The 56238-nt window shown below is 69.6% G+C and carries 54 protein-coding genes (2 of these 54 only partly in view); 17 read left to right on the top strand and 37 right to left on the bottom strand.

Annotation, left to right across the window (positions count from 1 at the left end):
• The 3 genes in view from ABTV91_RS10540 to ABTV91_RS10530 are tightly spaced (each overlapping or abutting the next) and all read right to left on the bottom strand, a layout consistent with a single transcriptional unit that may run on beyond the window.
• Positions 1-910, bottom strand: partial view of a metallophosphoesterase gene (locus ABTV91_RS10540; RefSeq protein WP_433851398.1) — the 5' portion only. The gene continues 458 nt to the left of window position 1, outside the view; 910 of the gene's 1368 nt are visible here — the first part of the coding sequence; it begins with the start codon at positions 908-910; its stop codon lies beyond the left edge, outside the window.
• On the bottom strand, positions 907-2019 hold the full coding sequence (locus tag ABTV91_RS10535; RefSeq protein WP_433851397.1) for a phytase: 1113 nt from the start codon (positions 2017-2019) through the stop codon (positions 907-909). Before ABTV91_RS10535 ends, ABTV91_RS10540 begins: the two co-directional genes overlap by 4 nt.
• On the bottom strand, positions 2019-4532 hold the full coding sequence (locus ABTV91_RS10530; protein ID WP_433854170.1) for a TonB-dependent receptor: 2514 nt from the start codon (positions 4530-4532) through the stop codon (positions 2019-2021). Before ABTV91_RS10530 ends, ABTV91_RS10535 begins: the two co-directional genes overlap by 1 nt.
• Positions 4533-4730: 198 nt before the next feature.
• Here ABTV91_RS10530 and upp point away from each other — a divergent pair, with 198 nt between their 5' ends.
• Positions 4731-5363, top strand: a complete 633-nt coding sequence (gene upp, locus ABTV91_RS10525) for a uracil phosphoribosyltransferase (RefSeq protein ID WP_433851396.1) — start codon at positions 4731-4733, stop codon at positions 5361-5363.
• A gap of 122 nt (positions 5364-5485) precedes the next feature.
• Here the strand turns inward: upp and ABTV91_RS10520 are convergent, their stop codons facing one another.
• From ABTV91_RS10520 to ABTV91_RS10500, 5 genes are all read right to left on the bottom strand, one after another.
• A complete protein-coding gene (locus tag ABTV91_RS10520; RefSeq protein WP_433851395.1) occupies positions 5486-6391 on the bottom strand; it encodes a hypothetical protein in 906 nt (301 codons plus the stop codon).
• Positions 6392-6489: 98 nt separating this feature from the next.
• Complete coding sequence (locus ABTV91_RS10515; RefSeq protein ID WP_433851394.1) at positions 6490-7380, bottom strand: MBL fold metallo-hydrolase; 891 nt, start codon at positions 7378-7380, stop codon at positions 6490-6492.
• A 97-nt stretch (positions 7381-7477) separates the two neighbouring features.
• A complete protein-coding gene (gene glyA / locus ABTV91_RS10510) occupies positions 7478-8743 on the bottom strand; it encodes a serine hydroxymethyltransferase (RefSeq protein WP_433851393.1) in 1266 nt (421 codons plus the stop codon).
• Positions 8744-8814: 71 nt separating this feature from the next.
• Positions 8815-9606: a YggS family pyridoxal phosphate-dependent enzyme gene (locus ABTV91_RS10505; protein WP_433851392.1), complete on the bottom strand. Its 792-nt coding sequence runs from the start codon at positions 9604-9606 to the stop codon at positions 8815-8817.
• Positions 9603-10832 (bottom strand): benzoate/H(+) symporter BenE family transporter, encoded by a 1230-nt coding sequence (locus ABTV91_RS10500; protein WP_433851391.1) that lies wholly within the window; start codon positions 10830-10832, stop codon positions 9603-9605. The genes ABTV91_RS10505 and ABTV91_RS10500 overlap by 4 nt, the downstream gene beginning before the upstream one ends.
• 107 nt (positions 10833-10939) lie before the next feature.
• On the opposite strand from ABTV91_RS10500, the gene ABTV91_RS10495 reads away from it, so the two are divergent.
• Positions 10940-12412 (top strand): PLP-dependent aminotransferase family protein, encoded by a 1473-nt coding sequence (locus ABTV91_RS10495; RefSeq protein WP_433851390.1) that lies wholly within the window; start codon positions 10940-10942, stop codon positions 12410-12412.
• A 78-nt stretch (positions 12413-12490) separates the two neighbouring features.
• On the opposite strand, the gene ggt is transcribed toward ABTV91_RS10495, so the two are convergent.
• The 5 genes from ggt to rsmD form a co-directional block, all read right to left on the bottom strand.
• The gene (ggt, locus tag ABTV91_RS10490; protein WP_433851389.1) at positions 12491-14233 is read right to left on the bottom strand and encodes a gamma-glutamyltransferase; all 1743 of its coding nucleotides are present in this window, start codon (positions 14231-14233) and stop codon (positions 12491-12493) included.
• On the bottom strand, positions 14230-14514 hold the full coding sequence (locus ABTV91_RS10485; protein ID WP_433851388.1) for a YfhL family 4Fe-4S dicluster ferredoxin: 285 nt from the start codon (positions 14512-14514) through the stop codon (positions 14230-14232). The genes ggt and ABTV91_RS10485 overlap by 4 nt, the downstream gene beginning before the upstream one ends.
• Before the next feature lie 126 nt (positions 14515-14640).
• Positions 14641-15132, bottom strand: a complete 492-nt coding sequence (locus ABTV91_RS10480) for a hypothetical protein (RefSeq protein ID WP_433851387.1) — start codon at positions 15130-15132, stop codon at positions 14641-14643.
• 44 nt (positions 15133-15176) lie between these two features.
• The gene (gene coaD, locus ABTV91_RS10475; RefSeq protein ID WP_433851386.1) at positions 15177-15683 is read right to left on the bottom strand and encodes a pantetheine-phosphate adenylyltransferase; all 507 of its coding nucleotides are present in this window, start codon (positions 15681-15683) and stop codon (positions 15177-15179) included.
• Positions 15680-16321, bottom strand: coding sequence for a 16S rRNA (guanine(966)-N(2))-methyltransferase RsmD (gene rsmD, locus ABTV91_RS10470; RefSeq protein WP_433851385.1), 642 nt, complete (start codon positions 16319-16321; stop codon positions 15680-15682). The genes coaD and rsmD overlap by 4 nt, the downstream gene beginning before the upstream one ends.
• A gap of 147 nt (positions 16322-16468) precedes the next feature.
• Between rsmD and htpG the strand changes: the two genes are divergently transcribed.
• The gene (gene htpG, locus ABTV91_RS10465; RefSeq protein WP_433851384.1) at positions 16469-18367 is read left to right on the top strand and encodes a molecular chaperone HtpG; all 1899 of its coding nucleotides are present in this window, start codon (positions 16469-16471) and stop codon (positions 18365-18367) included.
• Positions 18368-18545: 178 nt separating this feature from the next.
• Here the strand turns inward: htpG and ABTV91_RS10460 are convergent, their stop codons facing one another.
• Positions 18546-18845 (bottom strand): hypothetical protein, encoded by a 300-nt coding sequence (locus ABTV91_RS10460; RefSeq protein WP_433851383.1) that lies wholly within the window; start codon positions 18843-18845, stop codon positions 18546-18548.
• A gap of 111 nt (positions 18846-18956) precedes the next feature.
• On the opposite strand from ABTV91_RS10460, the gene ftsY reads away from it, so the two are divergent.
• The 3 genes from ftsY (at position 18957) to ABTV91_RS10445 (ending at position 21684) form a co-directional block, all read left to right on the top strand.
• Positions 18957-20174, top strand: coding sequence for a signal recognition particle-docking protein FtsY (ftsY, locus tag ABTV91_RS10455; protein WP_433851382.1), 1218 nt, complete (start codon positions 18957-18959; stop codon positions 20172-20174).
• 157 nt (positions 20175-20331) lie between these two features.
• Complete coding sequence (gene mutY, locus ABTV91_RS10450) at positions 20332-21378, top strand: A/G-specific adenine glycosylase (RefSeq protein ID WP_433851381.1); 1047 nt, start codon at positions 20332-20334, stop codon at positions 21376-21378.
• A gap of 30 nt (positions 21379-21408) precedes the next feature.
• Complete coding sequence (locus tag ABTV91_RS10445; protein WP_433851380.1) at positions 21409-21684, top strand: oxidative damage protection protein; 276 nt, start codon at positions 21409-21411, stop codon at positions 21682-21684.
• A gap of 116 nt (positions 21685-21800) precedes the next feature.
• Here ABTV91_RS10445 and ABTV91_RS10440 read toward each other — a convergent pair whose 3' ends face one another.
• The 10 genes from ABTV91_RS10440 to ABTV91_RS10395 form a co-directional block, all read right to left on the bottom strand.
• Entirely contained in the window at positions 21801-22256 is a 456-nt protein-coding gene (locus tag ABTV91_RS10440) for a DUF6491 family protein (protein ID WP_433851379.1), read from the bottom strand.
• A 122-nt stretch (positions 22257-22378) separates the two neighbouring features.
• Positions 22379-23089, bottom strand: coding sequence for a lipoprotein-releasing ABC transporter ATP-binding protein LolD (gene lolD / locus ABTV91_RS10435; protein ID WP_433851378.1), 711 nt, complete (start codon positions 23087-23089; stop codon positions 22379-22381).
• On the bottom strand, positions 23082-24323 hold the full coding sequence (locus ABTV91_RS10430) for a lipoprotein-releasing ABC transporter permease subunit (protein WP_433851377.1): 1242 nt from the start codon (positions 24321-24323) through the stop codon (positions 23082-23084). Before ABTV91_RS10430 ends, lolD begins: the two co-directional genes overlap by 8 nt.
• Before the next feature lie 44 nt (positions 24324-24367).
• Positions 24368-24715 carry a hypothetical protein gene (locus ABTV91_RS10425; RefSeq protein ID WP_433851376.1) on the bottom strand — a complete coding sequence of 116 codons (348 nt, stop codon included), beginning with the start codon at positions 24713-24715 and terminating at the stop codon, positions 24368-24370.
• 31 nt (positions 24716-24746) lie between these two features.
• Entirely contained in the window at positions 24747-25001 is a 255-nt protein-coding gene (locus ABTV91_RS10420) for a succinate dehydrogenase assembly factor 2 (protein WP_433851375.1), read from the bottom strand.
• Between the two features lie 112 nt (positions 25002-25113).
• Complete coding sequence (locus ABTV91_RS10415; RefSeq protein ID WP_433851374.1) at positions 25114-25899, bottom strand: succinate dehydrogenase iron-sulfur subunit; 786 nt, start codon at positions 25897-25899, stop codon at positions 25114-25116.
• An 18-nt stretch (positions 25900-25917) separates the two neighbouring features.
• Complete coding sequence (gene sdhA / locus ABTV91_RS10410) at positions 25918-27708, bottom strand: succinate dehydrogenase flavoprotein subunit (protein ID WP_433851373.1); 1791 nt, start codon at positions 27706-27708, stop codon at positions 25918-25920.
• 3 nt (positions 27709-27711) lie between these two features.
• Positions 27712-28095: a succinate dehydrogenase, hydrophobic membrane anchor protein gene (gene sdhD / locus ABTV91_RS10405; protein WP_433851372.1), complete on the bottom strand. Its 384-nt coding sequence runs from the start codon at positions 28093-28095 to the stop codon at positions 27712-27714.
• Positions 28092-28484, bottom strand: coding sequence for a succinate dehydrogenase, cytochrome b556 subunit (sdhC, locus tag ABTV91_RS10400; RefSeq protein WP_433851371.1), 393 nt, complete (start codon positions 28482-28484; stop codon positions 28092-28094). Before sdhC ends, sdhD begins: the two co-directional genes overlap by 4 nt.
• A gap of 53 nt (positions 28485-28537) precedes the next feature.
• Entirely contained in the window at positions 28538-28711 is a 174-nt protein-coding gene (locus tag ABTV91_RS10395) for a DUF1674 domain-containing protein (protein ID WP_433851370.1), read from the bottom strand.
• A gap of 39 nt (positions 28712-28750) precedes the next feature.
• Here ABTV91_RS10395 and ABTV91_RS10390 point away from each other — a divergent pair, with 39 nt between their 5' ends.
• Positions 28751-29611: a YgfZ/GcvT domain-containing protein gene (locus tag ABTV91_RS10390; RefSeq protein WP_433851369.1), complete on the top strand. Its 861-nt coding sequence runs from the start codon at positions 28751-28753 to the stop codon at positions 29609-29611.
• 56 nt (positions 29612-29667) lie between these two features.
• Here the strand turns inward: ABTV91_RS10390 and ABTV91_RS10385 are convergent, their stop codons facing one another.
• Positions 29668-30762 carry an ABC transporter ATP-binding protein gene (locus tag ABTV91_RS10385; protein WP_433851368.1) on the bottom strand — a complete coding sequence of 365 codons (1095 nt, stop codon included), beginning with the start codon at positions 30760-30762 and terminating at the stop codon, positions 29668-29670.
• 348 nt (positions 30763-31110) lie between these two features.
• On the opposite strand from ABTV91_RS10385, the gene zwf reads away from it, so the two are divergent.
• The 5 genes from zwf (at position 31111) to eda (ending at position 37042) form a co-directional block, all read left to right on the top strand.
• Positions 31111-32550: a glucose-6-phosphate dehydrogenase gene (gene zwf, locus ABTV91_RS10380; protein ID WP_433851367.1), complete on the top strand. Its 1440-nt coding sequence runs from the start codon at positions 31111-31113 to the stop codon at positions 32548-32550.
• Positions 32547-33554, top strand: a complete 1008-nt coding sequence (gene glk, locus ABTV91_RS10375) for a glucokinase (protein WP_433851366.1) — start codon at positions 32547-32549, stop codon at positions 33552-33554. Before zwf ends, glk begins: the two co-directional genes overlap by 4 nt.
• Positions 33551-34267, top strand: a complete 717-nt coding sequence (gene pgl, locus ABTV91_RS10370; RefSeq protein WP_433851365.1) for a 6-phosphogluconolactonase — start codon at positions 33551-33553, stop codon at positions 34265-34267. Before glk ends, pgl begins: the two co-directional genes overlap by 4 nt.
• Positions 34268-34422: 155 nt before the next feature.
• Complete coding sequence (gene edd, locus ABTV91_RS10365; protein ID WP_433851364.1) at positions 34423-36339, top strand: phosphogluconate dehydratase; 1917 nt, start codon at positions 34423-34425, stop codon at positions 36337-36339.
• A 43-nt stretch (positions 36340-36382) separates the two neighbouring features.
• A complete protein-coding gene (eda, locus tag ABTV91_RS10360; protein WP_433851363.1) occupies positions 36383-37042 on the top strand; it encodes a bifunctional 4-hydroxy-2-oxoglutarate aldolase/2-dehydro-3-deoxy-phosphogluconate aldolase in 660 nt (219 codons plus the stop codon).
• 53 nt (positions 37043-37095) lie between these two features.
• On the opposite strand, the gene ABTV91_RS10355 is transcribed toward eda, so the two are convergent.
• The 11 genes from ABTV91_RS10355 to ABTV91_RS10305 form a co-directional block, all read right to left on the bottom strand.
• Positions 37096-37590, bottom strand: coding sequence for a GNAT family N-acetyltransferase (locus ABTV91_RS10355; RefSeq protein WP_433851362.1), 495 nt, complete (start codon positions 37588-37590; stop codon positions 37096-37098).
• Positions 37590-37856, bottom strand: coding sequence for a DUF1778 domain-containing protein (locus ABTV91_RS10350; RefSeq protein ID WP_433851361.1), 267 nt, complete (start codon positions 37854-37856; stop codon positions 37590-37592). The genes ABTV91_RS10355 and ABTV91_RS10350 overlap by 1 nt, the downstream gene beginning before the upstream one ends.
• 237 nt (positions 37857-38093) lie before the next feature.
• Positions 38094-41225 (bottom strand): discoidin domain-containing protein, encoded by a 3132-nt coding sequence (locus ABTV91_RS10345; RefSeq protein ID WP_433854169.1) that lies wholly within the window; start codon positions 41223-41225, stop codon positions 38094-38096.
• Between the two features lie 184 nt (positions 41226-41409).
• Positions 41410-42246 carry a carbohydrate ABC transporter permease gene (locus ABTV91_RS10340; RefSeq protein WP_433851360.1) on the bottom strand — a complete coding sequence of 279 codons (837 nt, stop codon included), beginning with the start codon at positions 42244-42246 and terminating at the stop codon, positions 41410-41412.
• The gene (locus ABTV91_RS10335) at positions 42243-43124 is read right to left on the bottom strand and encodes a carbohydrate ABC transporter permease (protein ID WP_433851359.1); all 882 of its coding nucleotides are present in this window, start codon (positions 43122-43124) and stop codon (positions 42243-42245) included. Before ABTV91_RS10335 ends, ABTV91_RS10340 begins: the two co-directional genes overlap by 4 nt.
• Positions 43121-44389: a sugar ABC transporter substrate-binding protein gene (locus ABTV91_RS10330; protein ID WP_433851358.1), complete on the bottom strand. Its 1269-nt coding sequence runs from the start codon at positions 44387-44389 to the stop codon at positions 43121-43123. The genes ABTV91_RS10335 and ABTV91_RS10330 overlap by 4 nt, the downstream gene beginning before the upstream one ends.
• Before the next feature lie 14 nt (positions 44390-44403).
• Complete coding sequence (locus ABTV91_RS10325; RefSeq protein ID WP_433854168.1) at positions 44404-45996, bottom strand: glucoamylase family protein; 1593 nt, start codon at positions 45994-45996, stop codon at positions 44404-44406.
• 114 nt (positions 45997-46110) lie between these two features.
• Entirely contained in the window at positions 46111-49089 is a 2979-nt protein-coding gene (locus ABTV91_RS10320) for a TonB-dependent receptor (protein WP_433851357.1), read from the bottom strand.
• Positions 49090-49174: 85 nt separating this feature from the next.
• Positions 49175-50197, bottom strand: coding sequence for a LacI family DNA-binding transcriptional regulator (locus ABTV91_RS10315; protein ID WP_433851356.1), 1023 nt, complete (start codon positions 50195-50197; stop codon positions 49175-49177).
• Between the two features lie 168 nt (positions 50198-50365).
• Positions 50366-50641, bottom strand: coding sequence for a BolA family protein (locus ABTV91_RS10310; protein ID WP_433851355.1), 276 nt, complete (start codon positions 50639-50641; stop codon positions 50366-50368).
• Positions 50638-50937, bottom strand: a complete 300-nt coding sequence (locus ABTV91_RS10305) for a YciI family protein (RefSeq protein WP_433851354.1) — start codon at positions 50935-50937, stop codon at positions 50638-50640. The genes ABTV91_RS10310 and ABTV91_RS10305 overlap by 4 nt, the downstream gene beginning before the upstream one ends.
• A 590-nt stretch (positions 50938-51527) precedes the next feature.
• Between ABTV91_RS10305 and ABTV91_RS10300 the strand changes: the two genes are divergently transcribed.
• The 5 genes from ABTV91_RS10300 to ABTV91_RS10280 all read left to right on the top strand — a co-directional run bounded on the left by ABTV91_RS10300 (position 51528) and on the right by ABTV91_RS10280 (position 56038).
• On the top strand, positions 51528-52430 hold the full coding sequence (locus tag ABTV91_RS10300) for a segregation and condensation protein A (RefSeq protein ID WP_433851353.1): 903 nt from the start codon (positions 51528-51530) through the stop codon (positions 52428-52430).
• A 14-nt stretch (positions 52431-52444) separates the two neighbouring features.
• Positions 52445-53290, top strand: coding sequence for an SMC-Scp complex subunit ScpB (gene scpB, locus ABTV91_RS10295; protein WP_433851352.1), 846 nt, complete (start codon positions 52445-52447; stop codon positions 53288-53290).
• Positions 53287-54891 carry a pseudouridine synthase gene (locus ABTV91_RS10290; protein WP_433851351.1) on the top strand — a complete coding sequence of 535 codons (1605 nt, stop codon included), beginning with the start codon at positions 53287-53289 and terminating at the stop codon, positions 54889-54891. Before scpB ends, ABTV91_RS10290 begins: the two co-directional genes overlap by 4 nt.
• Before the next feature lie 169 nt (positions 54892-55060).
• Positions 55061-55402, top strand: coding sequence for a type II toxin-antitoxin system prevent-host-death family antitoxin (locus tag ABTV91_RS10285; RefSeq protein WP_433851350.1), 342 nt, complete (start codon positions 55061-55063; stop codon positions 55400-55402).
• Positions 55403-55405: 3 nt separating this feature from the next.
• The gene (locus ABTV91_RS10280) at positions 55406-56038 is read left to right on the top strand and encodes a hypothetical protein (protein ID WP_433851349.1); all 633 of its coding nucleotides are present in this window, start codon (positions 55406-55408) and stop codon (positions 56036-56038) included.
• A gap of 43 nt (positions 56039-56081) precedes the next feature.
• On the opposite strand, the gene ABTV91_RS10275 is transcribed toward ABTV91_RS10280, so the two are convergent.
• On the bottom strand, positions 56082-56238 hold the 3' portion of the coding sequence (locus tag ABTV91_RS10275) for a hypothetical protein (RefSeq protein WP_433851348.1). It continues 275 nt past the right edge of the window; only the last 157 of its 432 coding nucleotides appear in the window; its start codon lies off the right edge, out of view — the gene reads right to left on this strand; it ends in the stop codon at positions 56082-56084.

The following is a 56238-nucleotide window of genomic DNA, read 5'->3' as shown; positions in this document are numbered from 1 at the left end:
TGGTCCACGGCCGCGGGTTGCCGGCCAGCACCTGGTCCAGCCACTGCGCCTGCGCCGTGGCCGTGCCCATGTCCAGCGCCGAGGTGCCGTCGAGCACCGCCACGCGCACGCCCTGCGCATCGAACCAGTAGCTGGTCTGCCGTGCGGCGGTGGCGCCGTTGCCCGGCAACGCGAACGTCACCGGCCAGTGCCGGCCCAGCACGCGCCGCTCCTGCGGGGTGTCCTCGAATTCCTCGAAGTACTCGTGGTTGCCGATCGCCGGCGCCACCAGGGTCTCCTGCGCCAGCCAGCCCGTCGCGGCGAACCACTCGCCCCACTCGCTGTCGTCCATGCCGTCGCCACCGCTGACCAGGTCGCCGGCGAACAGGCTGATGCGCGCCTCCGGCGTCGCCTTCTGCGCGGCGCGCACCACGCGGCTGACGTGGCTGGCGTTCTTGTTCTGGGTATCGCCGAAGTACAGCAAGGTCAGCGGCTGGTCGGCGGCGGCCAGGGTGCGCAGCTGGTTCCACGCGCTCCAGCTGCCATTACCCTGCACGCGGTAGACGTACTGGGTGTCCGGCTGCAGGCCGTCGACATCGGCGCGATGATGGTGCGAGAGGCCGTTTTCGGTCTGCAGTGCCCCAGTGGTCGCGCGCACCTGGCGGATGCCCTCGATGGCCGGTGAGTCCCCGGCCGGGGCGATCTCCAGCAGCGGCGCCTGCACGCTGCCATCGGTACGCCACGCCACGGCGAAACCGTGGGCGGGATCGGCCGCGGGCGAGGCGACGATGCGGTCCGGCACCGTCGTCGCCGCGTAGTGGCGGCTGCCGGGCGGCACCTGGGTATTCGGTTCTGCCGCCGCCGGCGCGATCGACGGCAGCGCCAGCAGCAGGCCCAGCGCCAGCGCGCGCATCACGCGATGCCCGCTCATGCGCCACACTCCAGCGGCAGGGCCAGCTGCCTGGCGATGCTCTCCCAGTCGAACGCCACCACGCCCTGGTCGTCATGCACCGCATACAGCGCGCCGTGCGGGAAACGCGCGCTGGGCTGCTGCATCAGCCAGATGCCGTCGGTATTGGCCACCGTATTGCCCTGGAACGCCCCCACCGGCTTCAGCGTATGCCGGTCGAACAGGTGGAACACGCTGCGCTGCTTGCCCTGTTCGGTGGTGATCCACCAGCCGCCCTTGCCGCAGGTGCGCAGGCTGACGCCTTCGGCCTGGGCCTTGAACACGTCGCGGCCGAAGGTGGTGCCGGTGAAGCGGCCGGCCAGCGTGTAGACCTTGAATTCGCTGGCGTAGCTTTCATCCTCCTCGGCGATCAGCAGGCGGTCGTTGTCCGGATCCCCCCAGATCGACTCGACCACGCGCAGCGCACCGGCTTCGCTCGTATCGCCGATGCTGGCCACCAGTTCCGCCTGCACCTTCGCGCCGTCGCGGGTGACGTGGTACTGGCGTACGCGCCTGTCCAGCTCGGCCAGCGGCGGCAGGATGTCGTTGCCCTGCGCGTCCTCGCCATCGTCCCAGGAATCGGTGACGTAGACGCTGTAGCCGTCGGCGCGGCGGTCCACCCACAGGCCATAGGGCTTGCGCAGGTCCTCCGCCGCGAACGTGGCCAGCGGCCTGAACTCCGGCAGGGCCAGCACCTGCACGCGGTGGTTGTCGCGCTCGACGATCCACAGCAGGTCGTCGACCACCGCGATGCCGTTCGGGCGGTCGAACTGCCCCGGTCCGGCGCCACTGCCGCCCACGTCGCGCAGGCGCTCGCCGGTGCTGCCGTCGTACACCACCAGCTTGTCCGTGGCCTTGGCGGTGGCGATCAGCCACAGCCGGCCATCCGGCGCGCGCCAGGCCGCGGGCGAATCGATGTTGTCGGCCGGCGTCAGCGGCGTGGCGAAGGCCTCGGCGATGGTCGCGACCGCGCGCGGTCCGGCGCCTTCCAGGGCAGCCGAGGCCGGGGGGGCGGTGCCGGGAGCGGAGCTGCAGCCCGCCGCCACGAGCGCGGCCAGCGCCGCGGCCAGCGGCATCCTGAAGCACGCCATCACAGCGCCACCTTCAGGCCCAGCGCATAGGTGCGGCCGTACTCTTCCATCTGCAGCGTGCGCGAACGCGCGCCCTGGTACAGCTCCAGCGGCTTGTCCAGCAGGTTCTGCGCTTCGAAGTACATGCTCACCCGCGGGCTGAACCGGTAGTCCAGCGAGAAGTCGAGCTGGGTATGCGGCGCCACGTAGATATCGAAGGCACGGCCCTTGCCGATGCTGTCCAGGTATTGGCTGCGGTATACCGCCGCAAGGCGCGTGCTCAGGCCATGCTTCTCATAGCCCAGGTGCGCGCTGTAGACGTGCCTGGAAGCGCGCGGCAGCATGAAGTCCTCGCCGGCGCGCTCCTCGATGCCGGCGTCGAACTCCGTGTCCAGCCAGGTGCCGCTGGCGCCGACCAGCAGGCCATCCAGGCCTGCCGGCAGGAACGCCAGCTGCTGCTGCCAGTTGAACTCCGCGCCCCGCACGGTGGCCTTGTTGCCGTTGATCGGCTGGGTCACGTCGAAGCCGCCATGGGCCGGATCGTTGCTGCGCACGGTTTCCACGATGTAGCCGTCGATGGACTTGTGGAACAGGCCGAGCGAAACGATGCCGGTGCTGCCGATGTATTTCTCCACCGACAGGTCGATGTTGTTCGACTCGTACGGATCCAGCTCCGGGTTGCCCAGGCGCACTTCCTCGTCGCCGCGGCTGTAACCCACGCGCGGGGAAATGTCGCCGAAGGACGGGCGCGAGACGGTCTTGTTGGCCGAGGCGCGCAGCACCCAGTCATCGGCCGCGTCGTAGCGCAGGTGCAGGCCCGGCAGGACATTGGTGTAGCTGCTGCTGGCCACGCGCGGGGTGACGGTGAAGCTGCGGCCGTTGGCCGCCACGTCGACCTGGTTGCCGACCGCCCTGAATCGGGTGTTCTCCACGCGCACGCCGCCGATGATGCGCAGCGCGCCCACGTCCCAGGTACCCATGGCGTAGCTGGCGAAGATGTCCTCGCTGGCCACGTAGTCCTCTTCCAGCGAGGTCATCGCGTTGTCGCCCACATCCTGCGGGCGGGCGCCGTACTGGCCGCCGTTGGCCGCCCAGTAGTCGCGCATGGCATCCGAATCCATGCCATCGCCCATGTTGCCGTGGCGGTGGCCGGGCGAGCCGGTGGTCCAGTCCGACAGGGCCACCTTCGGGCCGACGCGCAGTTCGCGCTCGTCGACATTCACGTCGCGGTCGCGCCAGCGGCCCAGCAGGCCGAACTTGATGCTGCTGCCGTCGCCGTCGAAGCGCACGTTCACCTGCGCGCTGTGTTCCTTGTCGTTGACCTGCTTGGGCGAGATCACGAAACGATCGAAGGCGTAGTTGCCGTTGTCCAGCCACTGCGGGTTGTCGAAGCTGTAGGCCGGCAGGCGGCCGCGCTGGTCGAGCGTGCCGTTGAAATCGGCGCCATCCAGCTTGAAACGCGCTTCCATTTCATCGTTCACCCGCTCTTCGGTGCGGGTATAGCCGACCCTGTAGTCGACCACCGCGTTGGTCAGCCGGTTCTCGCCACCCAGGCTGGCCGCGAAGGTGTTTTCCTTCTTGGTGCGGTAGCGCATGCGCTTGTCGATGGCATCGCCCGGCATGTCGTCCAGGCGGTACTGGTCGGTACCGGTGCTGACCATGTCCGCGTCGTCGAAGTTGAAGATCACGCGCTGCCGGGTCTCGGCATCGTCGAACTGGCTGTACAGCGTGCGCAGGTAGTACCTGTTGTCCTCGTCCGGGCGCCAGTCGAGGTTGAGGTTGGCGCCGATGCGCCTGCGCTCGATCTCGTACTTGCGGTGCTGCAGGTTGATCGCGGTGACATCGCCAGGCGCGGCGTCGTCCTCGCCGTCGTACTCCACCTCGGTGTTGTCCGACTCGAACTTCCGCTTCTGGTAGTTCACGCCGACGGCCACGCCGAAGGTGTCGCTGAACACTTCGCTGTAGTTGAAGGCGGCCTTGGGGCTGGTCTGGCCGGACAGCTGCTGGTGGCTGCCCTCGATCTTGCCGCGCAGGCTGCGGCCCTCGCGGTCGAAGGCCGAGGCCGACTCCACCAGCACGGCACCGCCGATGGCATCACCGGGCATGTCCGGCGTCGGCGATTTGACCACGCGCAGGCGCTCGGTGGAGTCGGAGGGAATCACGTCCAGCGGCGCCGCGCGGCTGGAATCTTCCGGAGTACCCACGGCGATGCCATCCACGCTAACGCTGTTGAGGTTGGCATCCAGGCCACGGATGACCACGAACCGGCCCTCGCCCTGGTCGCGGGTCACGCTGACGCCGGGCAGGCGCTGCAGCGATTCGGCCACGTTCTTGTCCGGGTACTGGCCCAGGGCATCGGAGGACACCGCGTCCTCGATGGCATCGCTGCTGCGCTTGAGATCGACCGCGCGGACCTGCGATTCGAGCTGGGCGCGCACTTCGACGCGGTCCAGGTCGATCGCGTCGGCCGTCGCGGTGCCGGCAGCGGCGAGCGCCGGCTGTGCGGCCGCCTGCCGGGGTGCCGTGGCGCCCATCGCCAGGGTCAGGGTGATGGCAACGGCCAACGGAGTCTTGATATGCACTGGGAAGCCCCATTCCTGTTAAGAATGGGTCTGCACGGTATGTCCGCAAGATTGCATGGCCGTGACATGCGTGCGGTTTCCCCGGCCCGGCTTGGGGTTCGGCCCGGCGATCCGGCAGAATGCGGGCCTCCCCTCTTTGCACGTCCGACCATGAAGATCGTCGAAGTACGCCACCCGCTGGTGCAGCACAAAATCGGCCTGATGCGACAGGCCTCGCTCAGCACCAAGGAGTTCCGCGAGCTGACCGACGAGCTGGGCAGCCTGCTCGCCTACGAAGCCACCGCCGACCTGGAAACCGAACCCTGCACCATGCAGGGCTGGGCCGGCCCGGTCACGGTGCAGCGCATCGCCGGCGCCAAGATCACCCTGGTGCCGATCCTGCGCGCCGGGCTGGGCATGCTCAACGGCGTGCTGTCGCTGATCCCGGCCGCGCGCGTGAGCGTGGTCGGCCTGCAGCGCGACGAGGAAACCCTGCAGCCGGTGCCCTACTTCGAACGCCTGACCGGACGCCTGGAAGAGCGCGACGCGCTGATCCTGGACCCGATGCTGGCCACCGGCGGCACCCTGATCGCCACCATCGATATGCTCAAGCGCGCCGGCGCACGCCGCATCAAGGGCATTTTCCTGGTCGCCGCGCCCGAGGGCCTGCGCGCGGTCGAGGCCGCGCACCCGGACGTGGAGATCTATACCGCGGCCATCGACGAACGGCTCAACGAGCGGGGCTACATCCTGCCCGGCCTGGGCGATGCCGGCGACCGCATTTTCGGTACGCGGATGCACTGAGCGGCACCACGCCCTCACCTGCGGTCGATCGTCGTCCGCTTCCGCCGCCGCGTGCGCACCGGCGGAAACAGCGCCGCAGGGCGGATCGATGGCGATCCGCCCTGCGCCGGAACGGCGTACGCTCAGCGGCTTACCCGGCGTTCGCCGGCCGGCGGCGGCGCATCGAGCAGTTGCCGCGCGCGCGCATCGCCCAGCAGTTCGGCCTGCAGGAAGGCGGTGCCCAGTTGCCGGGCACGCTCGAACAACGGCTCCGGCTCGCCGCCGATCAGGTTGTGCCCGCCGCCGGCCAGCACCACGGCCTGCCTGTCGCCGGCCGGCGCGGTCTGCACCGGGTACAGGTGGTCGGCCGGGTCGGTGACGAAACCCGGCACGAGGTCCTCGTCACCGGTTACCAGCAGCAGCGGCACCGCCAGCGTCGCATAGGCATCGGGCCCGATCAGCCCCGGGATCCGGCCCGGCGAGGAGTAGCCCAGCACCGCCACCGCGCCGGGATCGCGCAGCGGCCCGAGCCCGGCCAGGGCCCCGCCCTGCACCGCCGAGATCAGCGTGCCAAGACTGTGCCCGGCCGCCGCCATCGGCAGGCCCGGCCAACGCGCACGCGCATAGGCGCTGGTCGCGCGCATGTCGGCCAGGCGCTCGCCGAAGCCCTGCTGCAGCGAGAACTTTTCCCGTTCCGGATACCGGACCGAGTCCACGTGCAGCGGCGCCAGCACCACGAAGCCGGCGTCGGCCCAGGTCTGCAGCAGGCGGTCGTAGCGTTCCGGCCAGGCGCCATGCCCGGTGGAGAACAGCACCACGCCGCGCGCCTGCGCCGGCTCCCAGACAGCCAGCGTGGTGGCGCGTTCGGGCGATACCTGCAGCGGCACCGTGGCGCTGGGCGCGGCGAAGGCGTGCTGGGCCAGGGCCAGCGATGCCAGCGCCACGGCGAACAGCCCGCGCAGGAAGGAGCGTTTGCTCGTGACGCGCCCCTGCGCGCCGCCCCTCGAGTGGCTTCGCGCTGAAAAACGGCTGTCCTGTTGTTGTTTCATGGCAGATCCCGCGTTGGAAGACGGGACCAGTGTGCGCAATGCGCCGCCCGCGGGCAGGAGCCGGCGGTCACCGGCGCGGGGTGCCGGAAGTCACTTTTTCATGCAGCCAGCGGACGCGCGCGCAGCTCGGCGACTTCGTGGGCGACGCCGAACCGGCCCTTCTCGTCGCGCGTCACCTGCGCCATCGCGCACTGCGGGTCGTGGGTGAAGAACAAATGCACGTTGCGGGCGAGCTTGTCCTCGAGGAAGGCGCGCTTCTCGTCGATCAGCAGCTCCGCATTGCGGTCGTAGCCCATGGTGATCGGCACGTGCACCCAGGAACGGCCGGGGATCAGGTCGGCGCAGAACACCAGGCCGCCATGCGGCTGGCCGTCGATGCGCTCGGGGCCGACGATTTCGGCCAGCATCAGCCCCGGCGTATGCCCGTCGCTGAAGCTGAAACGCACCGATTCGCCCAGCGCCCGCGAGTGTTCGCCCGACACGATTTCCAGGCGACCGCTGGCTTCGAGCAGGCCGGGCAGTTCCGGGATGAAGCTGGCGCGGTCGCGCGGATGCGGGTGGCGGGCGCGCTCCCAGTGCGAAGCACCGACCACGAAGGTCGCGTTGGGGAACAGCAGCTCCGGCGCGCGTCCTTCCGACCACGGCGCCAACAGGCCGCCGGCATGGTCGAAATGCAGGTGGCTGAGCACCACCACGTCGATGTCCTCGTGCTCGAAACCAGCCTCGCGCAGCGAATCGATCAGGATGTGCCGCGGCTCCTGCACGCCGTAGCGCTCGCGCAGCTTCGGCTCGAAGAACGCGCCGATGCCGGTCTCGAACAGCACCGTCTTGCCGCCAAGCGGGCTGGCCAGCAGCGCCCGGCAGGCCAGCTCGATGCGGTTCAACTCATCGGCGGGCGTCCATTTTTCCCACACGGCCTTGGGCGCGTTGCCGAACATCGCCCCGCCGTCCAGCTTCTGGCTGTTGCCACGGATCGACCATAGTTTCATATGAAAAATTCTACCGTCGCCGCGTTAAATATTCGCAAGGCGACCCGCGCCGTAGAACGCCCCCCGTGGGCGCGCCTCCCGGCGCCACCGGCGATGCTCAGCGATACACCGGGTGCGCCCGGCACAACGCCACGACCTGCTGGCGGACGCGTGCGGCGACCTGGGCCTGCGCACCGTCGCCCAGCGCATCGAGCACGTCGCACAACCAGCCGGCCAGTTGCGTGCATTCGGCCACGCCGAAGCCGCGCGTGGTTACCGCCGGGGTGCCGATGCGCAGGCCCGAAGTGACCAGCGGCGGGCGCGGATCGCCCGGCACCGAGTTCTTGTTGGTGGCGATGCCGGCTTCGTCCAGTGCCGCGTCGGCGTCCCTGCCGGTATAGGGGCGGTCGCGCAGGTCGATCAGCATCAGGTGGTTGTCGGTGCCACCGGAGACGATCCGGTAACCGCGCCGCTGGATCGCCGCCGCCATCGCCCGGGCGTTGGCCAGCACCTGCCGCTGGTAGACCCTGAAGTCCGGTTGCAGAGCCTCCTTGAAGGCAACCGCCTTGGCCGCGATGACGTGCATCAGCGGGCCGCCCTGCACTCCGGGGAACACCGCCGAATCGAGTTTCCGGTAGAAATCGGCGGCCTGCCCGCTGGCCAGGATCAGGCCGCCACGCGGGCCGCGCAGGGTCTTGTGCGTGGTGCTGGTGACCACGTGCGCGTGCGGCAGCGGGTCCGGGTACTCACCGGCAGCGACGAGCCCGGCCACATGTGCCATGTCCACCCAGAACAGCGCGCCGACGCGGTCGGCGATGGCACGCATGCGCGCCCAGTCCTTGTGCCGCGAGTAGGCCGAGAAGCCGCCGATCAGCAGGCGCGGACGCGCTTCCAGCGCGATGCGCTCCATCGCGTCGTAGTCGACCAGCCCGGTCTCCGGATCGAGCCCGTACGGCACGATGCGGTAATGCCGGCCAGAGAAATTGGACGGATTGCCATGGGTGAGGTGGCCGCCCTGTGCCAGGTTCATGCCCATCACCGTATCGCCCGGGCTGGCCAGGGCCAGGAACACCGCGGCGTTGGCCTGGGCCCCGGCGTGCGGCTGCACGTTGGCATAATCACAGCCGAACAGCTGCCGCGCGCGTTCGATCGCCAGGCGTTCGGCCACGTCCACGTTGTCGCAGCCGCTGTAGTAGCGGCGACCGGGATAACCCTCGGCGTATTTGTTGGTGAACACCGAATCCTGCACGGCACGCACGCGCGGGCTGGCGTAGTTTTCCGATGCGATCAGTTCGACATGATCCTCCTGCCGGCACTCCTCGTCATGGATGGCCGCGGCCAGTTCGGGATCGAAATCGGCAAGGCTCGGCGATGGGTCATGCATTGGGGGCAACTCCGGGGCGTGGATCGGGGCCGGAACGGCGGACCCGACGGGTGGGGAAGAAACGTATGGGCTCATGGGCCGGCGACTGGCCAGTAGTGGCTGTCCGGAACCGCGCGCGCGCCGAAGATGGCCTGGCCGACGCGCACCACGGTGGCGCCTTCCTCGATGGCGATCTCGAAGTCGCCGGACATGCCCATCGACAGCTCGTCCAGGCCGACGCCGTCCGGCGCCTCCTGGCGCAGGCGCTCGCGCAGCCCGCGCAGGCGCACGAAGCAGGCGCGCACGCGCTCGGCATCGTCGGAGAACAGCGCCAGCGTCATCAGCCCGCGCACGCGCAGGGCCGGGAACCGCGGCAGCTCGCGGAGGAAGGCCGGCACGTCGGCTGGCGCCAGGCCGTACTTGCTGTCCTCTTCGGAAGTGTTGACCTGCACGAACACGTCCAGCGGGCGGCCTTCCAGCTGCAGGCGACGGTCCAGGGTCTCGGCCAGGCGCAGGCTGTCCAGCGCCTGGAACTCGCTGGCGAAGCGCGCCACCAGCTTGGCCTTGTTGGTCTGCAGGTGGCCGATCACCGACCAGCGCAGGTCGGCCAGGTCCTGCATGGCCTCCCACTTGTGGTGCGCCTCCTGCACCTTGTTCTCGCCGAGGAAGCGGCAGCCGGCGGCGTAGGCCTGGCGGATGCGCGCCTCGTCGATGGTCTTGCTCACCGGCAGCAGGCGCACGCTGGCCGGGTCGCGGCCGGCGCGGCGGCAGGCCGCGTCGATGCGCGCCTGCACCGCGGCCAGGTTGCGGCGGACATCATCGACCGTGAGCGCCTGAGGGTAGCGGCCGTGTCGGTCGTGCGAAGTCGGGGGGGCCGGGTTCATGGACGGGTTGCTCCGGCGTCGGCGACCGATGCCGGGCGCCCGTCCGGCAGCCGGCCGTTGAGAAGCAGGTGCGCCAGCAACCCGATCACCAGCCCCCAGAATGCGCCGCCGATACCGAACAGCGTGATGTTGGCGGCCGCGGCCAGGAAGGTGATCAGCGCCGCCTCGCGGGTGCGGGCATCGGCCACCGCCGCGGCCAGGCTGCTACCGAGGGTGCCAAGCAGGGCCAGCCCCGCCAGCGTGGTGATGAAGGTCGCCGGCAGCGCCAGGAATACCGCTGCCAGCGTCACCCCGAACACGCCGACTAGGATGTAGAACACACCGGCGGCGACGCCGGCGATCCATCGGCGGGAGGGATCTTCGTGCGCCTCGCGCCCTGTGCAGATCGCCGCCGTGATCGCCGCGATGTTGAAGGCATGCGAACCGAACGGCGCCATCAGCAGCGAACCGAGCCCGGTCGCGGTAACTATGGGATCGGCGGGGGTGCGGAAGCCATCATTGCGCAGCACCAGCATGCCCGGCATGTACTGCCCGGTCAGGGTGATCAGGAACAACGGCAGCGCCACGCCCAACAGGGCATTGAGAGTGAACACCGGCATCGTGAACACCGGCGTGGCCAGGCGCAGCTCCAGACCATGCAGGTCGATGCGTCCTTGCAACAGCAGCAGGCCAAGCCCCGCCAGCAGGACGCCGATCACCGCATAGCGCGCGCTCAAGCGCCTGAGCACCACGTAGGCGAGCACCAGCACCCCGGCCAGCAGCGGGTCGAGGTCCAGCCCGGCGAATGCCTTGATCCCGAACTGCAGCAGGATGCCTGCCAGCAGGCCGGCCGCCACTCCCGGCGGTACCCGCCGGATCACCCGCTCGAACCTTCCGGACAGGCCCAGTACGACGAAACCCGCGGCCGACAGCAGGAACGCCCCGACGGCTTCGGCCCAGGGGGTGGTCGCCAGCGCGGTAACCAGGAACGCGGCGGCCGGCGTCGACCATGCGGTGATGACCGGCTCACGGTAGCGCCAGCTCAGCAGCAGCCCGGTCAGGCCCACACCGATGGAAACCGACCATACCCACGAGGCGGTCAGCTGCGGCCCCAACCCGGCCACCTCGGCGGCCTGGAACACCAGGATGAAGGTGCCTCCGTAATTGACGATGACCGACACCAGCCCGGCCATGACCGGATGCGGCAGATCGCGCAGGCGCAGCGCGGGAACGGGAGGGGATGGCATGGGCGGATGCGGACTCCAGGCGATTGACGGGGGCGACCCCGGGGCTGTTTTATAGCCGCGCAATGGACTGATTTACCCATCCACTTTCCACATCGGATACCGGCCAATTGTTTCGCCATGCCCAGCTCGAATCGGTAAAGGCCTGGCTCGTCGACCCGGCGCACGCCGGCCTGCCCCTGCACGCACGCATCCAGCGCGCACTGCGCCAGCTGATCCTCGACGGTGCGATCGACGTGGGCCGGCCATTGCCGGCGTCGCGCGCACTGGCCCGCTCGCTGGCGGTCTCCCGCGACACCATCGAGGCCGCCTACGGCCAGTTGCACGCCGAAGGCTTCATCCAGCGCCGCGTGGGCAGCGGCAGCTTCGTCTCCGAACGCGTGCGGCGCCGCCGCGCCGGAGCGCGTCGCGTTGGCCCGCCGGCGGCGGCGGCGCTGAGCCGGCGCGGCGCGGCGTTGTTCCGGGACGGCGGCGTGCGCGATTTCCTCGCCCCGCGGGCGTTCGCGCCCGGCCTGCCCGAGACCCGCCACTTCCCGCTGCAGACATGGGAACGCCTGCAACGGCAGGTGCTCAGGGAACACGGCAGCGCCGCCCTGCTGCACAGCCCGCCACAGGGCATGGCGGCGTTGCGGCAGGCCATCGCCGACTATCTCAACCTCGAACGCGGCGCCCACGCCACGCCCGCACGCGTGCTGGTGCTGACCAGCTCGCAACAGGCGCTAGCGCTGTGCGCCAGCGTGCTGCTCGATGCCGGCGACCGCATCTTCATCGAGGACCCGGCCTACCACGGCGCGCGCCGGGCGTTCGAGGCGGCCGGCCTGGAATGCGTGCCCGTACCGGTGGATGCCGACGGCATGCGCGTGGAGCGGCTGCACGACGCGGCGCCGGCGCGGGCGGTGTTCCTGACCCCGTCGCACCAGTTCCCGACCGGCGCCACCCTGGCGCTGGACCGGCGCCTGGCCGCGATCGAATGGGCGCGGCGGCACGGCGCCTGGATCATCGAGGACGACTACGACAGCGAGTTCCACTACGCCGGCAAGCCCACCGCCTGCGTGCAGGGGCTGGACCCGCACGAACGCACAATCTACATCGGCACCTTCACCAAATCGATGTTCCCCGGCCTGCGCATCGGCTACATGCTGCTGCCGGCGGCGCTGGTGGAACCGATGACCGTGGCGCGCACGCTGCTGGACGGCCACAGCGCACCGATTCCGCAGCTGACCCTGGCGCGCTTCATCGAGGGCGGCCATTTCGGCGCCCATGTGCGCGCCATGCGCCAGCTCTATGGCGAGCGGCGCGACCGGTTGGCGCGCCTGGTGCGCCGCCACCTTGGCGATTACCTGCAGCCGCGCGTACCGGCCGGCGGCATGCAGATGCCCTGCCTCCTCACCCGCGACATCGCCGAAGCCAGCGCCGTGGATGCGGCCCGCCGCGCTGGCATCGACCTGCTGGGGCTGGGCGGACTGTACGCCGGGGACGCGGGCGAGGCCGGTTTCCTGATGGGCTTCGCCGCACACGCGCCGGACGAACTGGAAGCGGCGGTACGCAGACTGGCCAGCGTGTTGCGCGGCCTCGAACGCTGAGCCCGCGCGGCTTGCCCGGAAACGCGAAACCCCGCCGCGAGGCGGGGTTTCGTGCCAGGCTGCGGGTACGCGGGGGACTCAGCCGCCCTTCCCCGCCTTGCGCACTTCGGCGCTGCCCACCGGGTTGCGTGGGTCGCTGCCGCCGCTGAGGGTGTTCCTGCGGCGGTCCCATTCCACGGTCTGCAGGTTGCCCCAGACGTGGCTGGAACCACGCCCGCCGTCGGCGCTGTCGCCGGGCAGGTCGACCTTGTGGCCCATGGCCTGCAGCTGGCGCGCCACCTCCGGGGTGAACGCGCCGCTCTCGGCCGAGATTTCGTCCGGCAGCCACTGGTGGTGGTAGCGCGGCAGCGCCGCGACCTGCTGCGCGTCCAGCCCGGCGTCGTAGCCGAGGATGCCCAGCAGCACCATGGTGATGATGCGGCTGCCGCCCGGCGTGCCGATCACGATGACCTTCTCGCCGTTCTCCATGAAGGTCGGCGTCATCGAGCTGAGCATGCGCTTGCCCGGCTTGGGCGCGTTGGCCTCGTAGCCCATCACGCCGAACGCGTTGGGCGTGCCCGGCTTGAGCGCGAAGTCGTCCATCTCGTTGTTGAGCAGCACGCCGGTGCCGGCCGGGATGAAGCCCGAGCCGTACAGCAGGTTCACCGTCTGGGTGCCGCCGACGCGGTTGCCTTCGCTGTCGATGATCGAGAAGTGCGTGGTCTCGTCGTCTTCCAACGGCGTCGGGTTGCCCGACAGCAGGTCGCTCGGGGTGGCTTTTTCCGGGTGGATGGTGGCGCGCAGGCCCTGGGCGTAGTCGCGGCTGGTCAGCACCTTCTGCGGGATCTGCACGAAATCCGGATCGCCGAGGAAGAACGTGCGGTCGCGGTAGGCGCGGCGCATCGCCTCCACCACCAGGTGGGTGCGGTGCGCGTCGTCCAGCCGGGCCAGGTCCCAGCCTTCCAGGATCTGCAGCATCGACGCCAGCGCGATGCCGCCGGAGGACGGCGGCGGCGCGGTGGTGATCTTCCAGCCGCGGTAGTCGAACACGATCGGCTCGCGCGCCTTGACCGTGTAGCCGGCCAGTTCCTCGGCGGTCCACTGGCCGCCGGCCTTCTTCACGCCGGCCAGCAGCTTCTTCGCGGTTTGCCCGCGGTAGAAACCGTCGAATCCCTTGTCGGCCAGCAGCCGCAGGGTATGCGCCAGTTCCGGCTGCTTGAAGATGTCGCCTTCGGCGATGGGCCGGCCGTTGCGCAGGTAGACCTCGCGCGTGCCGGGATACCGCTCCATCACCTCGCGCCGCGCCGCGTAGCCGCGCGCCATGCGCGCGTACACCGGGAAACCATCGGTGGCGATGCGGATGGCCGGGGCCAGCGAATCGGACAGCGGCAGGCGGCCATGCTCGCGCGCGACCTGCACCAGCAGCGCCGGCAGGCCCGGGATGCCCGCCGACCACGGGCCGTTGACCGAGCGGTCGCGGTCCAGCCCGCCGTTCTTGTCGAGGAAACGCTCGGGTGTGGCCGAGGCCGGCGAGGTCTCGCGCGCGTCGAGCATCACGTCCTTGCCGGTGCGCGCGTCGTGCAGCATGAACAGGCCGCCGCCGCCCAGGCCCGAGCTGATCGGCTCGACCACGGCCAGCGTCGAGGACACCGCCACCGCGGCATCGAACGCATTGCCGCCCCTGGCCAGGATCTCCATGCCGGCCTTGGTCGCCAGTTCGTGGCCGCTGGCGATCGCCGCGCCGTCGGGGTGCGCGGCCAGCGCCTGCGGCGCGTCGGCCGCCCACGCCGCCGGTGCCAGCATCAGCGCAAACAACAGGAAGGAACGCGCGAAACGTTTCATGCCGTGGGGGTCTCCGGTTCGTACAGTTCGGGATGGTCGCGCTGCAGCGCATGCAGCTTGGCCAGCAGCTGGTCGTGGGTTTCGGGAATGTCCGGGTCCGGGTCGATGCATTCGACCGGGCACACCACCACGCATTGCGGCTCGTCGAAATGGCCGACGCATTCGGTGCAGCGGGCCGGATCGATCACGTAGATCGTCTCGCCCATCGAGATGGCCTTGTTCGGGCAGGCGGGCTCGCAGACGTCGCAGTTGACGCAGAGCTCATTGATTTTCAGCGACATGGAACGGCTCCATGCCCGCGCTTGCCGACGGCAGGCCGGGGGCGCGTGGCGCCACCGGCTGCATGCGGCCCGTCACCGGGCCGGCAACGGCCGGGCATGCGTCGCGCACGCCCGGCCAGACACGGGTCACTTGGCTTCAACGAAGATGTAGTCGGCGCCGGTCGGCTGCACGATGGTCTGCACGCGGGCGTTGTCGGCGGCGTCGCCGATATACACCACGCGCACGCCCTTCATCGAGTCGGCCTGCACGCCCTTGAACGCGGCTTCGATCAGGTCGGCCATCTTCGACGAGGCCGAGGAACCGAAGGCCAGCATGTTGCCCGGCGACACGCCACGGCCGATGGCGGCGGTGGCGCTCTCCACCTGGCGGTCGTACTTGGCGGCGAACTCCGGATCGGACTCCGGCACCAGGTAGTACAGGAACGGGTTGTTGGTGATGTTGCCCATGTTCTGCACGGCCACGGCCTGCAGGTACTTGCGCCAGCCGGCGTCGTCGTCCTTGGCCGGCGCGACCAGCGCCTGCTGCGCCTCGGCGACCGGGGCGGCCTCTTCCTTCTTGCAGGCGGTAAAGCCCAGCACCAGCGAAGCGGCAAGCATCACGCGCATCGTGTTCTTCATGGATCGTCTCCCTCTATTGGATTCGTTACAGCTGTTGGGATGGGTCAGGCGCCCGCGCGGGATTCGCGGGCCTCGCGCAGCGCTTCCAGCACCGTGGCCGGCACGAAGCCGGACACGTCGCCGCCCAGCCGGGCGATTTCGCGCACCAGCGAGGAAGAAATGAAGCTGTGCTGTTCGGACGGGGTCAGGAACAGGGTCTCGACCTCCGGGATCAGGTGGCGGTTCATGCTCGCCATCTGGAATTCGTACTCGAAATCGGACACCGCGCGCAGGCCGCGCAGCAGCACGCCGGCATGCACCGAACGCACGAAATGCGCCAGCAGGGTGTCGAAACCGACCACCTCGACGTTGCCGTGCGGCGCCAGCGCCTCGCGCGCCAGTTCCACGCGCAGCGCCAGCGGCAGCGTCGGCCCCTTGGACGGGCTCTGCGCCACGCCCACCACGATCTTCTCGAACAGCGGCGCGGCCCGGTGCACCAGGTCGATGTGACCGTTGGTGATCGGGTCGAACGTGCCCGGATAGACGGCGATGCGGGGGTTGGACGAGGTCATGCGGCGGGAGTCGCGTTCAGGTCGCCGTGGAGTGTAGCAGCGGCGCGCCGGTACAGGGCATAACCAACGTCGCGGGTGCCGCCTTCGCGATGCAGGCTCCAGCCTGCCGGCGGCGATGGCGCCGCGCCCGCGGGCGCTTCCACGTACAGCCAGGCGTCGGCGGCCAGGTGCCGCGACAACCGTTCGAACACCTGCGCCCACAGGCCCGCGGCGAATGGCGGATCCATGAACACGATGTCGACCTGCATCGGCGCTGCGCTTTCCAGCCAGCGCAGCGCGTCGCCGGCGACGACCTGCACCTGCGCACCGGCGTCCAGCCGCCCGACCACGCCGCGCAGCGCCGCCGCCAGCGCCGGATCGCGCTCGACCAGCAGCGCCGACGCCGCGCCGCGCGATACGGCCTCCAGCCCCAGCGCGCCGCTGCCGGCGAACAGGTCCAGAACGCGCGCGCCGGGCAGTTTGGGCATCAGCCAGTTGAACAGGGTCTCGCGCACGCGGTCGCTGGTCGGGCGCAGGCCGTCCAGCGACGGCACCTGCAGCCGCGTATTGCGCCAGCGCCCGCCGATGATGCGCACCTGCCCTTCCCCGCCATGCGCGGGACGCCGTGGAGCAGCAGGGGATCGGGGTGGACGGGACATGCGGCAAGCAACGGAAACGGGCCCGCATGATAAGCCGAACCCGACCTCTTCCCGCGCCCGCGGGCTTGAAATCCGCCGCCCGGCCCACATCCGTGAGGCCATCGGCCGCCGCGCGCGGCCCAGGCAACCCACGGAGCGAACCCGACGATGACCGCCGAAGCCCACAAGGAAACCCGCGGTTTCCAGACCGAGGTGAAGCAGCTGCTGCACCTGATGATCCACTCGCTGTATTCGAACAAGGAAATCTTCCTGCGCGAGCTGGTCTCCAACGCCGCCGACGCCGCCGACAAGCTGCGCTTCGAGGCGCTGACCCGGCCGGAGCTGCTGGAAGGCGACGGCGCGCTGCGCATCCGCATCGAGGCCGACCCGGCCGCGCGCACCCTGACCATCGACGACAACGGCATCGGCCTGAGCCGCGAGGAGGCCATCGCGCACCTGGGCACCATCGCCAAGTCGGGCACCGCCGACTTCCTGAAGAACCTGTCCGGCGACCAGAAGAAGGACGCCAACCTCATCGGTCAGTTCGGCGTGGGCTTCTACTCGGCGTTCATCGTCGCCGACCAGGTGGACGTGTACAGCCGCCGCGCCGGCCTGCCGGCCAGCGAGGGCGTGCACTGGTCCTCGCGCGGCGAAGGCGAGTTCGAGGTGGAGACCATCGACAAGCCCGCACGCGGCACCCGCATCGTGCTGCACCTGAAGGACGGCGAGGAAGGCTTCGCCGACGGCTGGAAGCTGCGCAGCCTGGTCAAGAAGTACTCCGACCACATCGGCCTGCCGATCGAGCTGGTCAAGGAAGCCCAGGGCGAAGAGCAGCCGACCACGCCGGAGTGGGAAGTGGTCAACAAGGCCAACGCGCTGTGGACCCGGCCGCGGTCCGAGGTCACCGACGCCGAATACAACGAGTTCTACAAGCACATCGCCCATGACTTCAGCGACCCGCTGGCGTGGAGCCACAACAAGGTCGAGGGCAAGCTGGAATACACCTCGCTGCTGTACACGCCCGGCCGCGCGCCGTTCGACCTGTACCACCGCGACGCCGCCAAGGGCCTGAAGCTGTACGTGCAGCGCGTATTCATCATGGACCAGGCCGAGCAGTTCCTGCCGCTGTACCTGCGCTTCATCAAGGGCGTGGTCGATTCCAGCGATCTGCCGCTGAACGTCTCGCGCGAGATCCTGCAGTCCGGCCCGGTGATCGATTCGATGAAGTCGGCGCTGACCAAACGCGCGCTGGACATGCTGGAAAAGCTCGCCAGGGACAAGCCCGAGGACTACCAGCGCTTCTGGAAGGAGTTCGGCCAGGTGCTGAAGGAAGGCCCGGCCGAGGACTTCAACAACCGCGAGAAGATCGCCGGCCTGCTGCGTTTCGCCTCCACCCATGGCGGCGACGGCGCGCAGAACGTGGCGCTGGCCGACTACGTGAGCCGCATGGTCGAAGGCCAGGACAAGATCTATTACCTCACCGGCGAGAGCCATCTGCAGGTCAAGGACAGCCCGCACCTGGAAGTGTTCCGCAAGAAGGGCATCGAGGTGCTGTTGATGACCGACCGCATCGACGAGTGGCTGATGAACTACCTGCACGAGTTCGACGGCAGGTCGTTCGTGGACGTGGCCCGCGGCGACCTGGACCTGGGCACGCTGGATTCGGAGGAAGAGAAGAAGGCGCAGGAGGAAACCGCTAGGGCCAAGGAAGGACTGGCCGCGCGCATCAAGACCGCGCTGGGCGAGGACGTGGCCGAGGTGCGCGTGTCCCACCGCCTGACCGATTCGCCGGCGATCCTGGCCATCGGCGAGCAGGACCTGGGCCTGCAGATGCGGCAGATCCTGGAGGCCAGCGGCCAGAAGGTGCCGGAGAGCAGGCCGGTGTTCGAATTCAATCCGGCGCACCCGCTGATCGAGAAACTCGACGCCGAGCCGGACATGGACCGCTTCAACGACCTGGCGCGCGTGCTGTTCGACCAGGCGGCGCTGGCCGCCGGCGACGGCCTGAAGGACCCGGCCGCCTACGTGCGCCGGCTCAACAGGCTGCTGCTGGAACTGTCAGCCTGAGGCTCGAAGCCCCTCTCCCCCGGGAGAGGGGTTGGGGTGAGGGTACGGGCGAAGCCGCGTAATGCCGGGCCGCGCGCGGTTCCGCGCCTTTGGTGGCGGATGCATTCGTCCCCCTCCCCACCGGGCGGCTCGCCGTGCGGCCTGGCGAGCCCGCCAGGCTGTCTTCCGCACGAAGGAATCACGCGAACGCGTCGAACAGCGTCCCCAGCATCTCGTTGTTGCGTCGGATCACCACGGCATTGGCGGCGAAAGCCACTTCATAGGTCCTGGCCGACAGCAGGTCAGCGACCATGTCCCGGGCTTCCTGGGTCGTGGTCACCTGCGCGCCGGCGCCGCCGCCGGCGATGGTCTGCACCGTCAGCACCTGCCGCGGCACCACCGGTTGCACCGGCTGCACGGCGATATTCTGCGCGGCCACGCGTACGCCCATCACGGCCACGCGCATGCCGGAGGCGGCAATGGAGGAAATCGCGTTCATGCCACGACATCGGCCCGGAATGCGCCGACTTTAGCTTTTCCACGGCCCTTGCGGACCGGCCGGCGCCAGCGCCGGTGGTAGCATGTGCCCCTGCCCCGGTTTTTCTCATCCATGCTCAGTTTTTTCCGTCGCAAGAAGCCCCAGGACACCCCGGCGGTCGGCAAGCCCCCGCAGTTCAGCGCCGAGGAGCTGACCTCGGCCGTGCCACTGGCCCCTGAACCGGAGGCGCCGGCGGTTCCCGTCGTGGAAACGGCGCCGGCCGATGCGGATGCGGATGCGGCCGCGGCGCAGGCTCCCGTGGCCGCAGAATCTCCCGCGGGCGCCGCTCCGGAGCCGGTGGAAACGCCGGCCGTGGCGGAAAACGATGCCGCCCTGATCCCCGCCAATGCCGCGCCGGCGGCGGCCGCCGGCAAGTCCGGCTGGCGCGACCGCCTGCGCAACAGCGCCTTCGCCCGCAGCTTCGGCGGCCTGTTCTCGCGCAACCCGCGGCTGGACGACGATCTGCTCGACGAGATCGAGACCGCGCTGCTGACCGCCGACGTCGGCGTGCCAGCCACCACCGCGCTGGTCGAGGACCTGCGCAGGCGCATGAAGTCGCGCGAGTTCGCCGATGCCAACGCCCTGCTCGCCGCGCTGCGTGCCGACCTGATCGCGCTGCTGCAGCCGGTATCCAGGCCACTGGTCATCGACGCCAATGCCAGGCCGTTCGTGATCCTCACCGTCGGCGTCAACGGCGTCGGCAAGACCACCACCATCGGCAAGCTGGCCAAACGCTTCAAGGACCAGGGCCACAGCCTGATGCTGGCCGCCGGCGATACCTTCCGCGCCGCCGCCGTGGCGCAGCTGCAGGTCTGGGGCGAGCGCAACGGCGTGGCGGTGATCGCCCAGGGCCAGAACGCCGACGCCGCTTCGGTGGCGTTCGACGCGCTGCAGGCCGGCAAGGCGCGTGGCACCAGCGTACTGATCGCCGACACCGCCGGCCGCCTGCACACCCAGGCCGGGCTGATGAACGAGCTGAGCAAGATCCGCCGCGTGCTCGGCAAGATCGACGACACCGCGCCGCATGAAGTGCTGATGGTGATCGACGGAACCACCGGCCAGAACGCGCTGAACCAGCTGCGCCAGTTCCATGCCGCCGCCGGCGTCACCGGCCTGGTGGTGACCAAGCTCGACGGCACCGCCAAGGGTGGCGTGGTGTTCGCCCTGGCGCGCGAGTTCGGCATCCCGATCCGCTTCGCCGGCATCGGCGAGCGCCCGGAAGACCTGCGCGTGTTCGACCCCGAAGCCTTCGTCGACGCGCTGCTGCCGGAGGCACTGGGAGCGGCGTGAGCCCCTCTCCCACCGGGAGAGGGGTTGGGGTGAGGGTTGTGGGGGCGAAGCCCCTGCAATGCCGGGCCGCACCAGGCTTCGCCCTTGCCCTCATCCGCCCCTTCGGGGCACCTTCTCCCGGTGGGAGAAGGAACACCACCCAGCCCCGCGATCGCCCATGCCCCATTTCGCCACCCGCCTGCTCGACTGGTTCGGCCAGCACGGCCGCCACGACCTGCCCTGGCAGCATCCGCGCACGCCGTACCGGGTGTGGCTGTCGGAGATCATGCTGCAGCAGACCCAGGTCGCCACGGTCATTCCCTACTTCCAGCGCTTTGTGCAGTCGTTCCCGACCCTGCCCGACCTGGCGGCGGCCGACAACGACACGCTGATGGCGCACTGGGCCGGCCTGGGCTACTACGCCCGCGCGCGCAACCTGCATGCCGCGGCCAGGCGCTGCGTGGAACTGCACGGCGGCGACCTGCCGCGCGACCTGGACGCGCTGCTGGCGCTGCCCGGCATAGGCCGCAGCACCGCCGGCGCCATCCTCAGCCAGGCCTGGAACGACCCGTTCCCGATCCTCGACGGCAACGTCAAGCGCGTGCTGACCCGCTACCACGGCATCGCCGGCTACCCCGGCCTGCCCGCCGTCGAGAAACAGCTGTGGGCGCTGGCCGCGCAGCACGTGGCGCACGTGCCGCAAGGACGCATGGCCGACTGGACGCAGGCGCAGATGGATTTCGGCGCCACGCTGTGCACGCGCGCCAATCCCGCCTGCATCCTGTGCCCGCTGCAGGACGGCTGCGTGGCGCAGGCGCAGGGAATGGTGGACTCGCTGCCCACGCCCAAGCCGAGCAAGGTGCTGCCCGAACGCGAGGCCAGCGCGCTGCTGCTCGAGGACGGCCAGGGCCGCATCCTGCTGCGCAAGCGCCCGCCCACCGGCATCTGGGCCTCGCTGTGGACGCTGCCGCAGGCCGATACCGACGCCGAGCTGCGCCAGTGGTTCGCCGGCAACATCGAAGGCGACTATGACGCGGCCTCGGAACTGCCGCGGGTCGTGCATACCTTCAGCCATTACCGCCTGCACCTGCAGCCGCTGCACCTGCGCAAGGTCGCCCTGCACCCGCGGGTGGGCGACAATGACGACCTGCGCTGGGTCGCGCGCGCCGAGCTGGCCTCGCTGGGTCTGCCGGCGCCGATCCGCAAGCTGCTCGACCGCCACTGAGGCGGCCCGCTCCACCGACAGGAACACCGCATGCCCCGCTCCGTCTTCTGCCAGTACGAACAACGCGAAACCGAAGGCCTGGACTTCGTGCCCTACCCCGGCGAACTGGGCCAGCGCATCTTCGCCAACGTCGGCAAGCAGGCCTGGGCGGCGTGGCTGGCGCACCAGACCATGCTGATCAACGAGAACCGGTTGTCGCCGCGCGACCCGAAGCACCGGGCGTTCCTGGAGGAGGAACTGGTCAAGTTCCTGTTCGGCGGCGGCGCGGAAAAGCCGGCCGGTTACGTCGAGCCCGGGTCCCCGTAGATCGGCTGGCAGCCTGCCGGTTCGCCACAGGCGCCGCAGGAGCGCACTTCAGTGCGCGATGGACTTTCCCGGTAGAGCCCCATCGCGCACTGAAGTGCGCTCCTACGGAAATCGGGTCAGGGCTGCTGCCCGGACTCGCGCGCCTCGAGCTTGGCTTCGCGCAGTTCCTTTTCCGACGCACGCAGCGCCTTCACGTCCAGCGGCTGGATGGTATCGATGCGGCACGGGATAGGCGCCATGCCCGGACTGCCGCCGCGCACGATCACGCGGTCGAACTTGGCCGATACCCGGCCCATCATGTTGGTCACGCTGATCGCCGGCGCATAGGACAGATCCATGCACGGGCCGCTCAGGCTCAGCAGCCAGGCTTCGCTGGGCTTGGTCCAGACCGCCAGCGCGCTGTCGCCCAGCTCGGTCCAGCCGTTGAGCGAACCGAAGTACTGGAAGTCCTTGACCGGCGCGCCGGCATGGGCGCGGTACAGCTCCAGCCGCTCGCTGCTGGAAAGCCTGCCGGTGGTGGCGCAGCCGGCCAGGGCCGCCGCGGCCAGTAAAGCGATTGCCAGACGTTTCACGACACACCTCCTGTTCGGGAATACGCCGCCATCTTGCACCGCGGCCGGGACGGCGCAAGCGCGGTTCCCACCCCCGTTCAGCCGGCGTGCCGGATCGGATGCGCGCGCCTGCGGGCGTGCGCTCAGACCTCGGCGCGCGCCAGTGGATGCAACCGCGCCTCGCGCAGTTCCAGCACCCGGTCCAGCCTGCGGGCCAGGCTGCGGTCGTGGGTCACCAGCACCAGGCTGGTGCGATGCGCGCGGTTCAATTCCAGCATCAGCTCGAACACCGTGGCGGCGGTCTTGTCGTCGAGGTTGCCGGTGGGTTCGTCGCCGAGCACGCAGCCCGGCTGGTTGACCAGGGCCCGCGCCACCGCAGCGCGCTGGCGCTCGCCGCCGGACAGCTCGCCCGGCTTGTGCTCCAGGCGGTGGCCCAGCCCCACCGATTCCAGCAGCGCGCGCGCGCGCTGCTCGGCGCCGGCCACGCTGGCGCCGCCGAGCATCACCGGCATCATCACGTTCTCAAGCGCGGTGAATTCGGGCAACAGGTGGTGGAACTGGTAGACGAAACCCAGCGAGGTGTTGCGCAGGCGGCCGCGCTCGGCGTCGGACAGCGCCGACATGCGCTGGCCGGCCACGTAGACCTCGCCGGCGGTGGGCACGTCCAGACCGCCCAGCAGGTGCAGCAGGGTGCTCTTGCCGGCGCCGGACGCGCCGACGATGGCGACCGTCTCGCCCGGCGCCACGTCCAGCTCCAGCCCGTCGAACACGGGCGTGCGCATGCGCCCCTCGGCGTAGGTCTTGGCCAGTCCCTCGGCGCGGATCACCGATTCCATGTTCGTGTTCTCACTCATAGCGCAGCGCCTCCGCCGGCTGGGTGCGCGCCGCGCGCCAGGCCGGGTACAGCGTTGCCAGGAAACTCATCAGCAGCGCCACGGCGGTGATGGTCACGATGTCGCCGATCTGCATGTCGGTCGGCAGGCCGGTGATGTAGTACACGTCCTCCGGCAGCAGCTTGATGTCGAAGGCCGACTCGATCAGGCCGAGGATGCGCTCGAGGTTGAGCGTCAGGCTGATGCCGCCGATCACGCCGGCCACCGTGCCCATCAGGCCGATCAGGCTGCCCTGCACCATGAACACCTGCATCACCCCGCCCGGCGTCAGCCCCAGCGTGCGCAGGATGGCGATGTCGGCCTGCTTGTCGGTCACCAGCATCACCTGCGAGGACACCAGGTTGAACGCGCCCATGGCCACGATCAGCGACAGCAAGATGCCCATCACCGTCTTTTCCATGCGCAGGGAGTGGTAGAGATTGGCGTTCTGCTGGGTCCAGTCGCTGACCCGGTAATAGCCTTCCAGGTTGAGGGCCAGGTCGCGCGCCACGGTATAGGCCTGGTCCATGTCGTGCAGTTTCAGGCGCACGCCGGTCACGCCGTCCACGCGCAGCACGCGCTCCAGGTCGTCCATGTTGACGAAAGCCACGCCGCGGTCGATCTCGTTGGAACCGGCCTCGAAGATGCCGCTGACCTTGAAGCGCTTGGTGCGCGCCATCGCGCCGACCGGGGTGCCCTGGATCTCGGCCAGCGTCGCCACCACGCTGTCGCCGACGTCCACGCCCAGCCACAGCGCCAGTTCCTTGCCGAGCAGGATGTTGAACCCGCCCGACTGCAGGCTGTCCAGCGAGCCCTTCTGCATCTTCTCGGCCAGCACCGACACCTTCGGCTCCAGCGCCGGATCGACGCCCTGCACGATCGCGCCCTGCACGCGCGGGCCGGCGAGCATGCCCTGGATCTCGATGTACGGCGCGGCGCCGGCCACGCGCGCATCGCGCATCGCCACGTCCACCGCGTGCTGCCAGTTCGTCATCGGCTCCCCGTCGGCGCTGACGGTGGCGTGGGCCGACATCTGCAGCAGGCGGTCGCGGATTTCCTTCTGGAAACCGCTCATCACCGCCAGCGTGGTGATCAGTACCGTCACCCCGAGCGCGATGCCGAGGATCGATGCCATGGAGATGAAGGAGATGAAACCGTTGCGGCGCTTGGCCCGCAGGTAACGCAATCCGATTGCGACGGGTAAGGGTCTGAACATGCGCGTATGCCGGTGGAGTGGCGCCATGTTGCCATCCCCGCCCGCTAACGGGAAACGGCGCGGGCGCGCACGGCCAGTCGCAGTTCACGTCGCCGCGCGCGCGGCAGCGTATCCGGCCAGAACAACAGCTGGCCGCGCCGCTTCCCCGTGCGCCAGCGCAGCACCAGCAGCGGGCCGCGTTCCAGCAGTTCCAGCGCGTCGACCGCGATGCCGTCCACAGTAGCGGGAGCCGGCGAAGGCGGGACCAGCAGCGGCCGCGGCGGCCTGCGCGCATCCTGCCACGCCAGGATGGCTCCCCATGCCGCCGCCAGCAGCGCGGCCGGCCAGGCGGGGCGCGCGTCCAGTTCGCAGTTCAGCAGTGCGGCGGCGGCCAGCAGGCCGAGCAGCAGCAAGGCGCCGGCCTGCCAGCGCGAGGGCCGCCACTCACAGCGGAAGGGCGCGGATGTACTCCAGCAGGGTGGCCTGCGGCGCATCGGGACAGGCCTCGTAGCCCATGGACCAGCGCCACAGTTTGTCGTCCTCGGTTTCCAGCAGCTGCAGGAAAACCGCGCGCTCGGCTGTCGGCGCCTGCCCCCAGCGCTGGTCGAGATAGCGGCCGAACAACTGGTCCAGTTCGCGCATGCCGCGCCGGCAGCGCCAGCGCAGCTTTTTCAGTTCGATGTCGTCTTCGGGGCTCATCGCTCACCTGCCGATGCCACGACCTCGCCGTGGCGGAAACGAAAACGGCACCGGCCCGAAGGACCGGTGCCGCCATGGCCGCGATGCGCGGGGCATCGCGTGGGCCGGCGCATCAGGCGCGGCGCGCCATCATCAACTTCTTGATCTCGGCGATCGCCAGCGCCGGGTTCAGCCCCTTCGGGCAGGTCCGGGCGCAGTTCATGATGGTGTGGCAGCGGTACAGCTTGAACGGATCTTCCAGGTCGTCCAGGCGGGCACCGGTGTCCTCGTCGCGCGAGTCGATGATCCAGCGGTAGGCCTGCAGCAGGATCGCCGGACCCAGGTAACGCTCGCCGTTCCACCAGTAGCTCGGGCAGCTGGTCGAGCAGCAGGCGCACAGGATGCACTCGTACAGGCCGTCGAGCTTCTTGCGGTCTTCCGGCGACTGCAGGCGCTCGCGGTCCGGCGGCGCCGGGGTCTGGGTGCGGATCCACGGCTTGATCGAGGCGTACTGCGCGTAGAAGTGGGTCAGGTCCGGCACCAGGTCCTTGACCACTTCCATGTGCGGCAGCGGGTAGATCGGCACCTCGGCCTTGGCGCAGTCGGCGATGGCGCGGGTGCAGGCCAGCGTGTTGGTGCCGTCGATGTTCATCGCGCACGAACCGCAGATGCCCTCGCGGCACGACCGGCGGAAGGTCAGGGTCGGATCGATCTCGTTCTTGATCTTGATCAGCGCGTCCAGGACCATCGGGCCGCACGCATCGAGGTCGACCTCGTAGGTGTCGGTGCGCGGATTCTGGTCGTCGTCCGGGCTCCAGCGGTAGATCTTGAAGGTACGCACGTTCTTGCCGCCGCTCTTGGCGGGGAAGTGCTTGCCCTGGGTGATCCGGGAGTTCTTCGGAAGTGCAAATTCAGCCATGTTCGTAGGTTCCCCGGATCAGTAGACGCGCGGCTTGGGCGGCACGACGGCGACGTCGTCGGTGAGCGTGTACATGTGCACCGGACGGTAGTCGAAGCTGCACTTGCCCTTCTCGTCGACGGTGACCAGCGTGTGCTTCTGCCAGTTGACGTCGTCGCGCTCCGGATAGTCCTCGTGGGCATGCGCGCCACGGCTTTCCTTGCGCTGCTCGGCCGAGTTGATGGTCGCCACGGCGTTGAGCAGCAGGTTGTTGAGCTCGTAGGTCTCGATCAGGTCCGAGTTCCAGACCAGCGAACGGTCGGACACCTTGACGTCCTGGAACGAGTCGAACACCTCGGCCATCTTCTCGCAGCCCTCGGCCAGCGTCTTGCTGGTGCGGAACACGGCGGCGTCGGCCTGCATCGTGCGCTGCATGCGGTCGCGGATGACCGCGGTCGGGGTGTCGCCATTGGCGTGGCGCAGCTTGTCCAGCAGGCCCAGCGCCTTGTCGCAGGCGTCGGAGGCCAGGGTCTTGTGCGGCGCGCCCGGCTTGATCGTCTCGGCGCAGCGGTTGGCCACCGCGCGACCGAACACCACCAGGTCCAGCAGCGAGTTGGAGCCCAGGCGGTTGCCGCCGTGCACCGACACGCAGGCCGCTTCGCCGATGGCGTACAGGCCCGGCACCACGGCATCGGGGTTGTCGCCGACCTTGCGCACCACTTCGCCGTGGTAGTTGGTCGGGATGCCGCCCATGTTGTAGTGCACGGTCGGGATCACCGGGATCGGCTGCTTGTGCACGTCGACGCCGGCGAAGATGCGCGCGCTCTCGGCGATGCCCGGCAGCTTCTCGTCGATCACGCCCGGACCCAGGTGGGTCAGGTCGAGCAGGATGTGGTCCTTGTGCTCGCCGACGCCGCGGCCTTCGCGGATCTCGATGGTCATCGAACGGCTGACCACGTCGCGCGAGGCCAGGTCCTTGTAGTGCGGCGCGTAGCGCTCCATGAAGCGCTCGCCGCTGCTGTTGCGCAGGATGCCGCCTTCGCCGCGCACACCCTCGGTGATCAGGCAGCCGGCGCCGTAGATGCCGGTCGGATGGAACTGCACGAACTCCATGTCCTGCAGCGGCAGGCCGGCGCGGGCCACGAGGCCGCCGCCATCGCCGGTGCAGGTGTGCGCCGAGGTGGCGCTGAAGTAGGCGCGGCCGTAACCGCCGGTGGCCAGCACCACGCCGTGGGCGCGGAACAGGTGCAGGGTGCCCTCGGCCATGTCCAGCGCCAGCACGCCGCGGCAGACGCCCTCTTCGTCGAAGATCAGGTCGAGCGCGAAGTACTCGATCATGAACTGCGCGTTGTGCGCCAGCGACTGCTGGTACAGCGTGTGCAGCATGGCGTGGCCGGTACGGTCGGCGGCGGCGCAGGTGCGCTGTGCGGACGGGCCTTCGCCGTACTTGGTGGTCATGCCGCCGAACGGACGCTGGTAGATCTTGCCGTCCTCGGTGCGCGAGAACGGAACGCCGTAATGCTCCAGTTCGATCACCGACGGGATGGCCTCGCGGCACATGTATTCGATGGCGTCCTGGTCGCCCAGCCAGTCGCCGCCCTTGACGGTGTCGTAGAAGTGGTAGCGCCAGTCGTCCTCGCCCATGTTGGCCAGCGCGGCGGCGATGCCGCCCTGCGCCGCGACGGTGTGCGAGCGGGTCGGGAAAACCTTGGTGATGCAGACGGTCTGCAGGCCCTTCTGGGCCAGGCCGAAGGTCGCGCGCAGGCCGGCGCCGCCGGCGCCGACGACCACCATGTCGACCTTGTGTTCAATGATGTTGTAAGCGGACATGTATCAGTTCCCAAGCGCGACGCGGGCGACCGCGAAGATGCTGACGATCGCGCCGAGCACGGCGACGAACTTGACCGTGGTCTGCAGGGCCAGTGCCATCAGCGAGTTGTGGATGTAGTCCTCCAGCACGACCTGCAGGCCGAGTTGCGCGTGCCAGAACATGGCGACCAGGAAGCCGACCAGCGCGATCGCGTTCCACGGCTTGGCCACGGCGGTGACGGCGGTGACGTAGTCGGCGCCGAGCAGGCCCAGCACGAAGCACAGGAACCACAGGGTCAACGCGACCAGCGCGGTGGCGGTCAGGCGCTGGTGGATGAAGTGCATGGTGCCGGACTTGGCGCTGCCCAGGCCGCGTGCGTTCTTCAGGGGGGTGCGGAAATTGCTCATGCGGCGCCTCCGAAGCTGACGTAGGCCCAGACCAGCGCGGTGATGACCAGCGAGCCGATCACCGACAGCCAACTGCTGCGGATGAAGGCCGGCTTGCTGTAGCCGATGGCGAAGTCCTGGATGATGTGGCGGATGCCATTGCACAGGTGGTAGGCGAAGCACCAGGTCCAGCCGAACAGGATCACCTTGCCGTACCACGCGCTGGCGTGGGTGGTGAAGCAGTTCCAGGACTCGGGGCCCATCATCAGGGCGAGCAGGCCGCCGGCAATGATCAGGGCTCCGACGGACAGAACGATGCCGGTGGCTCGATGCAGGATCGAGGTGGCCATCTGGATCTGCCAGCGATACACCTGCAGGTGCGGAGAAAGGGGGCGGGGTCTGTTCGCCATTCGCTGACTCGTTATCTCGGCTGGGCGGCGGTTGCCGCGTTGGCTGACGCTGCTCAGAAATCGATGCAGCGACCGTTTTTCTCCCAATCGCCGTAACGCACCGGATCAAGTCCGCCGCGTCCGCCGATTTCCTGCGGCACCGGTCCGGCCTCGGGAAGCGGCTGCTTCTCCGGTTCCGGCAGGGGTTCGGTTCCGTCCTCGGGAGTGGGGGTTGTTTGGCCTATCATGATCGGTCTCGCAACGCACAAATTTTAGTCCCCGTTCACGTGTCTGACAACCTCGCCCCTCTTTTCAGCGGTTTGCGCACACTGCGCCGGTCGCAGGTGCTGGGCCTTTCCGGCCCGGATGCGGCCGCCTTCGCCCAGGCCCAGTTCGCCAACGACGTCCTGTCCCTGGCCGACGGCCACTGGCAGTGGAACGCCTGGCTCACCGCCAAGGGCCGCGTGCTGGCGGTCTTCCAGCTGCTGCGCCTGGATGCGGAACACCTGCTGCTGGTCTGCCACGACGGCGGCGTCGAGGCGATGGCCGAACAGCTGCGGCGCTTCGTGTTCCGCCGCAAGGCAATCCTCTCGCCTGTCGCCGCGCTTTCCGTCCAGGCCGCCTTCCAGCCGCCCGTGCAGGCGCGCGACGCGGCACTGGCCCGCCTCGCCGATGGCGCGATCGAGCTGGACGTCGGCAGCGCCGCGCACCCGCGCACGCTGCGCCTGGTCGAAACCGGCGATGCCGCGTACGAGGAAACCGCGGAACTGGCCTGGCGCCAGTCCGACCTGCGTTTCGGCCTGCCGCGGTTGGACGAATCGCAGCGCGAGCAGTGGACGCCGCAGCAGCTGGGCCTGGACCGCCTGTCGGCCTACAGCGTGAAGAAGGGCTGCTACCCCGGCCAGGAAATCGTGGCCCGCACCCATTTCCTGGGCAAGGCCAAGCGTTCGCTGGTGCTGCTGCATACCGCCAGTCCCGGCACCGCCGGCGACGCGGTGACCCAGGCCGGCGCCGGCATCGGCACCATCGCCAGCAGCGCCGGCGCGCTGGCCCTGGCCGTACTGCCGCTGGACCTGCCCGAAGGCGGACTGGAAGTGGGCGGCGGACAGGCCGCACGCCTCGACCTGCTCGACGGCCTGGCGCGCTGATGCGATCGACCGCCAGCGCCGGCGACCGGAGTTCCGGCGCGGCGTAGCCGGGTCCGCTACGTCCCGGGCTCCAGGCGCAGGCCGCTGCCCGCCTCGAAGAAATGCAGCGCCGCGGACGCGACCGCCACGGCGATCCCCTCGCCCACCGCCGGCAGCGCCTGCGGCGGCACCCGCATCACCAGTGGCCGCGCGCCAAGGCGCAGGTTCACGAACATCTCGTTGCCGACCGGTTCGATGCCTTCGATGACCGTGCCGAACGCGGCGCCGCCGCTGGCCGGCTGCAGGTGCTCAGGACGGATGCCGACCACCACCTCGCGCCCGGCCCATGCCGGCGGCACCGGCGGGCGGCCGAGCGGCACCTGCCCGCCCCCGTCGAGGGCCAGTTCCAGCGCGCCGTCGGCCAGCGCCTGCAACCGCCCCTTGAGCGTGTTCATGGCCGGACTGCCGAGGAACCCGGCGACGAACAGGTTGGCCGGCCGCTCGTACAGCGCCATCGGCGTGTCGATCTGCTGGATCACGCCGTCGTTGAGCACCACGATGCGCTGCCCCAGGGTCATCGCCTCGACCTGGTCGTGGGTGACGTAGATCATCGTCGTGCCCAGCGTGCGGTGCAGCTGCGCGATCTCGGTGCGCACCGAATGGCGCAGCTTGGCGTCGAGGTTGGACAGCGGCTCGTCCAGCAGGAACACCGCCGGCTCGCGCACCAGCGCCCGGCCCAGCGCCACGCGCTGGCGCTGGCCGCCGGACATCGCGCGCGGCAGCTTGTCGAGCATGCCCGCCAGGCCGAGCATGTCGGCGGCGGCCTGCACGCGGCGGGCGATCTCGGCCTTGTCGTGCCCGCGCAGCTTCAGCCCGAAGGCCAGGTTCTCGGCCACGGTCATGTGCGGGTACAGCGCGTAGTTCTGGAACACCATGGCGATGTCGCGGTCCTTCGGCGCCACGTCGTTGACCACGCGCCCGCCGATGGACAGCGTGCCGGCGCTGATCTCCTCCAGCCCGGCCACCATGCGCAGCAGGGTGGACTTGCCGCAGCCCGAAGGCCCCACCAGCACCATCAGCTCGCCGTCGGCGATGTCGAAACTGGCCCCGTGCACGGCGACCTGGCCGTTGTCGTAGACCTTGCGCACTCCGTCGAACCGCACGTCCGCCATCGCCTGCCTCACTCCACCGACCGCGCCAACGGCGACCGGCGCAGCGGAAGGCGGCAGCCGCCGCCATCGCCGCCGGGACGGTCGCTCCCGAATACGAATACAGTGGAAACATTCTGCCACGCAAACGTTTTCCCATGGCACCATCAGCGGCCCGCGGTTTCCGCCACGGAAGCCCGCGCCAGTCCGCTTCCGCGGGCGCGGGAAGGCCCCGCCGGCATCGGCCCCGCACCGCCTTTCTCCCGTCGCGCGCAGGCGCCGGCGCAGGCCGCGGAACCCTCAATGGAACGACAACCAGAACATAGCGAAGGGCGATTGACAACGATGTCACCAGAACACGAAACTCGAGCCATGCACGACACCCTCCTCCTGTTCGGTGCCACAGGCGATCTGGCCCAGCGCTATCTGTTCCCTTCCCTGTTGCGCCTGCTGGGCGACGGCCTGCTTCCGGAGGATTTCCGGGTGCGCGCGATGGCGCTGTCGCCGCACGACACGGAGAAATTCCACGACATCCTGCGCCCGCGGCTGGAGCAGGCGCTGCCGCAGGCGAGCCTGGACGACATCAACAACCTGCTGCGGCGCATCGACTACCGCTCGGTGGACCTGCGCGACCCCGGCTCGATCGCCGACGCAGTGCGCGAGTTCAACGACCGCCGCTGCGTGAGCTACCTGTCGATCCCGCCCGGCCTGTACATCTCCACCTGCGAGGGCCTGGCCCTGGGCGGCGCGCTGAGCGCGCCGCACCGGCTGATGCTGGAGAAGCCGATCGGTTCGGACAGCGCCAGCGCAGAGGAAATCCTGCGGTCGATCGGCGCGCTGATCGACGAGGACCGTGTGTTCCGCATCGACCACTACCTGGGCAAGGCGGCGGTGCAGAACCTGATGGCGCTGCGCTTCGGCAATACCTTGCTGGAGGCGGTGTGGAACCGCAACTACATCGAATCGGTGCACATCATGGTGGCCGAGAGCGATGGCGTGGACGGCCGCGACTCGTATTACTCGCGTTCCGGCGCGATGCGCGACATGGTGCAGAGCCATATCCTGCAGCTGCTGTGCCTGGTGGCGATGGAGCCGCCGGCCTCGCTGGAAGCCGACCGCATCCGCGACGAGAAGGTCAAGGTGCTGCGCGCGCTGCGTCCGCTCGACGCGCGCCATGCGGCCAAGGACAGCGTGCGCGGCCGCTATACCGCCGGCACCATCAACGGCCAGCCGGCGCAGGCCTACCAGCCGCCGGAAGGCAGCGAGGCCGAAACCTTCGTCGGCGTCACCGCGCACATCGACAACTGGCGCTGGGCCGGCGTTCCGTTCCACCTGGTCACCGGCAAGCGCCTACCCGAGCGCACCACCCGCATCGAGGTCAACCTCAAGCCGGTCACGCACTGGCTGTTCGAGCGCCCCGACCGCCGCCACGCCCAGCCCAACCGGCTGACCTTCCAGCTGCAGCCGCAGGAGAACATCCAGCTGGGGCTGATGAGCTCGCTGGCCGGCCCGGAATGGGGCGCGCTGGAACTGCAGCCGCTGGAGCTGGAACTGTCGGTGCCGACCGGCCTGCACCGCCGCATCGCCTATGAACGCCTGTTCCTGGATGCGTTCAACGGCAACCACGCGCTGTTCGTGCGCGACGACGAAGTGCGCGCGGCCTGGGCCTGGATCGACAGTGTCAGCGATGCCTGGAAGGCGGCCAACCTGCCGATGGAACCCTACCCGGCCGGCAGCTGGGGGCCGGACCAGGCCCACCTGTTCCTGCCCGCGGCCATCGTCGCCGACAACCGCATGGACAACGCGCTGTGAACGCCGCCGCGGAACACGTGCTGGTCGCCGACATCGGCGGCACCAATGCGCGCTTCGCGCTGGCCGATACCACCGCCGCCGTTCCACTGGACCAGGGCAGCATCGGCGAGTACCCGGTGGCGCGCTTCCCCTCGCTGGCCGAGGCCGCCGCCTGCTACGTGCAGGAACGCGGCGCCAGGGTGCGCAGCGGCGTGTTCGCCGTCGCCGGGCGCGTGGACGGCGACGAGGCGCGCATCACCAACCATCCGTGGGTGATCTCGCGCTCGCGCACCGCCGCGCAGCTGGGACTGCAGCGGCTGCACCTGATCAACGACTTCGTCGCCCAGGCGATGTCGGTGGCGCTGCTGCGCACGCCCGACGTGGTGCAGATCGGCGGCGCCGCCTGGCAGCCGGCCGCGCCGACGGTGCCGCGCAACTACTGCGTGATCGGCCCGGGCACCGGGCTGGGCGTGGGCGGCCTGCTGGTCCGCGACGGCCGCCACTATCCGCTGGCGACCGAGGGCGGCCATGCCAGTTTCGCGCCGACCACGCCCGAGCAGATCCGCATCCTGGAAATCCTCACCCAGCAGTTCGGCCGCGTCTCCAACGAGCGGCTGATCTGCGGCCCCGGCCTGGTCAACCTGCACCGCACGCTGAGCGAGATCGCCGGCCAGGACCCGGGCCAGCTGCAGCCGGCCCAGGTCAGCGAACGCGCCGCCGCCGGCGACCCGGTCGCCCTGCGCGCGATCGAGGTGTTCATGGACATCTTCGGCGCCGTGGCCGGCGACGCCGTGCTGGTGCAGGGCGCCTGGGACGGCGTGTTCCTGACCGGCGGGCTGGTGCCGCGGCTGCTCGGGCCGCTGCAGCATTCCGGGTTCCGCAGCCACTTCGAGAACAAGGGCCGCTTCACCGCGACGCTGTCGCAGGTGCCGTCGCTGGCCATCGTCCACCCCTGTCCCGGCCTGCTCGGTGCGGCCGCCTACGCACTGGACCTGGAGCAGGCTCCCAACGGAGCATCCGCATGAGCGCCCTCTCCGAACGCCTTGCCCTGATCCGCCATTCCGACGAAGAGGAATGGACCGAGAGCGTGGCCCGCGAAATGGCCACGGTCCTCGACCACGAGATCGGCCAGCGCGGCCGCGCGCGCATGCTGCTGTCCGGCGGCACCACGCCGGCGCCGGTCTACGAGATGCTGGCCGAGCAGCCGCTGGAATGGGCGCGCGTGGAAGTGGGCCTGGCCGACGAGCGCTGGCTGTCGCCGCAGGACCGCGACAGCAACGCCTGGCTGGTGCGGCACAGCTTCCTCAACCAGGCCGAGGGTGCGCATTTCGACCCGCTGGTGCGGGTCGGCAAATCGCTGGCCGAATGCGTGCACGACGCCAACCTGCAGGCCGAGCATTCGCAGCCGGCCTGCCTGGTGGTGCTGGGCATGGGCAACGATGGCCATACCGCCTCGCTGTTCCCCGGCTCGCGCGACCTGGAGCGCGCCCTGCACGGCAGCAAGCCGTACGCGGCGCTGGACGCCAGCGGCTGCCCGGTGGCCAGGGACTGGCACCTGCGCATCACCCTGACCCCGCGCGGGCTGGCCGCCATCGGCACCCGCCTGCTGCTGCTGCGCGGCAAGCAGAAGCTGGAGGTGCTCGAAGCCGCGCTCGCCTCCGGCGACGTGCACCGCTACCCGGTACTGGCCGCGATCGACGCGCCGGGCACGAAACTGCGCGTGCACTGGTGCGCGTGAAGGCCGGGAACGGGGAACAGGGAGGCGGGAATGGAAGATCGCCTGGTCTGCCCGGCACGGCGCAATGATCCAGACCCCGCCTCGCCGTCCGCTTTCCCTTGTCCCCTGCCCCGCCGCTCCCGCTTCCCCCTTCCCCTTTCCCCGCGCGTAAAGCCATGAGCCTGCATCCGAAAATCCACGCCATCACCGAACGCATCCGCCAGCGCAGCGCCCCGTCGCGCGCGGCCTACCTGGCGGGCATCGAGGCCGCGCTGCGCGAGGGCCCGTTCCGTTCGCGCCTGAGCTGCGGCAACCTGGCCCACGCCTTCGCCGCCTGCGGCCCGACCGACAAGGGCCGGCTGCGCGGCGACGTGACGCCCAACCTGGGCATCATCACCGCCTACAACGACATGCTTTCGGCGCACCAGCCGTTCGAGCACTACCCGCAGCTGATCCGCGACGCCGCGCGCGAACTGGGCGCCACCGCGCAGGTGGCCGGCGGCGTGCCGGCGATGTGCGACGGCGTCACCCAGGGCCGCGGCGGCATGGAGCTGTCGCTGTTCTCGCGCGACATCATCGCCCAGGCCACCGCCATCGGCCTGAGCCACGACATGTTCGACGCCACCATCCACCTGGGCGTGTGCGACAAGATCGTGCCGGGCCTGCTGATCGGCGCGCTGGCGTTCGGCCACCTGCCGGCGGTGTTCGTGCCGGCCGGGCCGATGACGCCGGGCATTCCCAACAAGAAGAAGGCCGAGGTGCGCGAGCGCTACGCCGCCGGCGAGGCGACCCGCGAGGAACTGCTGCAGGCCGAGTCCGATTCCTACCACGCGCCGGGCACCTGCACCTTCTACGGCACCGCCAACTCCAACCAGGTGCTGCTGGAAGCGATGGGCGTGCAGCTGCCGGGCGCCTCCTTCGTCAACCCGGAACTGCCGCTGCGCGACGCGCTGACCCGCGCCGCCACCGCGCGCGCGCTGGAAATCTGCGCGCTGGGCGACGACTTCCGGCCGCTGGGCCGGCTGATCGACGAGCGCGCCATCGTCAACGCCATCGTCGCGCTGATGGCCACCGGCGGCTCCACCAACCACACCATCCACTGGATCGCGGTGGCGCGCGCGGCCGGCATCGTGCTGACCTGGGACGACATGGACCAGCTCTCGCAGATCGTGCCGCTGCTGGCGCGCGTCTACCCCAACGGCGAGGCGGACGTGAACCGCTTCGCCGCCGCCGGCGGCCCGGGCTTCGTATTCCGCGAGCTGATGGACGCCGGGCTGATGCACGACGACCTGCAGACCATCGCCGAGGGCGGCATGCGCGCCTACGCGCAGGAACCACGGCTGATCGACGGCAAGGTCGTCTATGCACCGGCCGTCGCGCAGAGCGCCGATACCGAGGTCGTGCGTCCGGCTACAGAGCCGTTCGAAGCCCAGGGCGGGCTGCGCCTGCTCAAGGGCAACATCGGCAGTTCGCTGATCAAGCTGTCGGCGGTGAAGCCGCAGTACCGCACGATCGAGGCGCCGGCCGTGGTGGTGGACGCGCCGCAGGCGCTGAACAAGCTGCACGCCGCCGGCGCGTTGCCGCAGGATTTCGTCGCCGTGGTCCGCTACCAGGGACCGCGCGCGAACGGCATGCCGGAACTGCATTCGCTGGCGCCGCTGCTGGGCCTGCTGCAGAACCAGGGCCGGCGCGTGGCGCTGGTCACCGACGGCCGCCTGTCTGGCGCCTCGGGCAAGATCCCCGCCGCCATCCACGTCACCCCCGAAGCCGCGCGCGGCGGTCCCATCGCCCGCATCCGCGAGGGCGACATCGTCCGCCTGGACGGCGAGGCCGGCACGCTGGAAGTGCTGGTCGACGCCACCGAATGGGCGGCGCGCGGCATCGCCGCCAACACCGCGCCGGCCGGCAACGACCTGGGCCGCAACCTGTTCGCGATGAACCGCCGCATCGTCGGCCCGGCCGACCAGGGCGCCATCTCGATTTCCTGCGGCCCGGCGCGGCCCGATGGCGGCGTGTGGGAATACGACGCCGAATACGAACTCGGCCACGACGCCGCCGCCGCGGCGGCCCCGCACGAAGCCAAGGACGCCTGACCCTCGCAGGCCGCGTCGCGGCCCGCTCCACCGGAACAACGCCATGACCATCGCCCAGCACCAGGATCGCGCCGAACACCTGCTCACCGCCGCCGGCATCCTGCCCGTCGTCACCGTCCACACCCTCGACCAGGCGCGCGCGGTCAGCGCCGCCCTGCTGGAAGGCGGCCTGCCGGCCATCGAACTGACCCTGCGCACGCCGGTGGCGCTGGAAGCCCTGGCCATGCTCAAGCGCGAGCTGCCCGACGTGGTGGTCGGCGCCGGCACGGTGCTGACCGTCGAGCAGATGCGCCAGGCCATCGACGCCGGCGCCGATTTCCTGGTCACCCCGGGCACGCCGGCGCACATGGCCGACGCGCTGGCCGACGCGCCGCTGCCGGTGGTGCCGGGCGCTGCCTCGCCCACCGAACTGCTGGCGCTGCTGGCGCGCGGCTTCCGCATCTGCAAGCTGTTCCCGGCCACCGCCGTGGGCGGACTGGCGATGATCAAGGGCGTGGCCGGCCCGATCCCCGAACTGAAGCTGTGCCCCACCGGCGGCATCACCGAAGCCACCGCGGCCGACTATCTCGGCCAGAAGAACGTGCTCTGCATCGGCGGCTCGTGGATGGTGGCCGACGCCTGGATCCGCAGCGGCCAGTGGGACGAGGTACGGAAATCCGCCGCCGCCGCGGCCGCCATCGTGCGTTCGGTGCGCGCCGGCTGAAGCAACGCCGGCCGAAGGCGATTGCCGGAGAAGTGCGCTCCGGGCCGGGGCCCTCAGATGTCGTGGGCGTCCAACCGCAGCATCAGCACCAAGGGCTGCAGCGGCGACTGTTCGAAGCCGTGATGCTCATAGAACTGCTGCGCCCGTTCATGCAGGGCATGCACCAGCAGGGCGCGAACGCCGGCGTGCGCGGAGATGCCGATCACGCGCCGGACGGCATCCATCAGCAGGTCGCCGCCCAGGCCAAGACCTTGCGCCGGCCTGTCCACCGCCAGACGCCCCAACACGATGGCCGGCACCGGATCGGGCATGTTGCGCCGGACCCTCCCTGGTGCGAGCTCATGCGAGATCGCGCCTGCGGCGAGCGCGTAATAGCCGCGCACGACGTTGTCCGCATCGGCCACCACGAAGGTACGGGCGGCGCCGCCCATCTGGTTGACCAGGGCGCGTTTTTTCAGCCAGGCGTCGAGTCCGCTTTCGCCACAGTCGAAACCGTCAAGCCGATGCGTGGCCGCCAGCGGTACCGGCTCGGCCAACGGCAGGCGCATCAACGCTTTTCCCAGGTGGGCGTGCGCGCCAGCAGGCGCTCCAGAGCGGGATTCGGCCTGGGCGGCGCATCCAGCATCGCCACGAACTGCGCGAACTTCTCCGCGTCCAGGGTGAAGAACACCTGGTCCAGCACCACTTCGCGCGCACGCTGGCAGGCGGTTTCCAGCATGAAATCGGAACGGCTCTTGCCCAGCAGGCTGGCGGCCTGGTCGATCAGGTCGCGCTGCTCGGGCAAGGCACGCAGGTTGATGGCGGCGGCACGCATGGGCCAAACCCTCAAATACACAAAAGATATACAGATACTGCGCCGACGTATATCCATTGTCAATACAGACTGAAGGACACCCATGCAAAGGCCGGTGTCTGCGCCTTCGGCCCCTCACCAACCGGAGCAGTTGCCTGCCGCGCACTGGCCAGCGTTGGCAGCGCTACGGCATGGCGAGCGCGCTGGCGGCCGGCGAACAGGGCTTGCAGTGCCGGCCAGCTCCGGCGGGGGCCGGCCTCAGCGCCGGGCGCGTTCGCTGCGCCGCAGCTCCGCTGGAATCTCGATCTCGACTTTCGCCGGCAGCGCCATGATGCGCAGTTCGTTGCCCGACCATGCGGCGGGTTCGCCATTGATGCGGGCCTCGCCTGGCGCGCCCTCGTAAGGCCACGGCAGCACCAGCCCGCCCGCCGGCAGGCGCAGGCCGTCGCCGAGCTGCAGGGTCAACTGCCGGTCGCCGCGCGCCAACGAATAGCGCAGCGGGCCATGCGCGGTGCGCAGCCCGTCGATGGCGATGCCCTTGCCCGCCAGCCACGGCGCCGGCACGCCGGCGGCGAGCACGATGGCCTCATCGATCTCGCGTTCGTAGGCGAACATGTCCAGCGCCGAGCGCACGAAATCCGAGGCCACCCAGGCGTGCGGCAGGTCGCCGACGAAGAACGGCGTGCGCGGCGTAGATGACACCACTTCGGCCCACTGGTTCCAGGCCGGCGGCGCACGGTCCCTGAAGAAGAACTCGCTGGCCTCCCAAGCCCGCTCGCGCCAGCCCAGGCGCACGAAGGCGCCGACGTTGCGCCATTCGTACGGGGTGTAGTCCTTCCACTGGCGCTTGCCGTCGCGGCGTTCGACGAACTGCCGCCAGTAGCGCTCGAAGGTGTTGTCCAGCGCCGGCTGCGGCAGCCGGCCCTGCTCGCCGCCCGGCGCCAGCGCGATGGTGGTCGAAGTCGCATCGAAGTCGCCCAGTTCCACCGAACCCGGCAGGTAGTCGATGCGGTGCGCGGCCATGGCCGCGTGCAGCGAGTCGTCCAGGTCCTGGCGGAACTGGTCGCGCGCGCTGGCCATCGCTTCGGCCTCGGTTTCCAGCCCCAGCGCCACGGCCATGTCGGCCGCGTCCTTGTAGCCGCGCAGCGCCCAGAAATCGTCCCAGTACGAGTGCACCGGCTTGGCCGAATACCCCTCGTGGCTGATCGAGGCCGGCATCATTCCGTAGAAGCCCGGGTTGCGCGCGCGGTTTTCATCGGTGCGCTCGCCCAGCCGCAGGTCTTCCATGTAACCCCAGGCCGCCAGCACGTGCGGCCACATGCGCCGCAGGAAGTCCTGGTCGCCGGTGTGGCGCCAGTATTCGGCGATGGCATGGATCAGCTCGCCATGGCTGTCGTTCTCCGGCACCGGGTCGCTGCCGCGCGCGTCCACGCAGCACGGCACCATGCCGCTGTCGAACTGGTACGGCGCATACCACTCCAGATATTGCCGCACCGCGTCCTCGCGGCCCAGCCGCAGCAGCCCTTCGGAAATCATCGCGCCGTCGCGGATCCAGCTGCGCGCGTACGAGCGCGTGCCCGGCTGCAGGCTCGGCCCCACCCGCGAGATCAGCATGTGCGCCAGCGCGGTGCGCAGCGTGTCGGCCAGCGGCTGGCCGACCTCGGGCAGCTGCAGGCGCACCTGGTCCAGCTTCTGCCGCCACATCGCCGCGACCTGCTGCTGCGCCCTGTCCGCGTCGAACCCGGCCGGCATCGACCAGGCGCCGGTCTGCGGCAGCACCAGCGCGACCTCGCGGCTCTGCCCCGGTTCCAGCTTCCACGTATAGAGCAGCGCGCCCGATGCCAGGCCGGTCGGGTCGTTGACCTCGCGCGTGCCCGGCAGGGTCTTGCCCGCCAGGTGGGTGACGTCGAACTTGCTGTCGAAGGCGCTGGCGAACCCGGCGTCGGGCGCGGTCGCGGCGAATACCCGCGGCTGGCCATTGACCGCGATCTGCGCGCCCTGGACCGCCAGCCGCTCGATCCGGCTCACGCCGCCGACGGTGTTGAGGAACTGGCTCGGCGGATTGACCTGGAAAGGCCGCACCGCCAGCACCAGCCGGTACTCGTGCGCCACCTTGTCGGGGTTGTGCAGCCGGTAGCGGGCCACCAGTTGCGCCTGCTCGGGACGGCCCTGCACGAAGCCGGTCACCTGCAGGCCGAGCTTGTCGTGCTTCCATTCGACCGAGGGTATCGGCAGGTAGCCGTCCTGCAGGCGCTGGCTGGCGGCCACGTCGGCCCAGCCCAGCACCTTGCCGTCCAGCACCACGAACGGTTCGATGCTGAAGCCGGCGCGCGCCGCTTCCAGCGCGCCGTCCTCGCCCATCAGCGCCTGCTCGCGGCCGCCATCCAGACCCAGCAGGGTCCAGTATGGCTGTTCGCCGCTGAAGCCACGCGGCAGCGACCCGCGCGGCAGGTCGCGCGCCACCGAGCGCACGAAATCGTTGGGCGTGCCGGCGAAGTCCAGCGGCTTGAGGCTGATGTCGCGGATGCCATAGCGCCAGTTGGGGCCATCGACCAGGTCGAAACGCAGGTAGCGCGCCTCGGTCTCGGGCAGCGCCAGCCAGTCGCGCCCGCCGCCGCCGGCGGTCACCTCGCGCAGCTTGTACCAGTCGCGGCCGTCGCTGGAGGCCTGCACCACATAGCGCGACGCCTCCAGCCCCGGCACCCACTGGATCACCGCGCCGCCGAACTCGCGCACCTTGCCCAGGTCCAGACTGACGGTCTGCTGCTTGACCCCGCCGCTGATCCATACCGTGTCCGGCCTGCCGTCGGCGATGCGCTGCTGCAGCGCGGTGGCGGTGTCGGCGATCACGGTGGCGGTCAGCGCCGAAGTGTCTTCCTTCGGCAGCGGCTGCAGCGTGAGCTGGTCGAAGCACACCGTGCCCTTGCCGCCGACCTTGCTGTAGACGGTGAACTCCACCGCCGCGCTGCGGCGCAGGACCTTGTCCGGGTCCGGGCCCCAGGCCTTCTCGATGTGGCGCTTTCGGTAGTCCACCTGCGTCCAGTTCTTCGGGAAGCGGTAGCCGGGGCGGTTGACCCACCACACGTTGTCGCCGCTGGCGTCGACCAGCTTGAATTGCAGGTCGTTGGCCGGCGAATCGCCGCGCAGGCCGAAGGACACCTGGTAGTTCTCCGGCCAGGTGACGTCCAGCGGGCGGCGGATGCCGGCATAGCCGGAGACCTCGTGGAAGTCGTAGTCCAGGCACAGCGCGCGCCCGCCGCTGCCGCTCACCGGCCGCAGCGAGCCGCTGACCTGCGGCGAGGTGATCAGCTGCCAGGCGCCGATGTCGTCGAACCTGGCCAGCACCCGGCCGCCGCCCGCGGCTGCCTGTCCGTCTGCGGCCAGCAGCATCGCGGTGGAAAGCAGCAGGACGGCGGGGAGCGTGTTCATCGCGGGAGATCTCGGTGCGGGGTCGGCGGCCAGTGCGGGATTTTCGCAGAACTGAAGGCCGGCGCAGCGGCGGCAACGCCCTGCCCGACCGCCGCTGGCGGGGCGTTGGCCGAGGCGCGGGGCAATGCGCCGCAGGCGCGCCGGCTCACCCCTTCACGCTGCCCAGCAGCAGGCCCTGGATGTAGTAGCGCTGTAGCAGCAGAAACAGCGCCAGCACCGGCAGCACGGTGATCACCGCGCCGGCCATCATCATCTCCACATCCATGATGTGCTCGCGCGAGAGCGAGGCCAGCGCCACCGGCAGGGTGTAGTGCTCCTGGTCGGTGAGCACGATCAACGGCCACATGAAATCGTTCCATGCGCCCATGAAGGTGAAGATCGCCAGCGTCACCAGCACCGGCTTGAGCATGGGCAGCACGATCTGGAAGAAGATCCGTGCCTCGCCGGCGCCGTCGATGCGCGCGGCCTCCAGCAGTTCGTCGGGGATCGAGCGCGCGTACTGCCGCACCAGGAAGATGCCGAACACGCTGGCCAGCGCCGGCACCACCACCCCGCCCCAGGTGTTGACCAGCCCCAGCTGCTTCATCAGCAGGAACAGCGGCAGCATCGCCACCTGCGCCGGGATCACCAGCGCCGCCAGCAGCGCCTGGAACACCCGCTCGCGGCCGGCGAAGCGCAATTTGGCGAAGGCATAGCCGGCCAGGGTGTTGAACAGCAGCGAGCCCGCGGTGATGCCCACCGACATGCCCAGGCTGTTGAGGAAGTTGCCGGCCATGCCGGTGCGCGCGAACAGCTGGCGGTAGTTGTCGGCGGTGAACTGGCCCGGCAGCAGCGGCGGCGGGAACTGCGAGGCCTGCCCGCTGGGCAGGAACGACACCGACACCATCCACGCCAGCGGCGCCAGGCTGACCAGCGCCAGCAACAGCAGCGCACCATTGATCCACCAGCCCCAGGCGCGCGATTGGCCGATCTCGCCGCTCATACCAGTTCCTTGCGCTTGCTGTAGCGCAGCATCAGCGTGGTCACGCCGAGGATGATCAGGAACAGCAGGAACGCCACCGCCGAGGCGCGGCCCAGGTTCCACCACTTGAAGCCTTCCTCGAACATGAAATACAGCACGCTCACCGTGCTCTGCAGCGGATCGCCGCGGGTCATCACGTAGGGCTCGGCGAACAGCTGGAAATAGCCGGACACGGTGATCACGCCGACCACCAGCAGCACCGGCCCGAGCATCGGCAGGGTGATGTGCAGGAACTGCTTCCAGCGCGAGGCGCCGTCGATGCGCGCGGCCTCGTACAGGTCGCGCGGGATGGCCTGCAGCCCGGCCAGGAAGATCACCATGTTGTAGCCGAAGTTCTTCCACACCGCGAACAGGATGATGGTCGGCATCGCCCAGTGCGGGTCGCCCAGCCAGTCCACCGGGTCGATGCCGGCGTGGCCCAGCACCCAGTTCACCAGCCCGTAGCGGGTATGGAACAGATAGCGCCAGATCACCGCCACCGCCACCAGCGTGGTCACCACCGGCGCGAACAGCGCGGTGCGGAACAGCGCCCGCAAGCGCGCCACCGGCGCGTTGAGCAGCATCGCCGCGCCCAGCGACAACGCGATGGACAGCGGCACGCCCAGCACCACGAAATACGCGGTGTTGCCCAGCGATTTCCAGAACATCGGCGTGCGCAGCAGGTCCAGGTAGTTGTGCAGGCCGACGAAGCGCAGGTTGTGCGGGTCGGCCAGCGCGTACAGGTCGAAGTCGGTCAGGCTCAGCGCCAGCGCCGCCAGCACCGGCAGGCCGAAGAACACGCCGATCACGATCAGCGCCGGCGCGGCGAACACCCAGCCGGCGAGCGGGCGCCGCTTCATTGCGCCGCCTCTGCGCGTTGTTGTTCGACGATCCAGCGCCGCTTGGCCAGGATGTCGTCCACGCGCGCATCCAGCCGCCTGACCGCGGTGTCCTGGTCCAGCCCGCCGCGTACCACCTGCTCGGTGACGATGCGCATCTCCTGGGCGATGCGCTCCCATTCCAGCACCTTGGGCGTGGGCTTCACCCGCTCCAACTGCTCGCCAAACGCGGCCGCCAGCGGGTCCTCGGCCAATGCCGCGCTCTTCCACACGCTGCGGCGCGGCGGCAGGTCGCCGATGAGGGCGTGGAAACGCTGCTGCACCGCCGGCCGCGACAGGAACTCGACCAGCTTCCACGCCGCCTGCTTGTGCCGGGACGACTGGAAGATCACCAGGCTGGTGCCGCCGGCGATGCCGGCGCCCGGCCCGTGCGGCCCCGGCAGCGGCGCGGTGCCCCACTCGCCTTGCAGCGACGCCGGCTGGCGTTGCCGGAACTCGCGGATGTTCCAGGGCCCGGACAGATAGAACACGGTGAAGCCGCGGAAGAATTCGTCCCAGACGTTGGAGATCTGCGTCTCGGACATCTTCGGTGCCCAGCCCTGCTCGAACAGGGTGGCGTAGAAATCCAGCGCGCGGCGGAAGCCGGGGCTCTGGAAATTGCCGCGGGTATCGTGGTCGCGCAGCAGCGCATCGTCCTGCTGCAGGGCCAGCGACAGCTGCGGCTCGAACTCGTTGAGCGGCATCAGCACCGGATAGCGGTCCGGGCCGATCACGTTCTTCAGCGCGGCGTTCATCCGCGCCCACTCGGCCCAGTCGCGCGGCGGATGGTCGTAGCCGGCCTGGCGCAGCAGGTCCTTGCGGTAGAACAGCAGCCGCGTGTCCACGTACCAGGGAATGCCGACCAGTTCCCCATCGACCACGTTGGTATCCCAGATGCCGGGAAAATAATCGTCAGGCACGACCTCGCGCGACGCGGCCACGTAGGGCTGCAGCGGCGTGAGCGCGCGCAGGGTGGCGAACTCGGGAATCCAGGTGTTGCCGAGCTGGCAGAGGTCCGGCAGCCCGTCGGCCGCGTAGGCGGTCAGCAGTTTCTCGTGCGCCGCGGTCCACGGGACGTTCTGCACCTCGACGCGGATGCCCGGGTTCTCCGCCTCGAACTCGCGCACCAGTTCGCCCACCACCTCGGCCTCGCGTCCCATCGCCCAGAAGCGCAGGGTGATGCCTTCCGGCGGGCGCGCACAGCCGGCCAGCAGGAGCAGGCACAACAGCGCGGGCAGGCGCAGCATCACCGGTCCCCGGCCTACTGCGGCCGCGGCGCGGGTTTGTCCGCCGCCTTCTGCTCCTGCGCGGCGGCGGCGCGCGACTCGGCGATGCCCACCGCCCGCGCGGCGGCGGCCTTGTCGTCCTTCTGCAGCGGCTGCCACTCCTGCCCTTCCGGCAGCAGCCAGCCGCCGCTGAAGCCGGCGCGCTCCAGGCCCTTGCGGATGTAGGGGTTCTTCTTCATCACGTTCCAGACGAACTCGTCGCGGTAGTTGGCGATGCCGGCCAGTATCGGCCCCTGGTCGATGGCGATGTAGTCGCTGGCCACCCAGCCGCGCTCCGGGATCAGGCGCCCGGTCTTGAGCGGGATGTCGTAGTTGAAGCTGGGGTTGAACGAATCCAGGAAACCGTAGCTCGAGTACAGGTAGTCGCTATAGCGCCGGTGCATTTCCTGGGTGGCGGGGATCACCACCTCCGGCGCGAACGGCAGCGAGGAGATCGCCGCCGACGGCACGATGGTGCCGTCGTCGAAGTTCTCGCGCAGGCCGGCGCCGCGCGCGGAGTAATGGCGGAACTGGCGCTGCTCGCCCTTGTAGTCCTGGGTGGTGTTCTGCGGGCCGTCGCCGGCGGTCAGGCCCCAGACGTTCTCGCCGTAGTCCTTCCACTGCATCGGGTTGGCGATGGCGTATTCGCGCTGCGCCAGCGTGGCGCGGCGGCTGTTGAGGAAGTAGTCGATGCCGCGCTCGCGCATGTAGGCGTCCTGGATGTCGCGGAAGTCGATCCAGACGTGGCTGTACTGGTGGCCGAACAGCGGGCCGAAGGAGAGGTATTCCTGGCCCTGGAACACGCCCCAGTCGTTGTCGTAGGTGCGCGTCCACACCGTCCACGCATCGGGCTGCACTGGATGCGTCGGCGAGCCCAGCGCGAGCACGTAGAGCATCATCGCTTCGTTGTAGCCCATCCAGTCGTGCTGGATGAAACCGCTCTCGGGGAACCAGCCCATCGACACCAGCGGCTTGTTGCGCTGCAGCCACGGCCAGTCCACGCGCCGGTAGATCGTATCGGCGATCTGCCGGATCTCCTTCTCGCGCGCATCGACGCCGTCGTAGTAGGACTGCGCGAACAGCACGCCCATCAGCAGCAGCGCGGTATCCACGCTGGACAGCTCGACCCAGCTGTCGTAGCGGCGGCCGTCCTGCATGTCGAGGAAGTGGTAGTAGAACCCCTTGTAGCCGGCCTTGCCGGTGCGCTGCGGGCCGGTGGGCACGTCGCGCAGGAAGCGCAGCGTGGTCAGGGTGCGGTCCACCGCCTGGGTACGGCTGACCCAGCCGTTCTCGATGCCGATCGGGTAAGCGGTCAGGGCGAAGCCGACCGAGGCGATGCTGGCGAACGGCCGCGAGGGATAGCGGTCCGGCGTCAGCCCGTTCTGCTCGTTGGTGGTATCCCAGAAGAACTGGAAGGTGCGCCGCTCGATGTCGTCGAACAGCGGCGGCAGTTCGGGTTTCATCGGCCGCGGCGGCAGGTCCGCCTCGATCAGGATCACCTGTGGCAACACTTTCGGCGCCGGCTCGGGCGCCTTGCCGCACCCGCCCAGCAGGCCCAGCGCGAGGCCGGCGGCGGTGCACAGCAACAGCTTGGTGGTACGCAGGATGCTCAAGACGCTTTCCGTTGGGTGGAGCCGTGGAACGAAAGGGATGCCTGCGCGCAGGCGACCCGGCCGCCGTCGCCGGCGGCCGGGAGCGCGGCCTTACCAGTCCAGGCCGAAGGACAGCTTGAAGGTGCGGGTGCTGTACTGGCTCCAGCTGTTGATCACTCCGGTATTCCAGTTCTTCCCGTAGCCCCCCCAGTTGGTCCAGTCGAACACGTTGAGGATATCCGCCCGCACCCGCAGCTTCAGATCGGTGCCGGTGTCCCAGACCTTGGTCAGGGACAGGTCGAACTGCTTGAAGCCCAGCGTGCCGTCCGGCTTGAAACTGCGGATGGTGATCGGATTGTCCGGGCCCATGTTCGCCGGCCACACGTCCGCCCAGCGCTCGATGGGCGTGGCCAGGGTCAGCTTGCCGGACAGGTTGAACCCCCACGGCAGGTCGGTGAAGCCGCTGACCACCAGACGATGCCGCGGCGTCCACGCGCCGTCATACCAGCCGCCCAGCGGGTAGTACCAGCCGTACTCCGGGTTTTCCTCGTGGATGTTCTGCTTGGCGTCGGTGAACGTATAGGCGACGTTGAGGTTCCAGGGGCTCTCGGCGGTATACGGCTTGTCCAGGCCCAGCAGCAGGGCGTTGTTCTTCGACTCGATGCCGTTGACCCCCAGGATCAGCCCGCCCATTCCCGGCACGCCGCCACCGGTCCACGGGCTGCCGCCGGCGTCGAAGTAGGAACCGTCGCCCCGGCGGTTGCCGCGCAGCAGCAGCAGGCCGTCCTTGTAGCGGATGTGCTGCAGGGTGACCGACGTGTTCCAGTCGTGTCCGGCGAATACCACCGTATTGCGCATGCCGATGCTGAACTGGTCCGAATACGGCGTCTTCAGTTCGTTGTCGAACATCCACACTTCGCGCCCCGCCCAGCCGCTTGCGCCCTGCGCGATCAGGTAGTCGCGGTCCAGCAGCTGCGGCGTCCACGCCACGCAGTCCGCGGCGGCGACATCGCACGGATGCAGCGGCGTGTCGATCTTCAGCTCGCGGGTCGGGAACGTCGCCTTGGTCTGTTCCAGCTGCAGCGTGTCGAACAGGTTGCGGTCATAGGCGCGGCCGACGCCACCGAACAGCACGTGGCGTTCGTCCCCGCTGAAATCATAGGAGAAGCCGATGCGCGGCTGGATGGCGCTCTTGAACGCCTTGCGGTTGTTGCCGGTGCTGATGAAGCGGTTGACGTCGATGCCGCCCAGCGCCAGCGTCTGCGCGTAGGTCTGGCCCGGCGCGGCGCCCGCCTGCGGATCCTGGGTGTCGAGCGCGTCGAGCACTTCCTGCCCGGTGCGGTAATCCATGTAGGCCGGCGTCTTCTCGTAATCCCAGCGCAGGCCCAGGTTCAGGGTCAGGCGTTCGGTCACGTCCCAGTCGTCCTGAAAATAGAGTCCGAACTGTTTGTTCGACGACTTGACCACGCCGCCGCTGGTGCCGGCTACCGGGCTGCCGAAGCGGACGAAGTACGGCGTCTCCCAGTCCTCGCGGACGTCGTAGTAGAACTGCGGGTTGTAGGGCTGCTGCTCGGTGGTGTTCAGCTCCACTTCCTTGTACTTGACGCCGAACTTGATGGTGTGGCCCTCGAAGCCGAAGTAGGTGGTGTCGTTCTGGAACGACCAGCCCTGCTGTCCCTTGTCCTGCAGGCCGCCGTTGCCCGCGCCCATGCGGAAGATCTGCGCGCCGTCGTTGCTGGTGCCGGTGGTCAGCACGTAGCCGTTGCCGTAGTTGACCGGCGCCATGGTCCAATACGCCTTCTCGTGGGTCAGGTGGGCATCGTTGAGCCAGTCCGTCGAGGACCACTGCCAGCGCAGGTCGTAACGGTCCTCGGTCACCCCGACATCGGTGCCGTAGCTGTGCGCGCTCTGCCCGCCTACATTGCTGATGTCGCTTTCCTCACGGCGCTTGAAGGTCAGCTCGACCAGGTTGGCGTCGTTGATCGACCAGTCCAGCTTGCCGAAGTACAGATCCTCCTTGAACGGACTGGAGGTCGGCCGGAACTGGTCGGCGAGTTCGGGCGGCAGCTGGCTGATCAGGAAACCCTGGCCGGGCTCCAGGTCCTGCGGCGACTGGTATTCCTTTGCCTCGTAGCTGACGAAGAAGTGCGCCTTGTCCTGGATGATGGGGCCGCCGAACGCGGCGCCATACTGCTTCTCCGAGGAGCGGATCTTCTCGCCGATTTCCTTCTCGCTTTCGCGTGCGGTGCGCCAATCCTGGTTTGTGTAGTCCCAGAAGAACGAGCCGGAGAAATCGTTGGTGCCGGACTTGGTGACCGCGGTCACCGCCGCCGAGCTGATCTGGTCGTACTCGGCCTTGTAGTTGGAAGTGATGACCTTGTATTCGCCGATGGCCAGCTGCGGAAACGGATTGCCGCGGCTGGAATCCTGCCCGGTGATGCCTCCCTTGATGACGTAATTCTTCTGCCCCACGCCGTCGATGTAGACATTGATGTTGTTCGCGCTCTGCGCGCCGGCACGCAGCTTGGTCGAGCCGTTGCCCGGATCCTGGGTGAAGATCATGCCCGGCACGGTATCGGCGAAAGCCAGGAAGTTGCGCGTGGCCTGCGGCAACGCTTCGATCTGCCGGGGCGTGATGTAGGTGGCGATCTCCGAGGTCTTGGTCTCGATCGGCGCCTGCGCCGTCACCTGCACCGCATCCAGCGTCGTCGCCGCGCCGCTGGCGGTCTCGGCCACGCCGCCGACCCCGAGGTTCACGGTGGCGGTCTGGCCCACCTGCACGGTGATGTTCTGGCTGCTGGTCTTGCCGCCGGCATTGACGTCCACGCGATAGGTGCCCGGCGGCAGGCCGGCCAGCGAATAGCTGCCGCTGGCGGCGCTCTGCACGCTGCGGGTCAGGCCCGTGGCAAGGTTGGTCGCGGTCACCTGCGCCTGGCCTGCCGGCGCCGAATCGGCCATCACCTGGCCGCGGATGGTGGCGCCGGTGCTCTGCGCGAACGCGGGGGCGGCGCCGAGCACGAGGCAGCTGGCCAGCGCGCAGCTGAGCAGCCTGCGGGCCGGGTGCGTCTTGCGGGTAGCGGGATGGTTCATGGTGCTCTCCGGGTGCGGCAGCGCGGCTGCCATTCGGTTCGTTCCGGTTTCGCTGGCCGGCGGTTCCGGCGCAGCGCGTACGCGGTCAGGAAGGTTCTCGTCGGGACGTGGAGTCGCGCACGACCAGGCTCGGTGCCAGGGTCATGCCGCCGGTCCCTTCCGGTGCGCCATCGCTGTCGATCAGGTGCAGCAGATGCGATGTCGCCCGCCCGCCGAGGTCGGCGATGCTGACCCGCATCGTGGTCAATGCCGGGTGAACGAAACGTGCCAGCGGGATATCGTCGAAGCCGGCCAGCGCGACCTGCTGCGGCACGCGCACGCCAGCCTGGTTGAAGGCGTACAGGCAGCCCAGCGCCATCATGTCGTTGGCGGCGAACACCGCGTCGGGCAGCCGGGCCTCGCGCAGCAGCGCCTGCCCGGCGGCATGTCCGGACGCCTCGTCGAAGCCGCCGGGCAGGACGATGGCCTCCGCCGCCGGGCCGAAGCCGGCCATCGCATCGCCGAAGCCGCGCAGGCGCTCGCGCGCGTCGTGGTTCGCGTCTGGGCCGGCGATGAAGGCGATGCGGCGGTATCCGGCGTCCAGCAGGTGCCGGGTCATGGCCATCGCGCCGGCATGGTCGTCGATGCCGAACGCGGGATAAGGCCCCCTGGGCAGCGGCGTATTGATCAGCACGGTCGGCAGCGCTGGCGGCAGGTTGTCCATCAGGAAACCGGAATCGGCCGCGTACGGCGACATGACCAGCAGGCCGTCGACGCGGCCGCGCATGGCCCGCAGGGCGACGCCCTGCTGCTCCTGGTCGCCGTGGTAACTGGAAACCAGCAGGTGCCAGCGGTGCGTGCGCGCAACGCCGTCGATGCCGCGCATCAGTTCGGAAAAGAACTCGCCGTGCAAGTCCGGCAGCACCAGGCCGATGGTATGCGTGCTGCGGCTGCTCAGGCTGCGCGCGGCCGCGTGCGGGGCGTAGCGGAGCCGGCGGGCCACCTCCAGCACCAGGCGCCGCACCGGCTCGGCGACGTTCTCGTGGCCGTTGAGGGCACGCGATACGGTGGCGACGGAGACCTTCGCCTCACGGGCAACATCCTTGATGGTGATTGCCGGTTTCGCCACCGCTATGCCCTCCGCAGGCAGGGTTCGGGCGAAATGTAAGCGTTTCCAGGGCGATTTGTAAATGATTTGTTACACCACCGGGGCCGGCGCGGGACAGAACCTGGCCGGCGCAGAACAGGCGCCTCGCAGCCCCGATGGTGGGAACGACGTCCCCGCTCCACGCCTGGATCAGGCGTCCGCCTCCGCCGGCGTCCGCGCCTTGATCGACAACGCGTGGATATCGGTCTGCATCATGTCGCCAAGTGCAGCGTACACAGCGCGATGGCGCGCCAGCGGCGCCATCCCCGCGAACGCCTCGGCCACGATGAGCACGTTGAAGTGCCCACGCCCATCCCGTGCGCCCGCGTGGCCGGCATGGCGGTGGCTGTCGTCCTCCACTTCCAGCCGGCGCGGCGCGAACGCGGCCTGCAGCGCCGCCTGGATCCGTTCCTGCCGGCTGCTCATGGCAGCACCTTGCGGAACGGACGCACGTCCACGCGCTGGTAAACGCCCGCGGCCACGTAGGGGTCCTCGCCGGCCCAGGCGCGGGCGGCCTCCAGGTCGTCGAAGCTGGCGATCACCACGCTGCCGCTGAAACCGGCCGGGCCGGGGTCCTCCGCGTCGACCGCCGGACAGGGACCGGCCAGCAGCAGCCGCCCCTGGTCGAGCAGCGCCTGCAGCCGCGCCAGGTGCGCCGCCCGCGCGGCCTGGCGCGCGGCCAGCACGTCCTGGCCATCGTAGCCTTCGATCACATACCACACGGCGCCGTTTCTCCTTAGCCTGCTGGATGAAGCCTGCAAGTGTAGGCCCTGCCCTCCCGCGCAGACAGGCTGCACCGTATCCAGCTGCCTTGCCGGTCGCGGAGACAACCACGGCGAAGCCTGCCACCGCGCGCGGGCGCGGGGTCGCGCGGCGAGTCAGCCTCGCCCCGGGCGGCGCCGTGCCGGCCCGGTCCTGCCCCGCCGAAGCGCCCGCAGGCGTCCTTCGGCGGCGATGCCGGCCTCCCGCAGACCCAACGCCACCTGTCCGTGCGGGACGGCCGGCCCCACCGCAATGCTGGACACCGCCCGGCCGGGACGATTACTCTTTACGGCATTGCACGCAGCCGGCCTGTAACGGCCCGGTGCGGCGGCAGGCAAGGCCACCGCCGTCCGACCGATCCGCGATTCCTTCCCGGACTGTGTAGACGACCTCCTCGTGATGACGTTGCCGCATGAAAGCGCGGCATGTCGCGTTGTTGATGTGCACGCACGCCGGACAGGCGCGCATGGCTTGCAATCCAGAAGGCTAGGACCCTGTTCCGGGCGGGAACCCGGAACGTACAAGGCTCGCAATACCCGATGTCGCCCTGATGACTTCAGATCTCGCGCCCGCCGCGAACCCGCCAGCGCCGCCTACCGTTCCGCAGCAGCAGGAAATGCCGCTGGCGGTGGTGCATGGCCAGCCGGTGCTGCAGATCCCGCAGGACCTGTACATCCCGCCGGATGCGCTGGAAGTCATCCTCGACGCCTTCGAGGGCCCGCTGGACCTGCTGCTGTACCTGATCCGCCGGCAGAACCTGGACATCCTGGACATCCCGGTGGCGGAGATCACCCGCCAGTACGTGGAATACATCAACGTCATGCAGGAGCTGCGCTTCGAGCTGGCGGCCGAATACCTGGTGATGGCCGCGATGCTGGCCGAGATCAAGTCGCGCATGCTGCTGCCGCGCCCGCCCAGCGAGGACGGCGAGGAAGCCGACCCGCGCGCCGAGCTGGTGCGCCGGTTGCAGGAGTACGAACGTTTCAAGCAGGCCGCCGAGGACATCGACGCCCTGCCCCGCCAGGACCGCGACACCACCCCGGCGCATGCCTTCGTGCCGGACCGGACCACGGTGAAGGTGCCGCCGCCGGTGGACCTGAAGGAAATGCTGCTGGCCCTGCACGACGTGCTCAAGCGCGCCGAGCTGTTCAGCGGCCACGCCATCAAGCGCGAGGCGCTGAGCGTGCGCCAGCGCATGGGCGACGTGCTGGAGCAGCTCGAGGACGGCAGGTTCTACCGCTTCGAGACGCTGTTCACCGCCGAGGAAGGCAAGCTCGGCGTGCTGGTCACCTTCCTGGCGCTGCTGGAGCTGGCCAAGGAACAGCTGCTGGACATCGTGCAGGAAGCGCCTTTGGCGCCGATCTACGTGAAGTCGCTCGCCGCCGGCAATACCAACGCGCCGCTGCAGTTTTCGAGCGAATTCGACGACGCCGACACCACCGACCCCGCCTGAGCCATTCCCGACACATGGATCAACCGCTGATCAACCGCATCGTCGAAGGCGCGCTGCTGGCCTCCAGCCAGCCGCTGACCCTGGCGCAGCTGCAGGAACTGTTCCCCGAGGAACAGCCGGCGCCGCCGGGCAGTGTCGAACGCGCGCTGGAACTGCTGCGCGAAGGCTGCCAGGGACGCGGCGTGGAACTGGTCGAGGTCGCCTCCGGCTTCCGCTACCAGATCACCCGCGAGGTGCACAGCTGGGTTTCGCGGCTGTGGACCGAACGCAAGACCCGCTACACCCGCGCCACGCTGGAGACGCTGGCGCTGATCGCCTACCGCCAGCCGATCACCCGCGGCGAGATCGAGCAGGTGCGCGGCGTGGCGGTCAGCAGCAACATCATCCAGGCGCTGGAAGAGCGCGAGTGGATCCGCGTGGTCGGCCACCGCGACGTGCCCGGCAAGCCGGCGCTGTTCGGCACCACCCGCGGCTTCCTGGACTACTTCGGCCTCAAGCGGCTGGACGAACTGCCGCCCTTGTCCGAACTGCGCGACATCGGCGAACTGGAACCGCAGCTGCCGCTGGGCGACGACGGCCAGCTGGCCGCCCCGCTCGCCGCCGGCGCGGCGACGCCCGACGCCGTAGCGCCGGCCGACGATGCCGGCCAGGACACCGACACCGCGGCAACCCCGGACGACGGGGATGCCGCACCCGACACCGCCCCAACGGGCGAACCCGACGCCGCGCCGGGAGAGCGCGCGGCGGAAGTGGAAGACACCGGAAACAACGCCGTCGCGACGACGACCGTGGCTGTTGACGAAGCCGATCCCGAACCTGAGGCCGACGAAGAAAACGCCGGCCGGAGCCAAACAGAATGAGTGACACCCCCCGCAAGCCGTCGTTGAACAAGCTCTCGCTCAAGCGCGAAGCCGCTGTCGAGCAGCCACGGCTGGAAGAACGCCTGCACAAGGTGCTGGCCCAGGCCGGCCTGGGCTCGCGCCGCGCGCTGGAGCAGCGCATCGCCGACGGCCTGGTCAAGGTCAACGGCGAGACCGCGCAGACCGGCATGTCGGTCAAGAGCGGCGACAAGATCGACCTGGACGGGCGCAGCTTCGTCGCCAGCGCCCTGACCGATCCCTCGCGCGTGCTGGTCTACAACAAGCCCGAAGGCGAAGTGACCACCCGCGAGGACCCCGAAGGCCGCCCGACCGTGTTCGAGTCGCTGCCGCCGCTCAAGGGCGCGCGCTGGATCGCCATCGGCCGCCTGGACATCAACACCACCGGCCTGCTGCTGCTCACCACCGACGGCGAGCTGGCCAACGCCATGATGCACCCGTCCTTCGAGGTCGAGCGCGAGTACGTGGTGCGCGTGCGCGCCCCGGAAGGCCAGGAGAAGGTGCCGGACAACGTCGTCGACCGTCTCGCCCGCGGCGTGGCGCTGGAAGACGGCCCGGCCAAGTTCGACGAGATCGAACGCATCGGCGGCACCGACTCGCACGACTGGTTCCGCGTGGTGGTCAAGGAAGGCCGCAACCGCGAAGTGCGCCGCCTGTGGGAATCGCAGGGCTGCCAGGTCAGCCGCCTCAAGCGCACCCGCTACGGCAAGGTCGAACTGCCGCGCGAACTGCTGCGCGGCCAGTCGGTGGAACTGCCCAACGCCCAGGTCGAGGCGCTGCGCGCCGAACTGAAGCTGGAGGAAGGCGCGCCGTCGGCGCTGACCCTGCAGCCGGTGATCGGCCAGCGCAAGGCGGCCAAGACCACCGTGCGCGTGCGCGAAGGCGGCCGCGGCAATGCCTATGTCAACGGCCACAACACCGCCGACGAAGGCCGCGAGCTGCGCCGCTTCGACACCCTGCGCGAGGACCGCGGCCGTGGCCGCGGCGGCAAGGGCGGCGGCTTCAAGGGCGGCCTGACCGTCAGCGGCGAAGCGGCGGCCAAGCAGTCGCAGAAGCCGTTCAAGCAGCGCAAGCCCAAGGGCGACCGCAGCCTGCCGGAAGGCAACCCCGCCGCGTTCCGCACCTGGTACGTGCCTGAAGGCGTGAGCACCGGCCCCAGCGGCCACCGCAACGCCGGCCCGGGCGGCAATCGCGGTCCCGGCCGTGGCCCGGCTGGCGAAGGCCAGGCCCGTCCGTACGGCAAGCCGCGCCCGGGCGCCGGCGGCGCCGGTCGTGGCGGTCCCGGCCAGGGGCGTCCGCAGGGCGCGGGCCAGGGTACCGGCCAAGGTCGCGCGCAGGGCGGCCAGGCGGCCGGCCAGGGTCAGCGCAAGCATCCCTACGGCCATCCGGGCAATGCCCCGAGCTTCCCGTCCGACCACGCCACCCCGGGCTTCAGCCCGTACGGCGCGCGCCCGGCCGCCGGTCGCCCCGGTGGCGGCAACCGCGGCCCGGGCGGCCCGCGTGGCGGCAACCGCCCCGGTGGCGGCGGTGCCGGTCGTCCGCCGGGCGGCGGCAACCGCCGTGGCGGCCCGCGCGGCGGCTGATCCCTCGGGGATCGGTATCGCCCGTGTCCCTGCATGACGTGAACGCCCGGCTCCGCGCCGGGCGTTCTGCTTTACGGATTCTCTCTCAGCCCTGAACCGGCCCTGCGAAATTTACCCAAAATGAGAAATTTGGGATATTTTCGCCTTATCCCTTCGCTGGACAGCCGTCATGGACCTCACCCTGAATCTGCCTGATCTGGAAAAGACGCCCGCCAGCGACATCAAGGCCAAAGGCTGGCCGGGGCTGATGCGCAAGGTGCTCAGGAACGGCGCGGTGGTCGTCACCAACCACAACCATCCGCAGGCGGTGGTGGTGTCGGTCGAGGAGTACCAGCGTCTGGTCGACCAGGCCAACGGCCATTCCGCCGCGGCGCAGCGCGCGCAGTCGCTGCAGGCTCTCCAGGCCGAGTTCGACGCCCACCTGGCGACGCTGCAGGAGGGCAGCCTGGCAAAAGCCCTGGCCCGCCCCGCCCGGCGCGGCCGCGGGATCGCCCTGGGCAATTCGTCGTAAACGATGGCAAGGATCCTGGTCCTTGCCGGCGTCAATGGCGCAGGCAAGAGCTCACTGCTGGGCGCGATGCTGGCCGAGGACGGCGCGGCCTGGTTCAATCCGGACGCGTTCACCCGGCGGCTGGTCGAACACGGCTGGCCGCTGGAAGAAGCCAATGCGACCGCCTGGCAGGAAGGCACGCGCCGGCTGCGCGCGGCCATGGCCGACGACCTCGACTACGCCTTCGAGACCACGCTGGGTGCGAACACCATCCCTGCCCTGCTGCGCGAAGCCTGCAAGCGGCACGAGGTCAGCATCTGGTTCTGCGGGCTGGAGAGCGTCGACCTGCACCTGCAACGCGTGGCCGCACGCGTGGACGGCGGCCACGACATTCCCGAAGGCAGGATCCGCCAGCGCTTCGACAGTTCGCGGTTGAACCTGATCGAGCTGTTGCCGCACCTCACCGCCCTGCATCTCTACGACAACAGCCGACCGGCCGACGCCGATGGCAGGGCCGAGCCGCTGCTGGTAATGGGAGTGGAGCGCGGACGGATCCTCTGCCCCGCGACGCAGGGAGAATTCACCCAGGTACCCGAATGGGCCAAGCCCATCGTGTGGGCAGCGCTGAAGGCGTTCCCGGTGGCGACGGACGGCTGAACCCGATGCCCGGCCGGGCGACCGGGCATCGGACGCCGGGAACTCAGCGCCGCTCGATCACGAACTTGCCGAAGCCCACGCCCAGGTCCCAGCCGCGGCCGGTGCCGGCCAGGGCCAGCGAGATGTCGCCCTTGGTCACCACCTGGGCATTGCTGGAACGGGAAGCGCCGGCATGCACCTCGGCGCCGCCGTAGGTCCCG

This window comes from Stenotrophomonas nitritireducens (assembly GCF_050984405.1).
Classification (GTDB): domain Bacteria; phylum Pseudomonadota; class Gammaproteobacteria; order Xanthomonadales; family Xanthomonadaceae; genus Stenotrophomonas; species Stenotrophomonas nitritireducens_B.
Note: the sequence above shows the minus strand (reverse complement) of the source record. Positions and strands in the feature narration are given on the sequence as shown.

Coding starts and splice junctions, on each gene's coding strand:
- ABTV91_RS10420 (WP_433851375.1), bottom strand. CDS start 25,001: ATGAGCCCCGAAGACGACATCGAACTGAAAAAGCTGCGCTGGCGCTGC.
- sdhD (WP_433851372.1), bottom strand. CDS start 28,095: ATGAGCAATTTCCGCACCCCCCTGAAGAACGCACGCGGCCTGGGCAGC.
- ABTV91_RS10345 (WP_433854169.1), bottom strand. CDS start 41,225: ATGCTGCTGGCCGCAGACGGACAGGCAGCCGCGGGCGGCGGCCGGGTG.
- sdhC (WP_433851371.1), bottom strand. CDS start 28,484: ATGGCGAACAGACCCCGCCCCCTTTCTCCGCACCTGCAGGTGTATCGC.
- ABTV91_RS10330 (WP_433851358.1), bottom strand. CDS start 44,389: ATGCTGCGCCTGCCCGCGCTGTTGTGCCTGCTCCTGCTGGCCGGCTGT.
- upp (WP_433851396.1), top strand. CDS start 4,731: ATGAAGATCGTCGAAGTACGCCACCCGCTGGTGCAGCACAAAATCGGC.
- glyA (WP_433851393.1), bottom strand. CDS start 8,743: ATGCATGACCCATCGCCGAGCCTTGCCGATTTCGATCCCGAACTGGCC.
- ABTV91_RS10535 (WP_433851397.1), bottom strand. CDS start 2,019: ATGGCGTGCTTCAGGATGCCGCTGGCCGCGGCGCTGGCCGCGCTCGTG.
- ABTV91_RS10415 (WP_433851374.1), bottom strand. CDS start 25,899: ATGGCTGAATTTGCACTTCCGAAGAACTCCCGGATCACCCAGGGCAAG.
- ggt (WP_433851389.1), bottom strand. CDS start 14,233: ATGAAACGTTTCGCGCGTTCCTTCCTGTTGTTTGCGCTGATGCTGGCA.
- ABTV91_RS10340 (WP_433851360.1), bottom strand. CDS start 42,246: ATGAGCGGCGAGATCGGCCAATCGCGCGCCTGGGGCTGGTGGATCAAT.
- ABTV91_RS10335 (WP_433851359.1), bottom strand. CDS start 43,124: ATGAAGCGGCGCCCGCTCGCCGGCTGGGTGTTCGCCGCGCCGGCGCTG.
- eda (WP_433851363.1), top strand. CDS start 36,383: ATGACCATCGCCCAGCACCAGGATCGCGCCGAACACCTGCTCACCGCC.
- mutY (WP_433851381.1), top strand. CDS start 20,332: ATGCCCCATTTCGCCACCCGCCTGCTCGACTGGTTCGGCCAGCACGGC.
- ABTV91_RS10350 (WP_433851361.1), bottom strand. CDS start 37,856: ATGCGTGCCGCCGCCATCAACCTGCGTGCCTTGCCCGAGCAGCGCGAC.
- pgl (WP_433851365.1), top strand. CDS start 33,551: ATGAGCGCCCTCTCCGAACGCCTTGCCCTGATCCGCCATTCCGACGAA.
- zwf (WP_433851367.1), top strand. CDS start 31,111: ATGCACGACACCCTCCTCCTGTTCGGTGCCACAGGCGATCTGGCCCAG.
- rsmD (WP_433851385.1), bottom strand. CDS start 16,321: ATGTCCCGTCCACCCCGATCCCCTGCTGCTCCACGGCGTCCCGCGCAT.
- ABTV91_RS10530 (WP_433854170.1), bottom strand. CDS start 4,532: ATGGGCGCCACGGCACCCCGGCAGGCGGCCGCACAGCCGGCGCTCGCC.
- ABTV91_RS10505 (WP_433851392.1), bottom strand. CDS start 9,606: ATGAACCCGGCCCCCCCGACTTCGCACGACCGACACGGCCGCTACCCT.
- ABTV91_RS10285 (WP_433851350.1), top strand. CDS start 55,061: ATGGACCTCACCCTGAATCTGCCTGATCTGGAAAAGACGCCCGCCAGC.
- coaD (WP_433851386.1), bottom strand. CDS start 15,683: ATGACCTCGTCCAACCCCCGCATCGCCGTCTATCCGGGCACGTTCGAC.
- ABTV91_RS10460 (WP_433851383.1), bottom strand. CDS start 18,845: ATGAACGCGATTTCCTCCATTGCCGCCTCCGGCATGCGCGTGGCCGTG.
- scpB (WP_433851352.1), top strand. CDS start 52,445: ATGGATCAACCGCTGATCAACCGCATCGTCGAAGGCGCGCTGCTGGCC.
- ABTV91_RS10320 (WP_433851357.1), bottom strand. CDS start 49,089: ATGAACCATCCCGCTACCCGCAAGACGCACCCGGCCCGCAGGCTGCTC.
- ABTV91_RS10485 (WP_433851388.1), bottom strand. CDS start 14,514: ATGTCGCTGAAAATCAATGAGCTCTGCGTCAACTGCGACGTCTGCGAG.
- ABTV91_RS10520 (WP_433851395.1), bottom strand. CDS start 6,391: ATGAAACAACAACAGGACAGCCGTTTTTCAGCGCGAAGCCACTCGAGG.
- ABTV91_RS10385 (WP_433851368.1), bottom strand. CDS start 30,762: ATGGCGGACGTGCGGTTCGACGGAGTGCGCAAGGTCTACGACAACGGC.
- ftsY (WP_433851382.1), top strand. CDS start 18,957: ATGCTCAGTTTTTTCCGTCGCAAGAAGCCCCAGGACACCCCGGCGGTC.
- ABTV91_RS10290 (WP_433851351.1), top strand. CDS start 53,287: ATGAGTGACACCCCCCGCAAGCCGTCGTTGAACAAGCTCTCGCTCAAG.
- ABTV91_RS10355 (WP_433851362.1), bottom strand. CDS start 37,590: ATGCGCCTGCCGTTGGCCGAGCCGGTACCGCTGGCGGCCACGCATCGG.
- edd (WP_433851364.1), top strand. CDS start 34,423: ATGAGCCTGCATCCGAAAATCCACGCCATCACCGAACGCATCCGCCAG.
- ABTV91_RS10280 (WP_433851349.1), top strand. CDS start 55,406: ATGGCAAGGATCCTGGTCCTTGCCGGCGTCAATGGCGCAGGCAAGAGC.
- ABTV91_RS10445 (WP_433851380.1), top strand. CDS start 21,409: ATGCCCCGCTCCGTCTTCTGCCAGTACGAACAACGCGAAACCGAAGGC.
- sdhA (WP_433851373.1), bottom strand. CDS start 27,708: ATGTCCGCTTACAACATCATTGAACACAAGGTCGACATGGTGGTCGTC.
- ABTV91_RS10430 (WP_433851377.1), bottom strand. CDS start 24,323: ATGTTCAGACCCTTACCCGTCGCAATCGGATTGCGTTACCTGCGGGCC.
- lolD (WP_433851378.1), bottom strand. CDS start 23,089: ATGAGTGAGAACACGAACATGGAATCGGTGATCCGCGCCGAGGGACTG.
- ABTV91_RS10480 (WP_433851387.1), bottom strand. CDS start 15,132: ATGAAGAACACGATGCGCGTGATGCTTGCCGCTTCGCTGGTGCTGGGC.
- ABTV91_RS10500 (WP_433851391.1), bottom strand. CDS start 10,832: ATGCCATCCCCTCCCGTTCCCGCGCTGCGCCTGCGCGATCTGCCGCAT.
- ABTV91_RS10300 (WP_433851353.1), top strand. CDS start 51,528: ATGACTTCAGATCTCGCGCCCGCCGCGAACCCGCCAGCGCCGCCTACC.
- ABTV91_RS10395 (WP_433851370.1), bottom strand. CDS start 28,711: ATGATAGGCCAAACAACCCCCACTCCCGAGGACGGAACCGAACCCCTG.
- ABTV91_RS10310 (WP_433851355.1), bottom strand. CDS start 50,641: ATGAGCAGCCGGCAGGAACGGATCCAGGCGGCGCTGCAGGCCGCGTTC.
- ABTV91_RS10515 (WP_433851394.1), bottom strand. CDS start 7,380: ATGAAACTATGGTCGATCCGTGGCAACAGCCAGAAGCTGGACGGCGGG.
- htpG (WP_433851384.1), top strand. CDS start 16,469: ATGACCGCCGAAGCCCACAAGGAAACCCGCGGTTTCCAGACCGAGGTG.